Raw genomic sequence first — 57,671 nt, 5'->3', positions numbered from 1 at the left:
ATCGTCTCCCTGGCTCGTGAAGCCGGGCACCGAACCAAACTGGCAGTGCGCGCCACGAAGCCCGGCGTGAATGCGAAGGGCTCATGCATCGGTGAACTCGGTTCCCGCGTGCGCGCCGTGATGAACGAACTGGGCCAGGAGAAGATCGACATCGTCGACTACAGCGATGACCCGGCCAAGTTCATCGCCCATGCACTCTCGCCCGCCAAAGCGTCGAAGGTCGACATCCTCGACCCTGACCTGCAGGAATCACGCGCCATCGTCCCGCGCGACCAGCTCTCCCTGGCCATCGGCAAGGAAGGACAGAACGCACGTCTGGCGGCCAAGCTCACCGGTTGGAAGATTGACATCATCCCAGGCGAGTAGGCATCAAGCGTGATCTGAACCACTCGAGCCGTGGCACAGGTGGGGATGGAAGTGCTGTAGAATTGTTTACTGTGATTGTAGGCGCGGCACCCCAAAGGACGTGCATCGCCTGCAGGCAAAAGGCCGACCGGAAAGAACTCACAAGATTCGTGATTCGACCCGATCAGCATCCAGCCATCGTCCATGACGTGTCAGCGACACTTCCGGGACGAGGAGTCTGGGTGCACCCGACCGCCACATGCCTGAAGAAGGCGCTGACGGCCGCATCCTTCGCTCGAGCCTTTCGAACGAAGGTCACCGCCTCGGACCTGCCGAGGATGGATACCGAACCCAAGAAGAGCGGGTAGCCCGAATGGATGACAAGTTGTGAGTGTCGTGCGATGACACCGCTATCGGAATTCGAGAGAGCAGTGAAATGAGAACTGCTCTTCATTGATGAGGTTCTTTCCTGACCGGGAAAGAACCCGGACAGGAGAACTGTGGCAAAGCCCCGTGTTCATGAGCTCGCGAAAGAGCTCGGCACTACAAGTAAGAACGTCCTCGAGAAACTCCAGGGCCTAGGCGAATTCGTTCGCTCCGCATCCTCGACCCTTGAAGCACCGGTTGTGCGCAAGGTGAGAGAAGCATTCGCAGACTCGGCTCCAGCCGACTCCAGCGCAGACAAGGCATCCGGCGCATCCGCCGATTCGAAGTCGGCAGCCAAGCCGGGCGCAAAGCCCGCAGCGAAGCCAGGTGCGCCCAAGCCCGGCGCAAAGACTTCGGCTAAGCCAGGAGCCAAACCCGCCGCCAAACCCGGGGCGAAGGCAAGCTCGGCAGTGACCGAAGCCGCTGATTCCACGGCTGCAGAGTCGAAGCCCGCAGCCAAGTCGACCGGTGCCAAGCCCGGTGCGAAGCCAGCTGCAGCTCCGAAGCCTGCCGCAGAGGCTACGCCCGAAGCACCAGCAGCACCAGCAGCACCGGCCGCAGACGCCAAACCAGCTGCAGACGCCAAGGCCGCTGACACCGACGCAGCTGCGGCTCCCACCGAGCCCGCAGCTGAGCAGGCCAAGCCCGCAGCGCGGTCGAACGCGCCGAAGCCAGGTGCTGCTCCGAAGCCAGGTTCGGCACCCAAGCCGGGCGCTGCTCCGAAGCCAGGCGGTCGCTCGCCGGCTCGCCCCGGAAACAACCCCTTCGCACCAGCACAGGGAATGCCCAAGCCGGCAGGACGCGGCGGACCGAAGTCCGGCAATCGCCCCGGCAGCCAGGGTGGCCAAGGTGGTCCAGGTGCGCGTCCGGGCAACAACCCGTTTGCGAATTCGCAGGGAATGCCGAAGCCAGGCCAGAAGCCACCTCGTGCATCCGGTGAAGAGGGCTCAGCAGGTCCACGACCGGCACCACGCCCGGGCGCACCTCGCCCCAACCCATCGATGATGAAGAACTCTGCGCTGAACAAGCCAGCTCCAGGCCGCGGTCGCGGCGGAGGACGCGGCAACGCGCCCGCCGGCGGTGGCGCACCCGGTGCACCAGGTGCTGCCCCAGGCGGCGCACCCGCAGGTCGTCGCGGACCCGGAGGCGGCCCAGGCGGTCGTGGCTCAGGTCGCGGTCGCGGAAGCACCCAGGGTGCATTCGGCCGCGGTGGAGGTCCCCGTCAGAAGGGACGTAAGTCGAAGCGGGCCAAGCGCGCCGAGTTCGAGCAGATGCAGACACCGTCCGTCGGTGGCGTCTCTGTTCCACGCGGCAACGGCACCACCCCGCTGCGTCTGCGTCGTGGATCCTCGCTGGCTGACTTCGCTGAAAAGATCAACACCGATCCGACGAACCTGGTCACCGTGCTCTTCCACCTCGGCGAGATGGCGACCATCACCCAGTCTCTGGACGAGGGCACCTTCGAGGTCCTCGGCGAGGAGCTCGGCTACAAGATCGAGATCGTCTCACCCGAAGACGAAGACCGGGAGCTGCTCGAGACCTTCGACATCGACCTGGACGCGGAAGCCGCGGACGAGGACGACGATGATCTCGCAGCACGCCCACCGGTCGTCACCGTCATGGGTCACGTCGACCACGGTAAGACCAAGCTTCTCGATGCCATCCGCTCCGCGAACGTGGCGTCCCGCGAAGCCGGCGGAATCACCCAGCACATCGGTGCCTACCAGGCCGAGGTCGAACACGAAGGCATCGATCGCAAGATCACCTTCCTCGATACCCCAGGTCACGAGGCGTTCACCGCTATGCGTGCCCGTGGTGCGAAGTCGACCGACCTTGCGATCCTCGTGGTCGCAGCCGATGACGGCGTGATGCCGCAGACCGTTGAAGCACTCAACCACGCTCAGGCCGCGAATGTGCCGATCGTGGTGGCAGTGAACAAGACGGATAAGGAAGGCGCCAACCCCGCCAAGGTCATGCAGCAGCTGACCGAATACAACCTGGTCGCCGAGGAATACGGCGGCGAGACCATGTTCGTGCCGATCTCCGCGCTCAAGCGCGAGGGCATCGACAAGCTGCTCGAATCCGTCCTGCTGACCACCGACGCTGCACTGGACCTCCGGGCCAACCCGGACAAGTCCGCTCGCGGCATCGCGATCGAAGCCAAGCTGGACAAGGGCCGCGGCGCTGTTGCCACCGTGCTCGTCGACTCCGGCACACTGCGTCAGGGAGATGCCATCGTGTGTGGCACCGCCTACGGACGTGTGCGTGCCATGTTCGATGAGAACGGCAACCTCGTTGAGGAAGCGGGACCATCCCGTCCCGTCCAGGTGCTGGGTCTGTCCTCAGTGCCGCGCGCCGGTGACACGTTCATCTCCACAGATGATGATCGCACCGCCCGCCAGATCGCTGAGAAGCGTGACGCCATCGAGCGCAACGCAGCTCAGGCTCGCGGTCGCAAGCGCATCAGCCTCGAGGACTTCACCAAGGCGCTCGCCGAGGGCAAGGTCGACATGCTCAACCTCATCCTCAAGGGCGACGTGTCCGGTGCTGTCGAAGCACTGGAAGATTCGCTGCTCAAGATCGATGTGGGCGACGACGTCGACCTGCGCATCATCCACCGCGGTGTGGGTGCGATCACCGAGAACGACATCAACCTGGCCACGGTCGACAATGCGATCGTCCTCGGCTTCAACGTCCGTCCGGAAGCGAAGGCACGCGACCTGGCAGAACGCGAAGGCGTCGACGTCCGGTACTACTCGGTCATCTACCAGGCGATCGACGATATCGAGAGCTCGCTCAAGGGCATGCTCAAGCCGGAGTACGAAGAGGTCCAGACAGGCACCGCGGAAATCCGCGAAGTCTTCCGTTCCTCGAAGTTCGGCAACATCGCCGGTTGTATCGTTCGCGACGGTCACATCACCAGGAACGCGTCTGCTCGCGTCACCCGTGATGGCGTGGTCGTTGGGGAAAAGGTCAAGATCGAGTCCCTGCGTCGTTTCAAGGACGATGCCACCGAGGTCCGCGAAGGATACGAGTGCGGCATCGGCCTGGGCAGCTTCAACGATCTGCGAACCGGTGACATCATCGAGACCGTCGAGATGCGTGAGAAGCCTCGCGACTGATCAGCGCATCGCTCTCCAGGCCGGGTTCTGAACGGGTAGTGTGCGAGCGGGTGGCATGAGTCCACTCGCCCGCATACGGCCCGGGCAGGACCCGGTCTGTGCTTCGGCGCCCAGCTACACCCAGAAACTCACGCACAGCACCACCCCAGAGACGAAAGTGGCAGTTCCCAACGAACTCGGTCACGAACACGATTCAGACGAAGAAGGAAGACACCATGGCAGATGCAACTCGGGCGCGTAAGATCGCCGACCAGATCAAGGTCATCGTCGCCAGCACGATCGAACGCAGACTCAAGGACCCACGTCTCGGTTTCGTCACGGTCACCGATGTGCGCGTGACCGGAGACCTGCAGCACGCCTCGATCTTCTACACGGTCTTCGGCGACGGACAGGACCTGGAAGCCACAGGCAAAGCACTGGAATCCGCGAAGGGCTTCATCCGCTCCGAGGTCGGCAAGGGCCTCACGATTCGACTCACCCCGAGCCTCGAATTCATCGCCGACGCCGTGCCGGAGGCCGCCGCTCATCTCGACGGTCTTCTCGCCAAAGCCGCAGCCGATGACGCTCGGGTGGCCGGCCTGGCCAAGGACGCGAAACCTGCTGGAGATGTCGACCCCTACAAGAGGGCCGACGTCGAAGACGAGGACTGAGCGCTGAACCGCGCGGGAAACCGCGCAGACGCGATCTCTGTCACTGTAAGCAAAAAACTTTACGTAACAGTTTTGTTATCTTTCGGTTCTGGTTTAGACTTTTTCTGGTAACGAAATGATTACGACTCTGTCAAGGGATTTCTGCATTGGGTAAGCACTCTTCGCCAAAGCCTGGCTTTGCTAAGCAGCTGGTCCGGGATCTGACCCCCGCCAGCAAGCGCTCTGCCGGTCGGCACTCCTCGGACGCGCCGTCAACCGCCACCTCGGTGTTGGCCACTGTCCGTCAGCGTCCTGTCGTTGCCGCTATCGCGGTTCCGGCCGCCGCCACCGCAGCCGTTGTCGGCTCCACCGTCGTGATGAGCCCGCCCGAGGCCGGCAACGTCACGACCGAGGCAGCTGAGACCTCGGCGCAGCAGCCGCAGTCGAAGCCTTCGGCTGTCAGCCAGGACGAGATCGACGCCCAGCGCAAGAAGGCCGGCGAAGAGTACATCAAGGATGTCAAGGACGATCCCAAGTACAAGAACAAGACATCGAAGACGACGCTCGACGTCAAAACTCCGAAGCCCAAACCGTCTGCGACGACTGAGAAGGCCGACGCGGAGTCCGGCAGCGCGAAGTCCTCCGACGACAAGTCCTCCAAGGGTGGAGACACCCCATCCGGCATCTCGAACGAGCCCTGCTCGGTCTCGTCCTCGATCGAATCCGGTCTGCAGCCCAATGCGGTCAACGGCTACCGCGCCGTGTGTGCGAAATTCCCCGAGGTCAAGACCTACGGCGGCGTTCGCCCGGGCTCCGGCACATCCGACCACTACACAGGCGGGGCCGTCGATATCATGATCGCCGACTCCACCGGCGACCGCATCGCCGACTACCTGATCAAGAACTCGGGTGCCCTCAACGTCAAGTACGTGATCTGGAAGCAGCGCATCTGGAACCCCGGCAGCGGCTGGTCCAGCATGGAAGACCGTGGATCACCAACGGACAACCACTTCGACCACGTGCACGTATCGTTCAACTGATCGCACCTGCCACGTGAACGATTCCGCGCCACAGGGCGTCCTTGTCTGTGACAAGCCCCAGGGCCTGACTTCCCACGGCGTCGTCTCTCGGATTCGGCGCTGGTACGGTACCCGCAAGGTCGGGCACGCCGGAACACTCGATCCGATGGCCACGGGCGTGCTCGTGCTCGGACTGGGCCGCGGGACCAAACTTCTGGGATACATCACCGGTGTGTCCAAAACCTATCTGGCCACGATCCGCCTCGGCTCGGCCACGCCCACGGATGACGCGGACTCCGAACCGGATCTCTTCGCCGAACCGGCCGCACTGGCGGCAGTCACCGGTGAGTCGATCGCCCAAGGCGTTCTCGCGCTGACGGGATCGATCGACCAGGTTCCCAGTGCCGTCTCCGCAATCAAGGTCAACGGCCAACGCTCCTACGCCCGCGTGCGTGCCGGTGAAGACGTTGAGCTCAAGGCCCGCAGGGTCGAGATCTCGAACTTCACCATTCTCGATACTCGGTTCTCCGTTGCCGAGGGTCACATTGACGTCGACGTCGAAGTCGATTGCTCATCGGGAACCTATGTGCGTGCTCTGGCGCGAGATCTTGGCACCAGCCTCGGCGTCCATGGCCATCTGACCGCGCTGCGGCGCACCCGCGTGGGCGCCTTCGACCTGGACCAGGCGGTGACGATCCCCGAGGATCTCGACACCGGGGCGCCCGCACTGATATCCCTCGCCGAGGTGGCCCAGACCCTGCTTCCGACGGTGCACGTGGACTCGGAGGAGGCCAAGGCACTCATGCAGGGCAAGAGGGTCAGCACGGACCGCAGCCCTGAGCAGGGCAGCGAGGTCGCTGTGGTCTCCGGCGATGAGCTCGTCTCGATCGCCGAGGTGCGAGCCGGGGGAGTGCTGAAGTCCCAGACGGCATTCGCCATCGACCTCGCCTGATAGTACAAGTGATTTGCTTGTATTCAGTCAATACAACTGAAACGCTTGTTTCTTGTCAGCGGGTTTGGTGTACTTGAGTCATGTATGTCATGACCATCGACCAGCGAGGATCCCGCGACCGCACCGATGAGGTGCCCGGTCTGCTTGAGATCCTCGCCCGCGTTGAGACCCAGCGGGGCTTCGAACGCACGATCGGCGATGAGGTGCAGGGCGTTCTCAGCTCGGCGGAACAGGTGACTCTGGCCGTCCGACTGTTGGCTGCTCAGACCGGGTGGCATATCGGAATCGGCATCGGCCCGGTCGAAACCCCATTACCGGCCTCCACTGCCGAGGGCAGGGGAGAGGCCTTCTATGCAGCCAGGCGCGCGGTCGAGGCCGCAAAGGGGGCGCCGGCGCATCTCGTCGTGGATCCGACGACCGAGCAGTCGGATCCGGCGACCGAGCAGTCGCAACTGGCCGAAAGTGCTCTGCGGCTGATGGTCTGGACATTCGAGAACATCCGGTCTCAGTCACGTCGCTACATCGAACGTCGACTCGACCGGCCCGAATCCACACAGCACGACATCGCCGAACATTTCGACGTCTCCCAACAAGCTGTGTCGCGGGTGCTCTCCCCGGGCAGTGTGGAACTCATCGAAGGCGCCTGCGCGCTCTCGACCTTCCACCTCGCTCGGTCAGAAGCCGGCTCAGGCAGCGATTCTCAGGCAGGTGCCCTTGTGGTTTGACGTACTCATCGCGGTCCTCGCCGCAATCGTCGCCGGGGCAGGCGGGTACCCGCTGGTTCCGCTGTTCCTGAGGTTGACCCACGACGGCCCCGGTTCGAAGCCGAGTCGCACCGGCAGTGAGGACATCGAGGTCCTGCGGGGTGGAATGTGGATCGGCATCGTCGAGCGTGCACTCATCGCCGGTGCCATCGTGCTGGGGCGGCCCGAGCTCATGGCCGTCGTCATCGCAGTCAAGGGGCTCGGGCGCTTCGCAGAGATCAAATCGTCGTCTGCCGCCGGCGAACGATTCATCATCGGCACGTTCGTGTCCATCGCGATCGCATCCTTGATCGGTGTGATCGGCTGGGCGGTCATCTCCTGACAGAGCCATCTCCCGACAGGGGAGCGGGTTAGCACGTGGGAACATCTCTGAGATAACCTGATTCGGTGCACGGAAGGAGCAAACGTCGAGTGGAGCTTTATCACGGACTGAATGAGGTCAGGACCGACGATGTCGGCACCGTCGTGACCCTCGGAAACTTCGACGGGGTCCACCGCGGTCACCAGACCGTTCTCCAAGCCGTCGCGGCGCTGGCCCGCGAGCGATCTCTGCGCTCCGTGGCCATGACCTTCGACCCGCATCCGCGCACGGTCCACCGCCCGGATGGACCCACTCCGATGATCACGAGCACGAAGCAGAAGGCCGACTTCATTTCGGACACCGGCATCGACGCCCTGTTCGTCCAGCGCTACGACCTCGATTTCGCGGCCCAGAGCGCCGAGGAGTTCGTCCGCACCTACTTCGTTGAGGCCCTGCACTGTGAAGTCGTCGTCGTCGGCGATGATGTGCGGTTCGGCAAAGACAACGAAGGCACCATCGAAACTCTGCGCCACCTCGGCGAGAAATACGGATTCCGGACCGAGACGATCGAAGAGGTCGGACGTGGGGGACGGTACTCCTCGTCCCGGATCCGTGAGCAGATCGCCGCCGGTGATGTCGCCGAGGCTGCTGATCAGCTGGGTCGCTACCACCGGGTTGAGGGGACTGTCGTCCACGGCGATGCCCGCGGTCGCGACCTCGGGTTCCCGACTGCGAACCTGTCCGAGGATGCCGCCGGCCTCATTCCCGCCGACGGCGTCTATGCCGGGTGGGCGACTTTCTCCGGGGAGAATCAGGCTTACCCTGCCGCCATTTCGGTGGGGACGAATCCCACGTTCGAAGGCAACATCCGACGCGTCGAAGCGCATGTTCTCGATAAGGAATTTGGGGAATTCGACGTCTACGGCAGGCACATGACACTCGAATTCGTGTCACGGATCCGGGGACAGGTGACGTTCACCGGCATGGACGAACTCGTTGTGAAGATGCATGAGGATATTGCCGATGTGCGCGAGGTCCTCCACACCTGATAAACTGAACCTTGCCGTTTTCACCGGCCGCGGTTCGATAGTGCTGAGACTGACAGGTCTCGGCGCCGCGCAACGATCAAAAGGAGAAGTCCATGGCTCTCAGTACTGCTGAAAAGCAAGAAGTCATCAAGGAATATGCAACTCACGAGGGCGACACCGGTTCTCCCGAGGTCCAGGTTGCGCTGCTGACCCGCCGGATCACCGAGCTCACCGAGCACTTCAAAGATCACAAGCACGACCACCACTCACGTCGTGGCCTGCTGCTCCTCGTCGGCCAGCGCCGCCGGATGCTCAAGTACTTGCAGCGCGTCGAGATCGAGCGCTACCGCGAGCTCATCAAGCGCCTGGGTCTGCGTCGCTGAGACCAGCCCCCTCATATTGAGTGCGATACGAAGCGTCCTGCACCATGCAGGGCGCTTCTTCGTCTTCCCAAGCAGCTCAATTCCCGTGGCATCCGGATTTCCGCGACAGCACGAGTTCTCGGCATGCCCGGGTGGTATGCGTCTCGATGGCTCGACGAGGCAACTGCGGTAGACTTCAAAGTGGACAATCATGCCATGGACGTTTCGGTCCTCGGTAGTGGCCTCCGGAAGAACGGGCAGACGACTGCCGGTTCCGTGGGCCCCGATCGATGACCGGCTTGGATCCATGGGATGTCCAAGCCAATATCCACCGGATTCACGCGGGCTTTCCGCCTTCGGACTGCGAAGGTGTCCGCGTGCCGGTTACGAACAAGGAGAATACGTGGGACTCAACCCTGAATCCGCCGTAGCGCACATTGACAATGGCAGCTACGGTTCACACACCATCCGTTTTGAAACAGGACGGCTCGCCCAACAGGCCGCCGGTTCTGCCGTCGCCTACCTCGACGACGAAACCATGCTCTTCTCGGCCACCTCGGCCGGCAAGCACCCCCGTGAGGGCTTCGACTTCTTCCCCCTGACAGTCGACGTCGAAGAGCGCATGTACGCCGCGGGCCGCATCCCGGGATCGTTCTTCCGCCGCGAAGGACGTCCCTCGACCGACGCAGTCCTGACCTGCCGTCTCATCGACCGCCCCCTGCGCCCTTCCTTCGTGAAGGGACTGCGCAACGAGGTCCAGGTCGTCGTTACAGTGATGTCGATCCACCCTGACCACATCTACGACGCGCTGGCCATCAACGCCGCCTCGATGTCGACTCAGCTCTCTGGGCTGCCCTTCTCCGGCCCCATCGGCGGTGTGCGCATCGCACTCATCGACGGCCAGTGGGTTGCCTTCCCGAACCATTCTCAGCTCGACGACGCCGTCTTCAACATGGTCGTCGCCGGCCGTGTCGTCGGTGACGACGTTGCGATCATGATGGTCGAGGCAGAAGCCACGGACAACGCCATGGACCGCATCAAGACCGGTGCCCCCGCACCGACCGAAGAGGTTGTGGCCGAGGGACTCGAAGCTGCGAAGCCCTTCATCAGCGAACTCTGCCGTGCGCAGCAGGAGCTGGCCGACAGCGCTGCCAAGCCCACCGTCGAGTTCCCTGTCTTCAAGGACTATCAGGACGACGTCTACGAGGCTGTGCGTGAACTCGCCGAAGCCAAGCAGACCGAGAACTTCCAGATCGCTGACAAGCAGGAACGCGAAGCAGCCGGCGAAGTTCTGCTCTCTGAGCTCTTCGACCAGCTGGGCGAGCGTTTCGCGGGCCGCGAGAAGGAAATCGCCGGTGCTCTCAACGCACTGACCAAGCAGGTCGTGCGCAAGCGCATCCTGACCGAGCAGATCCGCATCGACGGTCGTGGTCTCAAGGACATCCGTCCGCTGACCGCAGAGACCAACGTGATCCCACGTGCACACGGTTCGGCCATCTTCGAGCGCGGAGAGACCCAGATCCTCGGTGTCACCACGCTGAACATGCTCAAGCTCGAACAGCACATCGACTCGCTGTCGCCTGTGACCACGAAGCGTTACATGCACCACTACAACTTCCCGCCCTACTCGGTCGGTGAGACCGGTCGTGTGGGCAGCCCGAAGCGTCGCGAAATCGGTCACGGTGCACTGGCTGAACGTGCTCTCGTGCCGGTTCTGCCGAAGCGTGAGGACTTCCCCTACGCCATCCGTGAGGTCTCCGAAGCACTCGGATCCAACGGTTCGACCTCAATGGGTTCGGTCTGTGCCTCGACTCTGGCCATGCTCTCGGCCGGTGTGCCGCTGCAGGCTCCTGTTGCAGGCATCGCCATGGGCCTCGTCTCCGACGTCATCTCCACCGACTCCGGTGACCAGACCGCCTACGCGGCACTGACGGACATCCTCGGCGCAGAAGACGCCTTCGGCGACATGGACTTCAAGGTCGCCGGTACGCGTGACTTCATCACCGCGATCCAGCTCGACACCAAGCTCGACGGCCTTCCCGCCTCGGTGCTCGGTGCCGCACTCAAGCAGGCCCACGAAGCCCGCATGGTCATCCTCGACGTGATCGCCGAGGCCATCGACGCTCCGGCAGAGATGGCACCGACCGCTCCACGCATCATCTCGGTGAACATCCCTGTCGACAAGATCGGTGAGGTCATCGGACCCAAGGGCAAGATGATCAACCAGATGCAGGAAGACACCGGCGCTGACATCAGCATCGAAGACGACGGAACAGTCCTCATCGGTGCCACCGACGGCGAGTCAGCAGAGGCTGCTCGTTCGATGATCAACGCCATTGCCAACCCGCAGGTTCCTGAGGTCGGCGAACGCTACCTCGGCACCGTCGTGAAGACGATGAGCTTCGGCGCATTTGTCTCCCTGACACCGGGCAAGGACGGACTGCTGCACATCTCCGAGCTGCGCAAGCTCAACGATGGCAAGCGCGTCGAGGACGTCGAAGACGTCGTCGGAGTCGGACAGAAGGTCCAGGTCGAGATCACGAAGATCGACGACCGCGGCAAGCTGTCACTCTCGCCAGTCGGCGACGATGACGAAGAGACAGACGAGGGATCAGACAACTGATACTCAAGGATTCTCACACCGGGGAGGGCAGCCGAATTGATCGGTCTGTCCTCCCCGGTGGTTTAACAGTGACCACTGAACACATGCCGGGACTTGCCTCGGAGACGATCGGCATCTGGGTCGCGGCCGGTTCGCGTGACGAATCGATCGAGACCGCCGGTTCGACCCATTTCCTCGAGCACATGCTCTTCAAGGGAACGCCGACGAAGGACGCGAAGTCGATCGCAGCGGCCTTCGACCGGACTGGGGGAGACTCCAACGCCATCACGGCCAAGGAACTCACCTGCTATTACTCGCGCTGCCTGGTCACAGACCTGGCGGACATCACCGCGCTCCTCGTTGACATGGTCTCGAACTCGAAGCTGGATGCCGAGGAGTTCGAACGTGAACGCGGGGTCATCATCGAAGAGTTGGCAATGTCGGCCGACGACCCCGGCGACGTCCTGTTCGATGACTTCGACGAACTCATCTTCGGCGATCACCCCTTGGCGCGCCCGGTCGGTGCCACCAAGGACCAGATCCGCGTTCTGGGTCACCACACACTCCTCGAGCACCATTCGACGACCTATGTTCCCCCGCGTCTGGTCATTGCCGCTGCCGGCGGTGCCACCCATGACGAGGTCCTGGGCATGGTCGACGACGCACTGGCTCAGGCCGGGGTCGGCTCTGAGGCCGGCGCACATGCTTGGGACAGCGCTGCTGCGCCGGGCACGATGCCTGCCTGTGGTGCACGTGAGGTGCCGACGTTCCATTCGGGTGCCTCACACACCGTCAAAGACACCGAACAGTTGGGAATGCTCCTCGGCTGTGAAGGTCTCGAAGAGGGCCATCCGGATCGCTTCGTCTATTCGGTGCTGCTGACAATGCTCGGTGGAGGCATGTCCTCCCGCCTCTTCCAGAGTGTGCGAGAAGAGCGCGGCCTCGCCTATGCTGTCAACTGCATGGCAAGCCAGTTCACCGACTTCGGAACGTTCGGCATCTACGCAGGCTGCACACCGGAGAACGGGCAGGCCGTCGTCGACCTGGCGTTGGCCGAATGGGATCGCTTGGCGCAGAGCCCGCCGAGTCGCTCGGAATTGGACGGGATCGTCTCCCAGCTCTCGGGTTCGATGGTCCTCGGACTCGAATCCTCGGCGGCGCGTATGAATCGATTGGCCAGGTCGGAGATCTTCGGGATCGCACTCGAATCTCCTCTCGACCTCATCGACCGCGTCCGCTCGGTCACGGCTGAGCAGGTGTCGACGATGGCAGGAGACCTCATGAGTCGCCCGAAGTCGCTGTCCCTTGTGGGACCGTCCACCTCGGTGGAACTGCCCTAGCCAGCAGGGGCGGCGCCACCGAACGCACGTGGTCCTCAAGAGATTGGGTCCGCAACTTCCACAGGCCACATCAGCGCGTCATGCTCTCTGGCAACGGAATCGACATGGCGTGATGGAATACATCCAAGGGATCGTACTTCTGTTTCGCCTGCATTAGGTCGTGCCCGATCTCGGGGCCAAAGTACAATTCAAGCCATTGATGCGGTGTCCCAGTGTATGGAGAACTGGGTCGTTCGAACTCCAGCATCTCAATGTCAGGATAATTGATATAGCATCCTTGATAATGATCATCGTTTGAATCCCATGGGAATCCATCGATTTGGGTGGGAAAACATTTCATATAGACTCTGTTCAGCCAACTAACATATTTCTCATCAAGCTCATAATCATGCCAATAGGCTTGATACTGAATTTTCGCGTAAGAGGATCTCTGAAAGACTGAGTCGTGAGAGGAGGACTTCCCATTGATCGCCCCTCCGTAGGAATCGAACGCGACGATGCAGTCCGAGACGTTAAGTTGTTTCTCCTCATTGGCACTGATGAGTTCGTTAGGCTTACTGGTGAGCGCCTCGTGAAGTCCATCGGAGAACTGAGCTGGTACTGACTTCAGATATGCGCTCTTATATTTTCCTCGTCGATTGTGTCCACTGCCGTTGGCGTACTGGACTGCCTCGAGCCAGTTCATAGCCACGGCACCTTCTAACGCATCTCCTTTGAGATGCTCTTGAACTGGATGATTTGATTTTTGGGGCATCGGTAACGAATCAGAATGCCGAAAATGCGCGGTCGTGTCAGATAGCTTGTACTCGACTGTATCATCGGTCAATTTCTTGGATAGCGAAAGCGCAGAGAACAGTGCATTAATCGAACTATTTACTCGCTTGGCAAATTCTAAGCGATCATTATTGTCGAGGTCGATATTTACACATTGGACGGTCATGGTGATATCTTTGGAATGGTGCGGCACATGGAGAATCGAGAATAGGTCCCGCTGCGTATGATCTTGATCGATTTTTTCGAAGTACTCCACAAAACTGCGAATCAAGACGTTGAATTTTCGTTTCCCGTCGGTAGAGCTTTCGAATTGGTTCCAAGGTATTGTGACGAAGAGCAAAACGGCATCTGATGGTGCTTTGGGTAGTTCGTCAAAGTAAAATGCGGTAATCACACCAACGTTTCCTCCGCCAGCGCCGCAGCACAGTTGAAAGAGATCTTCGTTGACTCCGCCGGAGCCATCTGAATCGGGCCGTTTTGCATGTACAAGTGCAGGTTCTGACCGGTCAGCGGTAGGTGGCAACACTACATCGACCGCTGTCAGCCAATCGGAAGTCAGTCCCTGAAGGCGAGACAGAAGCCCATAACCACCGCCAGAAATGTGACCTCCAGTCCCAACGGAATAGCAGGAACCTCCGGGAATTGTGACGCCGTCAGTTTTGTACATATTGACGTATCCGTCCCAATTCATGGTGCCTGGGAGAACCTTGTATTTGTAGGTGAGATCGCCGGTCGGCGTCTGAGCTTCCAGGCCTTTGTTGCCATGTTTGGTCCTCGCGATAGTCACGTTATCGTGGTAGTGCGTCGGTTTGAGATGCACGTTCTTTTCGAATCCCGACATCGGACCAACATCAATTATATATCCGGACGGGTTTTCTGAGACAAATCCCTCGTAGCAATGTCCACCGCTTCGAATTGTAATTCGTGCCTCTGTGCTGTAATCGGTGCTTCGGGGTGTGGTTGGAACTGGCTTTCTCTTGTTTGGGAGGCGCCCGTATAGGTCCCTGTAGGCGAGGCTGACCGCTGAGAGAACCTCGGATACAGACTTGCAAACAAGAACTTTCGCTGCACGTTCGATGTCTGAGCTTGGCCATCTTTGGTTGAATCCGCTTGTGAGTGTTCGGTAACGTGGATCTGAGGGATCAATCTGCTGCTCGGGTAATAGCGGATTCGCTCCGCTAGCTGAGTCGTGAGAGTTAGTACCTTGGATAGACATTTAAATTTCTCCTAAGCTTCGTGACTCATAAGATAAACTTATACCTATTGGAGTTGCTGATATTAGACTAACGCGCGCTACTTAATAGATTAACGGTTGATTAAAGTGATTTTGTCTTGAAGTTTGTGTAATCCTTTCCGCTAGTCAGCCAGGCGTAAGTATTGCAGAGTTGCTGAGTTGCGAACTATCTGCGTAGTCGGCATTGTATTTCATATAATTGGTAGTTGGGAATATTTCCCATCAACAATGACAGCGCGCGGAACGATATGCACGTCTGGTGTAACTGCGTTTCCTTTTGAGTCTATGTAGTTTTCATTACCTCGAAACCCGTCTGCGAGCTCGAACACTGTCGCATGCCGGATCGTGTCGTCGGGATTGAGCCAGGGCTCGTCCAGGCTGAGGATCGACCTTGGTGAGTCGGTGACGGCACGAATGATGTCGTCGATGGCCATGCCACAGGCGAGGAGCTTGGTCATTACGCTTGCCAAGCTGTGCACGGGACCATTTACATTTCGGACATGGATGTCTGTGCTGATGGAATCGGGTGGGAAACCGGCTTCAACGGCTCGCCGAGCGATTCCGAAGTCAAAACTTGCCGCGCCGTGTCCAACATCGAGTTTGACGCCTCGTTCGATAGCTCTTCGGAGTGCAGGCAAGGGAGTGCCATCAGGACTCCAGGGGGTCCCGACCTTTCCGTGATAGCAGTGCGTGATCACGTCGCCGTCGTCGAGAAGATCGAGCACATCGTCGATGACAGGTGGTACTTCACCGATGTGGACCATCAGTGGCACGTGACATTCTCTGGCAACTGTCCGACCCATCTGCAAGGGCAGCAGGCCCATGTTTCCGACGATCATACCGCTTGAGCGAACCTTGATTCCTCGGATGAAGGTGGGGCTGTTGATAACTGCTTTCACGGATGCGTCGATATCGATGAGACTTATGTCTGCCGTTTCCCTCAGATTGACCAAGCCGCCCGAGCCGATGTTGAGCCAGCTGACGACTTTTGTCTTGGCGGAAGGTGTGACATACCTTTCAAACCCATCGACGGTTGCTTGCCCGGCGCTGCCTGCATCGGCAACCAGATGAACTCCGTGATCGAGTCCAACAGAATCCGGTGAGACACTAATTTGAGTTGATCCGTCGAAGACGTGCGTATGGAGGTCCGCCCAACCTGGACTGATGGCCAGGCGCGCTGCGGCGGCTGCATGTTCGTTGCTTCCTACCAGTCGGGCACATGATGCTGAGACATTCAGTGCCCCTACCCATGATTTCGTTCCATCGTCAATAATGCGAATCGGCGTCGTCTGGTGATCCTCACTGGGGTGCATTCCTACTCCTGAAATGGTTTTGACACATCGAAGTCAAGCAACATAGAGATATCGTTTGCCGCCGCGGCCACACGTGGACCAAGCGTCATCAGCTCTGGCACATCAAGAACAAACGCAAGACCGGACACACTGACTCCACCGATCGGTTGACCTAGTCTGTCTAGTACTGATGCCCCGACACAACGAATTTTGGGTTCGTTTTCCTCGTCATCGAGGGCAAACCCGAGATCAGCGATACGGTCGAGGTCTTCATGGATCTTCACCAGTCCCGCCTCGCCGGTTCCGAGCTTCGCTTGGAGCAACTGGTCTGCCTCGTCGCGAGGCAGAGCGGCGAGGATCGATTTGCCGATCGACGTGCAGTGAAGTTCGAGGTGCATTCCGACTCGAGATGCCATCTGATAAGGCTTGTCACCTTCGAACTTGGAAATATACACCGCACTGGTGCCGACGAAAGCAGCGAAATGAACGGTATGGCCAGTCGACCTCTGCAGGGCGTCGAGAGTCGGAGCAGCTTCGGTGACAGCGTCGCCGCGAGCAGGACCCACCAATGCACGCATCGCCAAGCCTGATGAGTAGAAGCCATCCCCGGTGGGTGCCGCATAGTTCATCTCGGTCAACACCTGAAGAATGCGATGTGCGCTTGGTCTCTTGATCTGAGCTCGGTCTGCGATCTCGGACAGGCGGTGAGGGCCGTCGGGACTACTTAACGCTTGCATGACCGCGAGTACTTTGTGGATGGAATTCATTTTTTGCCGTTCGATGCTGGACATTGACTCCGGACCCAGTCTACTATAGTTCATAAGGCTGAATGCCATTCCGTCATACGGAACGCAATAGAGTGGATACCTTCGGTGCACTCCTACGCCAATGGCGGCGCAGTGAATATCTCCTAGAGAAAGTATCGGTCATCATGTCGGTAGATCCCAGGTTTCAGAGAACCCGGAAACAGGTCATCAGTGCGGCAGCTTCGGTCCTCGCCGTGTCGCTTGCCTTGGGGGCATGTTCCTCAGGTGAGAGCTCGGATGGAGACACAACGAATCTACGAGTCGCCATTCCCTCTGATGTCGTCTCCCTCGACCCGCAACTCCAGGGCGATATGACATCAATGGGAGTGGCAAGCAACATCTTCGATACTCTGACAGTTCGCCAAGCAGACGGGGAACTCGGGCCCGGCCTGGCGACAAAATGGGAACAGACAGATCCTAAGACATGGATGTTCACCATTCGTGACGGCGTTGAGTTTCAGAATGGTGAAAAACTCGATTCGGACACAGTTGCGTTTAGTATCAATCGTCTGCTCGATCCCGAGACCAAATCTCCCATTGTCGAACTTGCCAATGTCAAGGAGGCCGTCGCGGAGGATTCGTCCACAGTCAAATTCGTCATGAAGCAATCTGACCCAGTGCTGCCTGCAAAACTCTCGCTCTTCGGCGGCGTCGTGGTTCCGCAAAAGCTGATCGAAAAGGAAGGGGACGAGGAGTTCGCTAAGCATCCAGTCGGCACTGGCCCCTATGAGTTCGTGTCCCGGTCACAGGCAGACGAAATTGTGCTCAAGGCCAATTCGGACTATTGGGGCGAGGCGCCTTCGGTGGAGAATCTGACATTTAAGATCATGCCCGATCCTTCTGCTTCGATACAGACGCTGCAAGCTGGCGAAGTGGACATCGTGTCCGCCCTCAGCACCGATGCGGCAGCACAGCTTGAAGGGAATCCGGATACCTCCGTCCATAGTGTCCCTGGGATCAGAACTTATTCGGTCAATCTCGACACCATCTCCGATGGGCCATTGGCCGATAGGTCGGTCAGGCAGGCGTTGAACTATGCGGTCGACGTTCCTTCGCTCGTCGATACTATCCAGGGCGGGGCTGCACAGCAGGCCGCGACATTGCTGCCCTCCAACGCTTTCGGCTACGACGCATCGATCAAGCCATATGAGCACAACGTCGAAAGAGCAAAGAACCTGCTCAAGGCAGCCGGTTATGAGGACGGATTCGACACGACCCTGACGGCCTCTGAAACCGACTCGTCGCTGGCGCAAGCCGTGTCTGGACAACTTGCCGAAGTCGGCGTGAAAGCCGAGGTCCGTGTGCTCGACGCTCAATCTGCGAAATCAGAGTTGATCACGCTCAACGAGAAACACGACAAAGGTATGTTCCTCATGGCCAACTCTGGCTGGACGATGGATGCTGTGAGCTACATTCAGTCCATGGTGAAATCCGATCGTCGATCCAGTCGCTGGGATAACAAGGAAGCCAACAAACTCGTCATCCAAGGTGAGACGAAGACTGACGATGACGATCGAATCGCAGCATACAAGCAACTTCAGACGCTGCTTCACGATGAGGCGCCGTTCGTCTATATGTTTACCATCGACAACACATACGCCACTTCACAGGGGGTCGAATGGGACATGCCGACCACAGGCGTTCTGAGTATGGCTGAAGCTGTGAAGAAGTAGAGGGGTAGACAAGATGTCGATTGAAACTTCGGGCCAGCCATTGGCGTCGAAATCACCAAGGCAGAAAACCGGAAACGAGCTATGGCTGCATCTGGCCAAGCGCATCGCCCAGACTGTTTTCGTGCTGTTCTGCGTCGCTACCTTGACGTTCTTCCTCGTACGTCTCACTGGTGACCCCGTCAAAGCGATCTTGCCAGATAATGCGTCCCTAGAGCAGGAGACAGCACTGCGGGCGCAACTCGGGCTCGACCAGCCGCTTCTGAACCAGTATCTGTCCTACATGGGGGGAGTAATCCGGTTCGATTTCGGCGATTCGCTGTATTTCCGAGAAGCGGCGCTACCCTTGATCCTCTCCCGTCTGCCCGCGACGATTGAGTTAGCAGCGGGCGCGCTGATCTTCGCCCTTATCGTCTCGATTCCCGCGGGAATGGTCGCGGCACTGCGCCGCGGAAAGTCGACTGACAGCGCTGTCGTTGCGACTGTCCTCATCGGCCAGTCCACCCCAGCCTTCTTCGTGGGCATCATCCTGATTCTGATCTTCGCGGTGAATCTGAGTTGGCTTCCTTCTTCAGGGATGGGTGGCCTCAGCCACCTCATCCTGCCGGCAATCACCTTGGGCCTATATTCTATGGCAATGATCACTAGGCTGTTGCGATCCTCGCTCATCGACGTCCTCGGTGAGGACTACATTCGAACGGCTCGAGCCAAGGGTCTCTCGCGTTGGCAGGGGATCCGTGATCACGCACTGAAGAATGCAGCGTTACCGGTGGTGACCATCGTTGGTCTGGAGATCGGGAATCTGCTTGGAGGGGCGATTCTTACGGAGCAGGTATTCTCCTGGCCAGGTGTCGGGCGATTGACGGTGGAAGCAATCACCAATCGAGACTTTGCTTTGATCCAAGCCATTGTGCTGTTCCTGTCACTGGTGTTCGTCGTCACCAATCTCCTCGTCGACATTGCCTATGCGTTCATAGATCCGAGAGTCAGGTTGAGCAAATGAGTAATCACAATGTTTCAGCCCCTCACCCAAGTGTGGGGAGTTCGGATGTCGCGGAGGTGGCAGCGGGGCAACAGCCCCCCAGCGTTTTCCGCAGTTTCCTCCAGGCTCTTCGCCGAAACCACGTCGCACAAGTGGCAGTGGTGATCCTCTTCATCGCGGTGATTGTCGGACTCTTCGCGCCGCTCATCGCCCCCCACGATCCCCAGGCTCAGAATCTAGCCAATCGCCTGCGACCACCATTCTGGGACGCACAAAGCGTCCCGGGGCACGTACTCGGAACCGATGAGCTCGGCCGAGACGTTCTCAGCCGGGTGCTCTTTGGCACGAGGGTCTCTCTCCTGGTCGGAATTTCGGCAACTATTCTTTCGGGGCTCATCGGAACAGTAATCGGCGTGGTGTCTGGATACCTTAGAGGGCTAACAGATGTTCTATTCATGCGGTTGGCGGATATTCAACTTGCCTATCCCACGATCCTTCTTGCACTCGTCGTCGTTGTTGTTGTCGAGCCCAGCGTATGGATCGTTGTTCTTGTCCTCGGGATAAATGGATGGATGAATTATGCACGAGTCATCCGTGCTGAGGTCTTGTCTCTACGCACTAGGGAATTCGTCAAAGCGGCAAAAGCCATTGGAGCAGGAAGCGGTCAGATCATGTGGCGTCATATTCGACCGAATATTATCGCACCGCTTGCAACTGTCGGGACCTTGCAGGTGGCAGCCATGATCATCGCTGAAGCCTCGTTGAGCTATCTGGGCCTTGGAGTACCGCCGACAATACCGACCTGGGGCGGGATGCTGGCCTCGGGGCAATTGTATATTGGAACAGCTTGGTGGATTGCTGTCTTCAGCGGAATGGCTGTGGTTCTGACAACATTGTCTATCAATGTGACTGGCGATCTTCTTCGCGACTTCGCCGACCCCAAGGCATACCGATGAGTAGATACGCCGAATGCTATGTCTGTGATGATTGTGGAGCAGAGTTCGATCTGCAATCTCTGGAGAACCTGTGTCGACTCTGCGGGGGTCTGCTCGAAGTAAGATACGACCTAGACGCGGTAGCCGACCCTCATGCACTGATTTCATCTGGCCGAGGAATGTGGCGGTGGGGGCAACTGCTTCCGCTTCCAGCAGAGGCATCGATAGTCACGCTTGGTGAAGGCGACTCACCGCTTCTGGAGATGCCCACTCTCAGCAGCGAAGTGGGAGTTCGACAATTGTTCGTTAAAAATGACAGCCTGATGCCGACTGGCTCCTTCAAAGATCGAGGATATTCACTCGCGGTGTCATTCGCTAAGCACTTGGGACTCGACTCAGCATTCACTTACAGCTCAGGAAATGCGGGTGCATCGTTTGCCGCCTACTGCGCTCGGTCTGGAATCGATGCAACAGTGTTTGTCGAAGACGTGGCCAATGAAGCGAAACGTGCTCTAATCTCTCTGCACGGAGCGAATGTTTATCAACTGAAGTATCAGTCCAGTAAGGAGATATTCGACGCAGTCACCGGTCTCAGCAGCGCGGGACAATATTCGTTCGTCAATTTCATCAACCCGATCAGGCATGAGGCGATGAAAGTCTGTGCTTACGAAATTTGCGAGTCATTGGATTGGAAGGCCCCTGATGTCGTTGTTCACCCAGTTGGGACTGGAGGAGGGCTGTGGGGAACGTGGAAGGGCTTTTGCGAACTCCGGGTTCTTGGACTGATTGACAAACTTCCACGGATGATCGGAGTGCAACCTAAAGTGTGTGCTCCTTTGTTCGAGGCCTTTGTGTCGGGGAAATCCTCCACGACTGCCACGGGTGATGCCAGCCAGACGATGGCACAGAGCATCGCTGGTGACGACATGATCCAAGGCGGAAAGCGTCCACTCCGTGCGATTCGAGAGTCGAATGGAACTGCAGTAGCGGTCAGTGAAGACTCGATTGCACGGGCAATGACTGATCTTGGTGCCGCTGCGGTGGGAGTGGAGCCCTCTGCAGCGGTGTCGTATGCAGCCTTGACTGAGGGCATTCGAGATGGCTGGCTGTCAGCGGACGACAGGGCTGTGGCAGTTGTGACCGGTGTTGCGCTGAAACAGCCGTCTGTACTTGTGGATGTGACCCCAAGCATCAAGGGCCTAGTGGCAGCTCGCACTTCTGAGATGCTGAAAGTGCTTAACGAGGGAGTGGAATCATGACGACTAGTGCGAAGCGAATACTCTGGGAAGCACGTGAAACTCGAGTTTTCTCCGCTGCAGCGTGGTCAATTGGCGACCATCATGGGCCTTGGGATCACGGGACTATCGGGACTGTCTATTGGGACGGGCCCGAGGCCACTGAAGGGTGCTATTGGGATCTGGCGTCATTGACTAAGCCCATCGTTGCAACGGCTATTTTCTCCTTGATCGAGGACGGTTTGCTGACTCTGGAACAAACTGTCGGGGAGACTCAGACGAACTATGCGGACGATGGATCAATGATCACCGTGGGTCAATTGCTGACACACACGAGTGGCCTACCCGGAGGCGTGCCGCTCTTTCGCACGTGCTCATCGACGGACGAGATGCTCGACGCGGTGCGGAAGCTCCCTCTGTCATCGCCTCCGGGGGAGAGGTGCGAGTATTCATCTCCAGGTTTCATTCTCTTGGGCCAGATTGCTGAAGAGGTCACGGGACAGCCACTAAATGAAGTCGTTCAAGATAGGATTCTTCGCCCTTTGGGAATGATGGACACGAGCTTCGGAGTGCCGTTCCATGAACGCGCCCATGCCGTAGCCACTGAGAACGATCCCTGGAGAGGGCATGTCGTGCAGGGGGAGGTCCATGATGAGAACGCGAAGGTGATCGGCAAAGCTGCAGGTCACGCAGGTATATTCTCCACGCTTCCGGACATGGAACGATTCGCCCATGCCGTCGCGCTAGCCAGCCAGGGGGAGGAAACCGAGATCATCGGATGTGAGGCCTTCCGCCTCATGACCTCTCTGCAGACAGGTGAGAGCAAGGACCGCTGGGCGCACGGTTGGATGATCGCCGGAGACCATCTGCATGGTCGAAGCGCGGGCACTCGCATCAGTTCGTCAGGATTCGGTCACACCGGATTCACCGGCACCTCGTTGTGGGTCGATCCCTCCAGCGGCCGATACAGCCTTCTTCTGACCAATCGGGTCCATCCGACTCGACATGGAGATTCCATAGAGAACGTGCGCATTCGGATGAATGATCTGGCATTTGCGACATGATGACCGCGGCCGATTTCTACAAGTGTTTTCAACAGAATGAACGAGTGAAGGAGTTTCCATGTCCATACAAGCAATCAGTACCCCCCTGGCCCCGGCGCCGGCAGGGCCCTATTCCCAAGCAGTCGTTGCCAATGGGATGGTCTTCACTGCCGGTTTCGGACCCCAGGCCCCGGCGACGGGACAAGTTCCAGAAGGGATCGAGGCTCAGACTGATCAGCTGATGCGCAATCTGCAAGTAGTTCTGGAACAGGCTGGTTCCGGTTGGGACAGGGTCGTGAAAGCCACTGTACACCTGCAGGAGTTGCATCGTGATTATGCCCCTTTCAATAAGGTGTATGAAAAGTATGTGAGCCCCCCGCACCCGGTTCGCACCACAGTGGGGTCGGATCTGGCAAACATTCTTGTGGAGATCGATGTTGTTGCCGTTGTCGAGGACTGACGGAAGATCACTATCGGGAAAGCATGCGAAAGGCATTGATGTGCGAGATTATTTTTCTCCTCAAGGCGCAGGCGTGGTCACATTCGGCGAAGCCATGGGTCTGTTCGAAGCTGAATCCATCGGGCGGTTGAGACCCGGGTGCACACTTTCGTTGAGCTTCGGCGGTTCTGAAAGTAACGTGGCCATCGGACTGTCGAGACTCGGTCTCCAAGCAACGTGGATGGGCGTGCTCGGAAATGACTCGATTGGGGACATGGCGCTGCGTGAGATGAGGGCCGAAGGAGTGACTGTCCTTGCCAGGAGAGCCGTAGGCGCTCCGACCGGCGTAATGGTCAAGGAGCAGCCAGCCTCATCGGTGACCAGAGTGCAATATTTTCGCGACCATAGTGCAGGCGCCAGCTTGACCTTGGATGATCTTGCTCTTGAGGTGATTCGAGAAGCACAGATCATCCATCTGACTGGGGTGACACTGGCTTTGTCGGACGAGATGCCCGAACTGGTATCAGATGTGATCGGCATGGCAAGGGAGGCCGGTGTTCTGGTCTCACTCGATCTGAATTATCGAGCGGCACTGTGGAGCGAAGAGAGCGCTCGCGCGGTGTATAGACGGCTGTTGCCAGAGGTCGACATTGTCTTCGCGGGAGAGCACGAGGCTGCGATTGCGGTCGGGTGCGAACTCGAGACAGAGGCCCTTGCCCATAAGCTGGGTGAATTCGGTCCCTCACAGTCTATTATCACCAAGGGATCGAAGGGTGCTATGGCAGTTATTGATGATCATGAATACGCAGTCGATGGTCTCTCCGTCTCCGTGGTAGATACTGTCGGTGCCGGCGATGCTTTCGTTGCCGGTTATCTTGCCGAGTTCCTGCGACAAATGCCACCGCAGGAACGCTTGGATCTCGCGAATGCTGTGGGTGCCCGGGTCTGTCAAGTGCCTGGGGATTGGGAAGGTCTGCCGTATCGCAAAGATCTTGTCGTCAGTTCGGACTCGGTGCAGAGATGAGATTTTTTATGGATGTATTGAAAGTTCCATGGCACCTAGTCCGTTGTGAAAGGGCATCTCGACAGATGCCCTGCCATAGCCGGATCTGCGTCTAGGTAGGAGACTCACATGAAATTAGAAACTCTCTTGTCCGTCAAAGACCTTCGAGTAAGCTTCGAGACCCCCAACGGAGCCTTCGAAGCCATTCACGGTGTGAGCTTCGATGTCGAAGCGGGGGAGACCCTCGCGATCGTCGGTGAGTCGGGATCGGGAAAGTCCACCATCGCCTCATGTATCAATCGATTGCTCGCAGACAATGGAACCATTTCCGCGGGAAGTATCGACTATAAGGGACGCGACCTATTGTCTGTTAGCGAAGCGGAGATGTCATCGATTCGGGGAATGGAGATCGGTCTTGTCCCGCAGGATCCGATGTCGAACCTCAATCCGGTGCGCACGGTGGGGGCACAGATTCGAGAGGCTTTGGAGATTCACGGGATCGCGAAGGGCCCTGATAGTCGCGAGCGTGTCATCGAGCTGTTGACCACGGTTGGTATCCCTGATCCGACAGTGCGTTACGAACAGTACCCCCATCAGTTCTCCGGAGGTATGAAACAGCGAGTGCTCGTCGCCATGGGGCTTGCGTGTCGGCCTCAATTGTTAATCGCGGACGAGCCTACGAGCGCCCTGGACGTCACTGTTCAACGAAAGATTCTTGACACTCTTGGGGACTTGACATCGAGCGCTGAGACTGCGGTCTTGCTGATCACGCACGACCTGGCTTTGGCAACGGAACGTGCTGATCGTGTCCTTGTGATGTATCACGGGAATCTGATCGAAGAAGGGCCGGCGAAAGAGATCCTGGCCGAGCCTCGAGAAGAATACACGCGTCGACTTGTACACGCCGCGCCCAGTTTGTCCACCACTTCTCTGATTGATCGTTCCTCCACTAGTAGCGGTCGATCGCCTCTGGTGAAGGTTGCAGGCGTGGGACGATGCTACAAGATCGGCACCGCCGGCGGGCGGTCAGATTTCTGGGCCGCACGTGATATCACCTTCGAGATCCCTCGTGGACAGACTGTATCGATTGTTGGCGAATCGGGGTCTGGCAAGTCGACGACTGCCAATATGGTGCTGGGGTTGGAAGAGGTCGACGAAGGCTCCATTGAACTTGATGGCAACTTCTTAGCGAAGATGAATCGGAAGCAGATGTTCGCACTGCGTAGTCGAATGCAGCCGGTGTTTCAGAACCCTTTTGCTTCTCTGGATCCCCGCTACACGGTTGCCGCCTCAATAGCAGAACCATTGGAAGTTCATAAGGTAGACGACCGCAATGCACGGACAAAGCGAGTGGCAGAACTCCTTGAGCAGGTCGCTTTGCCATCAAGCCTCGGGTTCCGGTATCCACATGAGCTTTCCGGTGGTCAGCGGCAGCGAGTCGCGATCGCTCGTGCCCTGGCCTTGAATCCTGAATTGGTTGTCCTGGACGAAGCGGTGTCTGCTTTGGATGTTCTTGTCCAGGCGCAGATTCTTGAGCTTCTTGCACGACTGCAAGTCGAGCTCAGTTTAAGCTACCTCTTCATCAGTCACGATCTGGCTGTTGTTCAGATGGTCTCTGACATCGTCCACGTCATGAAGGGCGGTCGAATGGTGGAGAGTGGGACACCGGCAGAGATCTTTGACAATCCGCAGGACCCTTACACTAGAGAATTGCTCGCGGCAATCCCGAGCTAAGGCTCCTGATAGGTGTGACCAGGCCCCGGGTGATGGCTGAGGCTGAACGGGTTGCGAAATATCCACTGAGTCGGACGCCGGAAGCACGGCAGCCGCTGATTGCAATTCAAAGGAGGACAGATGGGCAACGAGCGTTTAGACTCAATCTGTGAAGCAGGAGTCATCGCGGTGGTGAGGGCTCCGACGGCTCAAGCGGCCATCGATGCTGCAGACGCAGTCATCCGCGGCGGGGTCACTGGAATCGAAGTGACCTTCACCGTACCCGATGCGATCTATGTGGTTGAGAAGCTAATTGCCCGCTACGGTCAGAACGTCCAAGTGGGGCTCGGCACTATCACTACGCCTAGTCAAGCTGAAGCGGCTACGGCAACCGGCGCCGACTTCCTAGTTACTCCCGGATGCCGCGAAGATGTCGTCAAGAGCATGGTGGCCGCAGGAAGAGTCACCATGGCTGGGGCCCTGTCCCCGACCGAGGTGATGAGTGCCAATGCGCTCGGTGTAGACGCGGTGAAGCTGTTCCCCGCGTCTTTGGGCGGCCCCTCCTACCTCAGTGCTCTGCGTGGCCCGTTTCCCGACACCGACTTTGTGCCCACGGGCGGCGTGACGGCTGAAAATCTCTCGGACTGGATCGGGCAGGGGGCGATTGCTGTGGGTGCAGGCGGCGATCTGGTCAGCAGTGAGTCGGTCAGAGAGCGAGACTGGTCAGACATCGAGGCACGGGCGAGCCGTTACTCTCGCGCATTCAGGCAGACTCTCAGCCTGGAGTGAGTGTGCGCCCATGTGATCGGTAGCGGCGAAATACGGATTCGTGCGGAGGTCATATTCTTCGTGAGATGAATGCTGGATGCTAAACGGCCGTTGAGCTATTGTGGACATCTGTACGAAATCAGTCGTCCTGAGCATGTCGCAAATCGGCCCATGCGCACAGGAAGCGCCGATGATGCCGTCTGCAGTGGCTCGGCGATGATCTTTCCACGACATGGGGAGGCGAGCATGCCCAGGAAGAGCGCATCGGTGCGCCGGGAGGAGATCCTGGCTGCGACGATCGAGGAGATCGAGACCACGGGCCTGCGGGCCCTCCGTGTCGCCGATGTCGCCGATCGGCTGGGCCTGAGCCCGAGTCTGGTCATCTACCATTTCGTCACGAAGGAAGCGCTTGTTGCAGCCGCCTTCGCCCAGGCCGGGGAGAACGACCTCTACCGCGCGCGTCGCCTGGCTGCGGGACGCAAGCCCGCCCTTGAGCGATTGCGTGAGGTCATCGGCTGGTACATGCCGACCGGATCGACGAGGAGCTGGAAGATCTGGATCGACGGCTGGTCAGCAGGGCTCTTCGACCCCGATGTGAGGTCGACGTTTGCCACCCTCGACCAGGCATGGAAGATGATCCTGGCAGGACTCATCGTCGAGGGCATCGACGCGGAAGAGATTCGCAACGACGTCGTGGGGGAGGAGGCTGCGACGAGGATCCTCGCCTACCTCGACGGGCTCGCGGTCCAACTCATCTTCAACCCCGATTCCGTGTCCCCGGCGACCCTGTCCGCCTGGGTCGAGGCGTTCGTCGCAGGCGAACTGGACGCAACCCCGGATTGGTCCTGAGACGCCCTTGACTCGCCAGTCCTCGGACGGCCAGACTAGGAGTCTGAACTGAACGGCGATTCAGTAAAACACGTGGGAGCGACATGTTCATGGACATCACCTGGCAGGACCCGGTCACCGGAGCGTACGGATTCGTCGTCATCGACACGCTGGTGAGGGGGACGGCCTCGGGCGGGCTGCGAATGCGTCAGGGGTGCACTCTTGACGAGGTTCGGGGCCTGGCCCAGGGGATGACGCGCAAGGAAGCGATCCATCTGCGAGTGGGCCGGCACTACGTTCCCGTCGGCGGTGCGAAGGGCGGTATCGACTTCGACCCACGTGCCCCCGGTGCCACTGACATCCTCGAACGGTTCCTCGTCGCCGTGAACCCGATCATGCGCGCCTATTGGGCCCTCGGTGAGGACCTGGGCGTGCGCCAGAACGATATCGACGACATTCTTGCCAGGCGTGAGCTCGGGAGCGGACTCTCAGCCGTGGAGAAGCTGCTGACGGACCCGGAAGCGGCGAAAGCGCGGGCGGAGGCGGCGTTCTCCACGCTCGTCGACGGTCTGGCGCAGGATGAGCTCGTCGGCGGACTGGGAGTGGCCACCTCGGCGATCGCAGCGCTCGAAGCCGACGGACGGGACCCGGCAACCGCGACCGCAGTGATCCAAGGATTCGGATCCATGGGCGGGGCGAGCGCCCGGTTCCTCGCCGAGGCGGGGGTGCGCATCGTCGGCATCGCCGACGCCGACGGGTTCGTGTCCAACCCGGCCGGTCTCGACGTCGAGGCCCTACTGGCCACGCGTGATCCCTTCGGCGGCATCGATCGAGCCACACTGCGTCCCGAGGATCTGGACGGCGATCGCGGAGACTGGCTGGCCGCTGACGCCGATGTGCTTGTCCCGGCTGCCGTCAGCTACGCAATCACGAGTGAGAATTGTGAGGCCATCACCGCCGGGCTCATCGTCGAGGCCGCGAACATGCCCGTCCTGCCCGATGCGGAAGATCGCCTTCGGGCCCGCGGGGTCACGGTCGTTCCCGACTTCCTCGCGAACTCCGCGACGAATGCATGGTGGTGGTGGGTGACGTTCGGCGATGTCGACGGCAGCTGGGACGACAGCAGGTCGCTGGTCACCCAGACTCTGCGCGAACTCACGATCCTGGTGCTCAGCGACGCCGACCGGCAGGGCGTCACACCCCGACAGGCGGCACAGTCCCTGGTTGATGCGAATCTCGAAGCCCTCCGAGCGACCACGGATCCAGCGACCGGCGTCGATCCAGCCACCGCCGTCGGCACCGCGACCGGTGACCAGCTTCCCGGCTCGAAGGCAGAACGCTAGAATCATGGACCAATTCTTCGACCCCGGCAGCGTTGCCGTCCTCGGAGCCTCGAACGACCCAGCGAAATGGGGGTTCTGGCTATCGGCGGGAGCGCTGAAGGGAACCCATCGCCGCCAGGTCTATCTCATCAACTCCCGCGTCGCCTCGATCCAGGGTGAACCCACCTTCGGCAGCCTCGCTGAGCTGCCGGAGACCCCGGAGCTCCTGGTCATCTCGATCCCGGGCCGAGGGGTGCCTGCCGTCGTCGATGAGGCGCTGGCGGCCGGAGTGCGCGCCTTCCTCATCATCTCCGCCAGGGTGCCGGATGCTGCAGAGATGGCCCAACGCATCATCTCCGCAGGTGCCCGCCTCATCGGTCCCTCCTCCTTAGGCGTTGTCGATGCGAGCAACGATCTGCTCCTAGCGTGGGGCAACTTCACGCCGGGGTCTCTGGCCGTGGTGACGCAGAGCGGCCAATTGGGCACGGAGATCGCAACCCTCTCGGCACGCAGCGGACTCGGAATCTCACGCTTTGCCTCCATCGGGGGACAGTCCGACGTGAGGGCCGCGGAGATCCTGACCTCCCTGGTCGATGACGAGGCCACCACACAGGTCGTCCTCTACCTCGAGTCCTTCACCGGCGGCAGTGCCCTGGTCGCGGCCATGCAGGCGCTGCGCGCGGCCGGAAAGCCCACAATGATCCTGACCACGGGCCAATCCGACGCCGGTGCCCGGCTCGCGAAATCGCACACCGGATCGCTCACCTCGGCGATGGATACGGTCGATGCCGCCTGCCGCGCGGCCGGCGCGATCCGGCTCTCGACTCCGGGGGAGGCGGTCGAATTCGCCGGTTTCCTCGCCACGTCGTGGCTGCCTGCGGGCAAGAAGATCGCCATCATCTCCGACTCTGGCGGGCAGGGCGCGATCGCGGCGGACCGAGCCGAATCCCATGGTCTGCGCGTCAACATCCTCAACACCGCCACCCGCACCCGGGTTGAAGGCCACCTGCCGCTGGCCGGGCATATCGACAACCCGATCGATCTCGACGGGGCAGGGGAGGCGGACCTGTCCGTGCATGCGTGTCTCGTCGATGAGCTCCTGGCCGATGAATCGATCGACTCAGTCATCCTCAGCGGGTACTTCGGCTGCTACGGCGAGGACATTCCCGCACTCCTCGACGCGGAACTGGCCGAGGTGGGAGCGCTGGGGGAGACCGTGCGCAAGCACCGCAAACCACTCATCGTCCACTCGATGAGCGCCGATTCACCCGCCGTGGCCGCACTGTGGGAGAACTCGATACCTGTCTACACCTCGATCGAATCGGTCATGCGCGTCGTCGCCGGAGCAGGCTTCTACGCCTCACACGCCGGGCGCATCACCGAGGCACTGGAACGCTCGGGTCCGGTCACGCCGTGGGGGACCGGATACGCGGCGGCGCGGGACACGATCTCCGCGGCCGGGGTGCCGGTGCCCCGGGCGCAGACCGTGAAACGCGGAACTGAACTCGCCGAGGTGATGGCCGGCTCGGACCTGACTCCGCCGTTTGTACTCAAGGCCGGGTGGCCCGCCCACAAAACGGAGCTCGGGGCGATCGCCCTGGGGCTTCGCGATGCCACGGCCCTCGAGGACGCCTACACGGAGATGGTGGCCCGCCTCGGCGAGGGCGAGTACATCGTCGAGGAGATGGACACCCGCGGTGAAGCCGTCGAGATCCTCGTCGGTGGGCGACAGGACGAGAACTTCGGGCCCATCGTGATGGTGGGAGCCGGAGGAACCGAGACGGAACTCTACGGCGACACCTGGCTCGAACTGGCACCGGTGACGCATGCGGAAGCACTCGATATGGTCTCCCGGCTCACGTGCTACCGGCTGCTGACCGGGTGGCGTGGACGGCGTGCCGCCGACCTTGACGAACTGGCCGAGATCATCGTCTCGGTGTCCCGTCTGATTGCCGGCAGCAACGAGATCCAGGAGGTCGAGATCAACCCGGTGCGCGTCACCCCGGACGGGGCGCTCGCCGTGGACGCCCTCGTCGTGACCAACCGAGACGACGAGAGCGATGACGGCACGGACGACAACAGCAGTAGCGACAGCGGCAGCAACACCAATGGCGATGGCAGCGACAACGGCAAAAGCGACAACGATGGCAATGGCGAGAAGGAGTCACCATGACAGAGGTACAGGCAGAGATCACGGGTGGCGCACACCTGGCTCGTGCGTTGAGAGCCGAGGGCATCACGCGCGTCTTCGGGATTCCCGGGACGCACAACCTTGAGATCTTCGCGCAGCTGGCGGCTGAGGGAATCGACATCGTCTCGCCGCGGCACGAGCAGGGTGCCGGATATATGGCCGACGGTGCTGCACGCGTGACCGGAGAGGTGCAGGTCGTCGTGACGACGACGGGACCGGCGGTGTTCAACGCGCTGACCGCGCTGCTGCAGTCCTTCACCGACTCGGTTCCGGTCCTGCTCATCAGCCCCGGAATGCCATTGACCCACCCGGGACGGGGCAACGGACTCCTCCACGAGGTGCGCAATCAGAGCCAGGCGATCGACGCCGTCCTCGGTGACAGCCATCGGGTGACGAGCCCCGGTGAGGTGTCGTTGGCGGTCGGACAGGCCCTGTCGCGCATGCGCAGCGGGCGCGCTCGCCCCGCCTACATCGAGATCCCACTCGATCTCATCGAGGCCGCTGGGCCCGGGTGGGCCCACCCGGCGATCACCCGCCCGCATCCGAGCTCTGAGCCCTCCGCGATCAGGTCCGCCGCCGAGGCGCTGGCGGGCGCCCAGCGTCCCCTCCTCATCGTCGGGGCTGGGGCCCGCAGCGCCGGAGCCGAGATCGAAGAGCTTTCCCGGGTGCTCGGTGCCGGTGTCATCCTGTCCTCGAACGCGAAGGGAACGATCGATGATGAGTTCGAGAACAACCTCGGCGCCATCGGTGTCCTCGAAGCCTTGCCGGAGGTGCTCAGCGCTGCCGATGCGGTGGTGGCCATCGGTACGGAACTGGCTCCCAGCGATTTCTGGCCCGAACCGATGCCGCTTCCGCACGCCATCGTGCGCATCGACATCGACGAGGAGCAGATGCTGCGCAACGCCCGCGTCACCCACCCGATCGTGGCTGATGCCAAAGACGCGACGATCGCGCTGACACACCAGCTGCACCAGACCAGGTCGACCAGTGGCTCCGGGAACAGTGTCGAGTGGCTGCGTGGCTGGCAGGACACGATCACGGCCGCAGCCAAGGATGAAGGTGCGCCGTGGGCACAGCTGTGCGCAGGGCTCAACGACTACACCGCCTTGGCGACATCACCGGTCATCATCGCCGCGGATTCTACGATGTGCTGCTACTACGGAGTGCAGACCGGATGGATGGCACGCCGAGGTGACCGTTTTCTCTACCCGGCAGGCGCCGGAACCCTGGGATACGGGCTGCCCGCGGGAATCGGTGCGAAACTCGCCGTGCCCACCGCAAGGGTCGTGGCGATCGAGGGTGATGGGGGCGCGATGTTCACGATCACCGAACTCGCCGCGGCAGTGCAGGCACGAGCATCACTGTCACTCATCATCGTCGACAACGGCGGGTACGGGGAGATCCGCAACGAAATGGCCGATCGCGGCGACACTCCTGCGGGTGTGGCACTGCTGGGCCCCGACTTCCCGAGCCTGGCTCAGTCGATGGGCGCTCGCGGTGTCCACGTCGAGACCCAGGAACAGCTGACCTCGGCGCTGAAGCAGGCCGAGGACTTCGCGGGACCAACACTCATCCACATCATCGAGGACTCCCGTGCCGCCACGGACATGCTGGGTGCCTCTCGGCCGGCAGACTGTTCACACGAGTCGGCACACAATTCGCACGAGAAGAAGGACCTGACATGAGCTACACACCCTGGCCACTCAGCGATGAACAGAATGACATCATCGAACTGTGCGCCACCTTCGCCAAGGACAAGATCCGACCCATAGGGCACACAGTCGACGAGGCGGACACCGAGTCCCCGGTTGAGCTCTTTCGCGAAGCCTCGCGCGTGGGCATCACCGACTTCATGATTCCCGAGGAGTACGGAGGTGGTGGCTTCACCGACGTCTTCACTCAATGCCTCGTCCAGGAACAGCTGTGCTTCGGAGATCCCGGCATCGGCAACCTGCTGTGCTCCAACGGCTTCTTCGCCGATCCGATCCTCGCGCTGGGCACCGAAGAGCAGAAGGAGACCTGGCTGCGTCCCCTGACCGGACCCGATCCGATCTTCACCGCTCTGGCGACGACCGAACCGGGTTCGGGATCCGACTCCGCCTCGATCACCACCAGAGCCGAGCCTGTCGACGGCGGATACCTCCTCAACGGACAGAAGGTCTGGATCTCCAACGCCGGACTGGCCGAGGGCTATGTCGTCTTCGCCAAGACCGACCCTGCGCAACGCTCACGAGGAGTCACCGCATTCCTCCTGCCGAAAGACACCGAGGGCATGGACTTCGGTGCGCCGATGAAGAAGATGGGTCAGCGTGCGATCGTGTGCAGGGAGATCTTCTTCTCCGACGCGTTCGTGCCGACCCACAACCGCCTCGGCGAGGAGGGGCAGGGTTTCTACGGGCTGATGCGCACCTTCGACATCTCCCGTGTGGTCCTCGGCGCCGCAGCGCTGGGCACCGCCAGAGCCGCCTACGAATACGCCCGCGACTATGCGCGTGAACGCACACAGTTCGGCAAAACGATCATCGAACACCAGTCCGTTGCCTTCCGCCTTGCGGACATGTCGGCGCGCATCGATGCCGCCTGGCTGCAGGTCCTGAATGCGGCCCGGATGATCGATGCCGGTGATGCGGTACCGCGAGAGAAGGTCACCGCAGCGGCGGCCATGGCGAAGCTCAATGCCTCGGAGACGGCGATGTTCTGCACCTGGGCCGGCATCCAGACCCTGGGCGGTTGGGGCTATTCGCGAGAGCACCCGGTCGAGCAGTGGATGCGAGATGCGAAGCTCGAGGAGATCGAGGAGGGCACCTCAGACATCATGCGGCTGCTCATCTCACGAAATCTGCCCTGATCCGGCTCGAGCTCGCGTGCTCGAACCGGTGGAAACATGCTGGTCTCTCGGCGTGCTCGATCCGGTGTGATCACGGCCGATCAGTTATTTTCCGAGGTCACAGGGCGTCATCTGGAATAGACCTCTGCAATACCGTGTTGTTCGAGATGAGACCCTGCTATAGGGTCGAAATGAAGCCGCCGACCTGGCGGACATCAATTCTCTTCAGGAGGAATTTCATGGCTGAGCAGTACGTCCTTCCGGAACTGCCCTACGACTACTCCGCACTTGAGCCGCACATCTCGGCTCGCATCATGGAGCTGCACCACGACAAGCACCACGCAACCTACGTCAAGGGTGCCAACACCGCTGTTGAACAGCTGGCCGAAGCCCGCGAAAGCGGAAACCTCGCCAACGTTCCGAAGCTGACCCGCGACCTCGCGTTCAACCTCGGCGGACACGTCAACCACTCGATCTTCTGGAACAACATGTCTCCAGACGGTGGCGACAAGCCCGTCGGCGAACTCGCAGCAGCCATCGACGACCAGTTCGGCTCCTTCGACAAGTTCCGTGAGCACTTCACCACGGCAGCCACCACGATCCAGGGCTCCGGCTGGGCCGTGCTCGTCTACGATCAGCTCGGTGGAAATCTCTTCATCGAACAGCTCAAGGACCAGCAGTCGGACATCCAGCTCGGTGGAACCCCGGTTCTTCAGCTCGATATGTGGGAGCACGCCTTCTACCTTGACTACCAGAACGTCAAGCCTGACTACGTCAAGGCCTGGTGGAACATCGTGAACTGGGCAGACGCCGGCGCACGCTTCGACCGCGCCGTCGCTCAGACCAAGGGACTCCTGCTCGGCTGATAGCCTGACAGACCCCTAAACGGCGGCCCCGACCCATAGCGGCGGGGCCGCCGTTTTCATGTCCCGGATCCTTTGTCGCTCAGGCGGACACCTGAGCAACCTTCCCGGCGCCGGGAAACCCTGCCATGGAGTGGTCCCCAAAGGTTGCTCAGCGTCCGGAGAGGTCAAAAGTTGCCCTGCCTCGACTGTCCCCGGCCCACTACGCTTGGCCCATGACCGCCTCTCTCAGACGCTGGCACCGCGCTGACGCGGATACCCTCGTCGACATCTATGCCCGTGCTGACTCGGATCTTCTCAACAACATCCCTGACGATCTCTCACTGGCGGGCGCGCAGACATGGCTGGACTGGGCCGGTGGCGCAGAAGACGATGGTTCAGCAGTGGCCCTCGCAATCGTGGACGGCGACGAAAGCCCGGTCGGCAATGTCATGGCGACATCCATCGACCAACGAAATTCGACCGCCTGGATCTCCTACTGGCTTGACCCGAGCGCCCGCGGTCAGGGACTTGCAGCGGCCGCTCTGCGCAGCTTCGTCGATTACCTGCACGATGAGCACAACGTCTACCGTCTTGAACTGGGCTACCGGTTGAACAATCCAGCATCGGCAGCAGTCGCCGCGAGTGCCGGATTCATCGTCGAAGGTAGGCAGCGCGAACGACTGCTCTACGACGGAGTCCGGTTCGACACAGAAGAATGTGCTCGACTGGCCGGAGACCCACGGCCGCAACGGCGCAGACTGCCGATCCGTGCGTCAGAGACCACATCACCTGATGAGGGTGGCCGGGCCGGAAGTCGTTAGACTGGCCTGCGGAGATCGTCGAGCAAGGAGTTACGAACTTATGAATGCGATTCGAGTAGCCGTCATCGGAGCACAGGGCCGCATGGGCGCCCAGGCTGTCGATGCCATCACCGAGGCCGAGGGTCTCGAACTCATCGCGGCTCTGGGCAGCAGCGACTCCTTGGAGACCCTGCTGGAGAAGAACATCGACGTTGCGGTCGAACTTACGGTCCCGAAATCGACCGAAGACAATGTGCGCTTCCTGGTCGAGCACAACATCGACACCGTTGTGGGCACCACCGGCTGGGACAACGATCGTCTGGCTCGGCTCAAGGACTCCCTGCAGAGCCATCCGAAGACCGCCGTCCTCATCGCCCCGAACTTCTCGATCGGCGCAGTCCTGGCGATGCGATTCGCAGAACTGGCCGCACCGTACTTCGACTCCGCCGAGGTCGTCGAAATCCACCACACACGTAAACTCGACGCTCCCTCAGGCACCGCTAACCACACGGCCCAGCGCATCGCCGCGGCCCGCAATGCGGCGGGCCTGCCGCAGGTCCCCGACTCCACCGAGAGCGACCCCAACGGGGCCCGTGGAGCCGTCATCGACGGCATCCACGTCCACGCCATCCGTCAGCAGGGCATGAATGCCTCCGAAGAGATCCACTTCGGTTCCGACGGCGAGGCGCTGACCATTCGCACGGATTCACATTCCACCTCGGCGTTCATGCCCGGAATCGTCACCGCGGTGCGTTCGATCGCCGAGTACACCGGTCTGGTGCACGGCCTCGAGAACATGCTCGACCTCTGATGTCCAAAGGCAAAATCGGGGCGATCATCGTCTCAGTGGTGCTCGTCTTCTACTTCGTCCTCATGGGGCATCGAGCATGGATACTGGTCAGAGAACCCGACCTGGTTCCACGGCTGATGGGTATCGCCCTCTTTGTCCTGCCCCTTATCGGAGCATGGACGCTGGTCGTCGAGCTCATGTTCGGCGCACGGACTGAGAAACTGGCACGCATCCTCAAATCCGAGGATGGACTTCCCATTGATGACCTGCCGCGGACACCGGGCGGAAAGATCATTCGCCAAGCCGCCGACGAGGAATTCGGAAAGTACCAGGCCGAAGCTGAGACAGCGCCTGAAGACTGGCGTTCATGGTTCCGTCTCTCCTGCGCCTACGACGCGTGCGGGGACCGCAAGCGTGCCAGATCAACGATGCGCAAGGCCGTCAATATGTATCGGGTCGGCGCGAAGCAGAATTCCTAGCCGAGTCTGAATCCGGACTCGGAATCGGTGACGCGGACCGAATCACCGCGGCGACTCCCGCTTCCAGCGGACCGTGGGCACCGATCGCCAGCTTCCACAGCAGCGCAGACCCGATGAACACGAGAGCATGGACACTGAACTCCACGGCCTGCGGTGTCATCATCTCGCCGCCGAGGAGCGGAGTGGCTTCGACCCAGGGGCGAGTGATCTGGAGCAGGATGACGTGGGCGAAGTACACGCTCAAGGGCATCGAACCGGGAGCCGTCAACGGTGCAAGCACCCAGGTCTTTCGTCCCAGAAGAACAGCCAGCGACTGACAGGCGACGATGGTCAACAGCGCCGTCCCAGCCGTGGAGAGCAGGTCGAAGGGTGTCCCCGAGTGCGGGCCGGCGATCGCCAGCCACCACCAAGAGGTCGTCGGCGTCACCCCATAGCTGCCGGTGAACAGCGCCGCGTTGAGGTCGGTTCCATACAGCTCGGAGACCCGGACCAGGACAGGACCTCCGCCGGCGACGTTGAGGAGCAGCCACGAGACGCCCTTGCCGATGAGGAAGAGTCCGAGTCCGGCGGCGAAGAGGGACATGAGGTGCTTGCCGATGTCGACCTTCGCCACCGCCATCCCCAGCACAATGTAGGACAGCCACTGCAGAACCGGATAGTAGCCGGTGAGCACCAGATCGTGGAGCATCGTCAGCGGAGTCGCAAAATCGAACCATGACATTGACGAGTACTTCGGCTCCAGCCCGAACTGACTGCGGATGAGCATCGAGAGCACAGGACTGAGGATCATCCACGCCAGGGCGGTGACGAAGAGGGTGCGGGTGCGCAGGCGCAGGAATAGCATCGCAATGGCGAACATGACCCCGTAGTTGACGAGGATGACAGCCAGCAGCGTCGACACCGATCCCAGGCACAGTCCGATGAGAATGATTGCTCCCGCGCGGATGAGCACACTGGGTGCAGCATCGCGCAGGCGCCCGGAGCCTGCCATCCGCGACCGTGTGGCGAGAACCAGCGAACAGCCGGCCAGGACCGCGAACAGTGCCGAGGCTCGGCCTGCGAACACAGCGGCCCAGGTAGGGAAGCCCTCAGGGTCGGATAGGGCGAAGATATGGGTGACCATCATCGCGAACAGGGCGATTCCGCGTGCGGCATCGAGCCCGATGAGGCGGCCGGGGGGACTCAGATGTTCCAGAACCGATTGACCCGGCGCAGTCGCCGAGATGGGGGAGCGGTGAGAGCTCATGCCTCGATTCTCACATGCCCCGGAACGTTCCCGCTGTTCTGCACCTAGCGCCGGGGTCTTCCACGCCGAGCGCCGGGACTTCCCCCGTTAGTCATACCGTGATATGAATTACGGGTCAGGACCCACCGCATGCATCAAGGATGATCATGTCTTCACTGTTCCCACGCCTCTTCGAACCCATCACACTGGGCCCGAGGACCATTCGCAATCGCATCGTGTCCTCAGGCCACGACACGGTCCTCGATGACCACGGGAAGATCGGCGACGATCTCGTGGCCTATCACGAAGCACGAGCCCAGGGCGGCTGTGGGCTCATCGTCCTCCAGGTCTCCGGAGTTCACGAGACCGCCCGCTACACGAACCATGTGCTCATGGCCACCGATGATTCCTCGGTGCCCGGATACGGAGCCGTCGCCGAGGCAGTCCACGCTCATGGTGCCACGATCTTCGCTCAGCTCTTCCACCCCGGCCGGGAGGTCATGGACGGTGAGCGCGGCATGGCACCGCGAGCAGTCGCACCCAGCGACGAACCGCAGGAGCGCTTCAAGGTGGTCCCCGAGGCACTGAGCACCGAAGCGATCAAGGAGATCATCGCCGGCTACGCGAGCGCCGCCAAGCGGATCAGTGACAGCGGCATCGACGGCGTCGAGATCGTCGCCAGCCACGGGTATCTGCCCATCCAATTCTTCAACCCGCGAGTGAATGCGCGCACCGACGAATACGGTGGCAGTCCGGCCAACCGTCGTCGCTTCCTCGCCGAGGTGGTCGCCGGGGTCCGCGAAGCAGTGGGCCCCGACGTCGTGGTCGGCCTGCGGATCTCAGGAGAGGAGAAGACCGAAGACGGGATGGTCGCCACCGAGGTCCTCGACCTCATCGAACACCTCGATGGAATGAAGACGGGTTCTGATGCTGGCCCCAGCGCGGGCGACATCGAGGAAGTGGACTGCCTCGACTACTTCTCGATCACGGCCGGAGACTCCTCGACCCTGCAAGGTGCGGTGCACATCGTGCCCTCGATGCAGATCGACCCGGCCTATGCCGCGACCCTGTCCGAACAGGTCAAGAAGATCACAGACAAACCGGTCATGGTCGCCGGACGAATCAACCAGCCGCACGAAGCGGAGAAGGCCATCGCCGAGGGGCGCACGGACATGGCGATCATGACCCGGGCGATGATCTGCGATCCCGAGATCGCCAGCAAGGCGCAGCGAGATGCGGTGGACGAGATCCGGGCCTGCATCGGCTGCAACCAGGCCTGCATCGGACACTTTCAGATGGGTGTGCCCATCTCCTGCATCCAATACCCCGAATCGGGCAGAGAGCTTCAGTTCCTGCCTCGGCCCACGGTGAGGATCCGGCGTCGTGTCCTCGTCATCGGCGGCGGACCAGCCGGACTCAAGGCGGCAGCGGTGGCAGCCGAAGCCGGTGATGACGTCGTGCTCTGCGAACGCGAGCCCCACCTCGGCGGGGCCGTGCTGCTGGCACAGGAACTGCCCTACCGATCCGAATTCGGGGGAGCCGCGACGAACCTGAGCGCCGAGGCGAGACGAGCCGGCGTTGACATCCGCACCTCGACGCCGGTGACCCAGCAGGTCTTCGACGAGGTGGCACCCGAACATGTGATCGTTGCGACGGGTGCGCAGCAGCGCATGCCCCACCTTGAAGTCGACGACGAGGCCTTCGTCATCGGTGCCCGCGACTATCTCATGACCCAGCCGACCCTGCCGAAAGGTCGCGTGCTCGTCAATGACTGGAAGGGCGACTGGATCGGCCTGGGCATCGCGTTGCGTTTGGCCGAGGCTAGGGTGCCGGTGACCTTGGCGACGGCGGCGAACTTCGCCGGAGCCGCCATCCAGCAGTACACGCGCACGCTGCTCATGTCCCAGGCACTGCGGACAGGAGTCGACTTCGTCAACGACGCTCGCCTCGTCGGAGTCGATGCGACGACCGGGTACCTGCAGTCAACCCTGTGCGAGATCGTCCACGAGGTCGACGGTGTGGCCGCCACGATCGTCTCCGGGGCCCCACAATCCGTGGTCCCCGATCTTGATTTCGGGACTGCGAGCGTTCGGACCATCGGAGATGCCGTGGCCCCGCGGACCGTGGAGGAAGCGGTCTTCGAAGGACTCGAGGCTGCGAGCAGTCTGGCGCCAGTCCCGTGAGTCCACGTCCCCAGTTCTCCACGACCGAAGTCGACGCCCGGCGCGCCGCGATCCTCGAAGCAGCCCTTGACCAGATCGCTGCGCAGGGGCCCGAGTCTGTCCGGATGAAGGACATCGCCGAGGCAGCAGGACTGTCTGTGGGGCACCCTGCAGTACTATTTCGGATCCCGCGAGTCACTGCTCGTCCACGCCTTCTCGACCCACAGCAGCGCAACCGTCGACGCCATCGCGGGTCTCACACGGAAGGACTCCATCGCGGGTCTCACCAGGAGACAGGGGACAGCGTGGGAGACGCTGCAGGCGAGTCTGCAGGCCGTGCCGAGGATCGGTGACCTCAGACGCCGCTCACAGGTGTGGCTCGAGCTCATCGCCGCCTCGTCGCGCAACGGCTATCTGCGCGACTCCGCCGACGCTGTCTTCGACACCTGGCGTGCCCACTTTCGGACCCTCATCGAAACCGGCATCGACGATGGAAGTTTCAGCCCGCACACCGAAGTGGATCTCATCGTCGACATTCTCATCGCAGCGATCGACGGCTTCGACATGGCGGTGGCCGCCGGCCGCAGCGATGTCACACCCGAGAGGATCGCAGACTCCCTCGAACTCACCGCGAGGAGCCTGCTGGGTGTCCATGGCAGGGCCACCAACAGCGCATACGCCAGCACAACCCTCTGAAGCCCGATCCATGTGATCTGTCTCTCGTGCTGAAAACACCACCGATCGCCCCGGGTGAACGTCCCGCACACCGCCGATGAGCGGGGCGCGGCGACGGGTGGCAGGCGGTGATCAGAAAATGCGCCGGTGGCGCGCGCACGGCCACTGCCGCAGACTAAGACTGTGCGCGGTATCCTTTTCGTATGGCGATTCTCGGTGACAACGCAGCGGCCGCTGCAATTGATGCGTTCGGTACTGTCGGCACGGCGATGGTGACGCCGTTCAAGGACGACGGAACCATTGATTATCCTGCCGTGGAGAAGGTAGCGAACCATCTCGTCGACCTCGGCAACAACATGCTCGTCGTGTCCGGAACCACCGGCGAATCACCGACGACGACCGACGACGAGAAGATCGAGCTGCTCAAGGTCGTGCGCGGCGTCATCGGCAACCGGGCGAAGATCATCGCGGGCACCGGCAACAACGTCACTTCGCATACCATTGACCTGTCCAAGCGTTCGGCAGCAGCCGGTGCCGATGGCATCCTCATCGTCACCCCCTACTACTCGAAGCCGACACAGCCGGCCATCGCCGCCCACATGTGCGCGGCCGCGGACTCCACCGATCTTCCCGTCATGCTCTATGACATCCCAGGACGATCGGGCGTGCCCATCCGCACGGAAACTCTCCTCGGGTTGGCCGATCATCCCAACATCCTCGCGGTCAAGGACGCCAAGGGCGACCTCTTCGCCTCCGCGCAGGTGATGAACCGCAGCTCCCTCGTCTACTATTCGGGCGAAGACGCACTCAACCTTCCGCTGCTGGCACTCGGCGCCCTGGGCGTCGTCTCCGTTGCTGGCCACGTCTGCACACCACGGTTTGCCGACATGGTCGAGGCCGTGGCGAACAACGACCTCACCACCGCTCGCGCGATCGCCCATGAAACGGCGGACATGGTCGACGCGCTCATGAATCACATGCCGGGAGTCACCTCGGCGAAGGCCGCATTGCAGGCCCAAGGAATACTTGACAACCGCGGAACACGAATGCCGCTGCTCCCAGCAGATGAAGAGCAGATGGCGCTCGTGACCGCCCAATTGACCAGGAGTGGTTACCTCAGTGAATAATGCATTGACTCAAGAATTGAAGCTTCCGCCGAAGATGGACGCAGAGGCCGTCCGCATCGTCGCACTCGGCGGCCTCGGCGAAGTCGGTCGCAACATGACCGTGTTCGAATACCACGGCAAGCTGCTCATTGTGGACTGCGGCGTCCTCTTCCCCGAAGAGGACCAGCCCGGCGTCGACCTCATCCTTCCCGATTTCGCCTACCTCGATGACCGTCTCGACGACATCGTCGGCCTCGTTCTGACCCACGGCCACGAAGACCACATCGGTGCCGTGCCCTACCTGCTGCGTCGCAAGGCCGATATCCCGATCCTCGGTTCGAAGCTGACGATCGCGCTCATCGAGGCCAAGCTCAAGGAACACCGGATCAAGCCGATCACCCGCGTGGTCAAGGAAGACGACCTCGACCAGCTCGGTCCCTTTGACCTTGAGTTCGTCGCCGTCAACCACTCGATTCCCGACGCGCTCGCGGTCTTCATCCGCACCGGCGCAGGAAACATCCTCCACACCGGCGACTTCAAGATGGACCAGCTGCCTCTCGACGGCCGCATCACGGACCTGCGTGCCTTCGCCCGCCTCGGCGAGGAAGGTGTCGACCTGTTCATGACGGACTCGACGAACGCCGAGGTCCCCGGGTTCACCGCCCTGGAGAAGGACATCGGACCGGTTCTCGAGAACCTCTTCGGTCACGCCGAGCGTCGGATCATCGTCGCCTCATTCTCCTCACACATCCACCGTGTCCAGCAGGTGCTCAACGCCGCCGACGCGCACGGTCGCAAGGTCGCGCTCGTCGGCCGGTCGATGGTGCGCAACATGAAGATCGCCGAAGATCTCGGCTACCTTGAGGTCCCACGCGGTGCCCTCATCGACATCAAAGAGGTCGACAAACTCCCCGATGACCAGGTCGTGCTCATGTGCACCGGTTCGCAGGGTGAGCCGATGGCCGCGCTCTCGCGCATGGCCAACCGCAGCCACCGCGTCGAGGTGGGCGACGGCGACACCGTCATCCTCGCCTCCTCACTCATCCCCGGCAACGAGAACTCCGTGTTCAAGGTCATCAACGGGCTGATGAAGCTGGGTGCCAATGTCATCTCGAAGGCAGACGCCAAGATCCACGTCTCCGGCCACGCGTCCGGCGGCGAGCTGCTCTACTGCTACAACATCGTCAAGCCCCGCGGAGTCATGCCCGTCCACGGCGAATGGCGACACATGCTGGCCAATGCCAGGCACGCCGAGGCGACCGGGGTGAATCCGGACAACATCGTCCTTGCCGACGACGGTTGGGTCGTCGACCTCAAGGACGGTCACGCCGAGGTCGTCGGTGCAGTGGACTGCAACTTCGTCTTCGTTGACGGCTCCTCCGTCGGTGAGATCACCGAGGCGGATCTCAAGGACCGTCTTGTGCTCTCCGGCGAAGGCTTCGTCACGATCTTCATGGCCATCAACAGCCAGTCGAAGTCCCTCATCGCCGGGCCCGAGATCCACGCCCGCGGTGTGGCCGAATCCGATTCCGTTTTCGACTCCATTATGCCGAAGGTCACGAAGGCCGTCGAAGATGCGCTCAAGGACGGCAACACCGACCAGTACCAGCTGCAGCAGGTTGTGCGCCGCACTGTGGGACGTTGGGCGTCCTCGAAGCTGCGTCGCAAGCCGATGATCGTCCCCATGGTCGTCATCGTCTGAGTTCGCTTCGCTGAGTTCGCTTCGCTGAGTACTCTCGTGTGAGTTCAGACACTTCGCCCGCGGTGCACCCTCGAAGGAGGGCGCATCGCGGGCGAAGTCGTATCTGCGGGGCCTTGGCCCCACGGCCTCGAAGTCTCTGTCGTCGATCACCGCCAACTCGTCTGTCTCTGCCCCCGATCAATGCGAAGCTCGTTTTCACCGTCCCCGGCGACGATAAAAACGGGCTTCGCATTGATCGAGGCCGCGCGTTAGTCTCGAAGGAGTCAGGCCGCCCCGCTCGAAGAGTGAGCCCGGGCACTTCTGGTGGTGTCTCAGAACGAGGGAAGGGTTTGACGAGAGGTGCGTCACCTCCTATTCTTTTCGTTGTGTGAACAATAAATTTCACGATGTGAAAGTTTTGCAGGCCAAACCCCGTTGCCAGCGACAAGCGATGCACTAGTGAAAGTGCCGACTAAGGAGAACCACGGATGACTGCTCATATCGAGAATCTGAACATTCCAGAAGGCATGGAGATTACCGGCGAACTGCCGGACGGGGCAGAGAAGGTACTCACCCCCAAAGCTCTCGAGCTCATCGTCGAGCTGAACCGGAAGTTCAACGGCACCCGCCTCGAACGATTGGAGGCTCGCAAGGAGCGCCAGGCTCAGATTGCCGCCGGCGCTGACCTCGACTTCCTCCCGGAGACCGCCGAGATCCGCAACGATCCCAGCTGGCAGGTCGCACCACCGGCACCCGGTCTCGAGGACCGGCGCGTGGAGATGACCGGACCGACGTACAAGAAGATGACGATCAACGCCCTGAACTCCGGGGCCAAGGTGTGGCTGGCTGACCAGGAGGATGCGAACACCCCACAGTGGGATTCGGTCATCGGCGGACAGCTCAACCTGCTCGACGCACTCAACCGCGAGATCGACTTCACCTCGCCCGAGGGCAAGAGCTACACCCTGGCCCCCGACGAGGAGCTGCCGACCATCGTCGTCCGTCCCCGCGGCTGGCACATGCCGGAGAAGCACATCCTCGTCGACGGCGAGGAGACATCCGGCTCGCTCGTCGACTTCGCGCTCTACTTCGCCACCGCCGGACAGCTTCAGATCGAAAAGGGCAAGGGCCCGTACTTCTACCTCCCGAAGATGGAATCCCATCTCGAAGCTCGTCTGTGGAACCAGGTATTCGACCATGCAGAGGACTCCTTCGGTCTTGACCGTGGGACCATCCGCGCCACCGTGCTCATCGAAACCTACCCTGCGGCCTTCGAGATGGAAGAGATCCTCTACGAGCTGCGCGAGCACTCCTCGGGTCTCAACGCCGGCCGCTGGGACTACATCTTCTCCGTGATCAAGAACTTCCGCGCCCGCGGTGCTGACTTCCTGCTGCCCGACCGTTCTGACGTGACGATGACGGTGCCGTTCATGCGTGCCTACACCGAGCTCCTCGTTCACACCTGCCACAAGCGCGGCGCGCACGCCATCGGCGGCATGTCCGCCTTCGTGCCCGCGAAGGATCCGGAGGCGAACGAGGCCGCATTCAACAAGGTCCGCGAGGACAAGTCCCGTGAGGCCGGCAAGGGCTTCGACGGCTCCTGGGTGGCCCACCCCGGCATGGTCGCACTGTGCAAGGAGGTCTTCACCGAGACGCTGGGTGCCAACGCCAACCAGATCGAGAACAAGCGCGACGATGTGTCCGTGACTGCAGCCGATCTCCTCGACGTCAAGTCGACCCCAGGATCGATGACGGAGCAGGGTCTGCGGATCAACGTCTCCGTCGGCATCCAGTACCTGCGCGCCTGGTTGGAAGGAAACGGCGCCGTCGCCATCAACGGACTCATGGAAGATGCCGCGACCGCTGAGATCTCCAGGTCCCAGGTCTGGCAGTGGATGGACGCCGGAGTCGAACTCGACACCGGAGTCACCGTCACAGCTGACTTCGTGCGCCAGGTCGTGACCGAAGAGGTTGCGAAGCTTCCGGGTGAGCAGGCGGATTGGAAGGATGCCACCGACACATTCCTGTCCGTGGCCGTCGCAGACGAGTACGTCGACTTCCTGACGCTGCCGGCCTACGCCCGCATGCCCTGATCTGCGCGCGCCTGTGGGCTGAACTAAAGCCCTGAGTCGGCACGGTTCAGGAGTCTCACCACGTAAGAACGCCGTCGAAAATGTGCTCCTTGGCACATTTTCGGCGGCGTTCTTCGCTAAGCTCGACATCATTGACGCAAGGAGGCGTAAGTGGACAAGAGCAGAGTCGACTCGGTTCTCACACGGATCGAACCGCATTTGCCACCAGGCGCGATCGTCACCGACGAGAACGAACGCAAAACCTATGAGTGCGATGGTCTGGCCGTGCACAGGACCGTCCCGGCCCTGGTCATCCGCGTCACCTCCACCGCCGAGGTGGCCGTTGCCGTGCGTGCCTGTCACGAGTTCGCTGTCCCCTTCGTCGCCCGGGGTTCGGGCACCGGACTCTCCGGTGGTGCCCAACCGCACGCCGAGGGCGTGCTCATCGTCATGTCGACGATGCGAGACATCCTCGATATCGATCCGCTGGCCCAGCGCGCCATCGTGCAGCCCGGGGTCATCAACCTCAATCTCTCCAATGAGGCCAACCCGCACGGCTACTACTTCGCCCCGGACCCTTCGAGTCAGAGCGTGTGCTCGATCGGCGGCAACGTCGCTGAGAACTCCGGCGGTGCCCACTGCCTCAAATACGGGTTCACCACCAACCACGTCACCGGCCTCACCCTGGTCACCGCCCAGGGTGACATCGTCGAGATCGGGGGAGATGCTCCCGAATATCCCGGCTATGACCTCCTCGGTGTGCTCTGCGGATCAGAGGGGACGCTGGGCATCGTCACCGAGGTGACCGTGCGTCTGACCCGGCTGCCCGAAGCGGTGGAGACGCTGCTCATCGGGTTCGAGTCGACCGATGCGGCAGGAGAGGCGGTCAGCGACATCATCTCCGCGGGGATCATGCCCGCCGCCATCGAGATGATGGACGCCCTGGCCATCGAGGCCGCAGAGAAGGCCGTGGCGTGTAACTACCCAGAGGGTGCCGGTGCTGTCCTCGTCGTCGAACTCGATGGCCCTGCCATCGACGTCGATCTCGAACGCGAGACCGTCATCGCCCGGGCCAAGGACCACGGGGCCGGCGAGGTTCGCGTTGCCGTCGACGATGTCGAACGCGGTCTGATCTGGAAGGGCCGGAAATCGGCCTTCGCCGCTGTCGGTCGCATCAGCCCCGACTACATCGTCCAGGACGGGGTGATCCCACGCTCACGGCTCGGGCCTGTGCTGGCCTCGATTTCGACGATCGCTGAGGAATGCGGTGTGCGCGTGGCCAACGTCTTCCACGCCGGAGACGGCAACCTGCACCCGCTCGTGCTCTTCGACGGCAGCATCGAGGGCCAGACCGAACTGGCCGAGACCGCCTCGGGGCGGATCCTCGACCTGTGCCTGAGCGAAGGCGGTTCGATCACCGGGGAACACGGGGTCGGCTCCGACAAGGCGAAATTCATGCCGCGGATGTTCACCAATGAGGACCTCGACACGATGCAGATCCTGCGCTGTGCCTTCGACCCGGACTATCTGTCCAACCCGGGAAAGATCTTCCCGACTCCTCGACTGTGCGGGGAACCACCTCGGCGAACATCGGGGGAACACCCACTTCAGGCAGCAGGAAAGGCGGAGCTGTTTTGACCGAGGAACTGCCCAGGCTCGCTCGACCCGACAGCGTTGAAGAGCTCTCCGAACTCGTGGCCGCCGCGCACCGAGACTTACGCACCATCGGCGTCTACGGTGGTGGAACCGCACTTGCTGATCACCCGCCGGGTAAGACTCCGGGGCTTCTCCTCGACATGGGAGGCCTCAACCAGGTCACCGAACACTCTCCCGGAGACCTCATCCTCGTCGCCGGAGCAGGTGCCACGGTCGCTGAGCTGACCCGAGTCGCCGAAACCGGAGACCAGGAGCTCCTCTCAGACTTTCCAGCCGACCGCACCGACTCCGGTTCAACCCTGGGCGGAGCCATCGCCACCCGTGCCGTCGGGCCCCGCCGCATCGGCCGCCTGCCGCTGCGTGAAGTCGTCCTCGGCGTCACCGTCGTCCTCGCCGACGGCACGATCGCGAAGGCCGGAGGCAAGGTAGTGAAAAATGTCGCCGGCTACGACCTCGCCAAACTCATGACCGGGTCCTGGGGCACGTTGGGCATCATCGCCAGTGCTGCGATTCGGCTCTACCCGAAACCGCAGACTCAGGGCTTCGTCGAGATCCCCGGCGCCGAGGCTGCGCTTTCCAGCATCGGATCCCAGGTGGCCCCGGCGGCAGTCGAAATCGACCGCTCGCCGGGTGTAGCGGCAACGACCGTCGTGATGGTCGAAGGACTCCCTGAGTCGGTCGAGTCCCGAACACGGCAGATCATCGACGCCAACCCCGGTGCGATGCCGGGCGTCGAACCCAGCTGGTGGGCACGGCGAGCCCAAGCACCGGTGACGATACGGGCCTCGGTCTCACCGGCCCTAGTGCCGGAACTGGTGGGCCAGGTCGCCCGCCTTGAGGACGCCATCGGGTACCCGATCCAACTGCGCGGGTCCGCCATGGGAGTCTTCGACCTGGGCATCGGCGATCTCGACTCCGATCCCACGATCGCGACCCGCGTCGTTCTCGAACACCTGCGCTCATGGGGCCAGAAGCAGCTGAGCGCGACCGTGCTGTGTGCCCCCGCCTCGGTGTGGGGCGAGGTCGATGCCTGGGGCGAGATCCCCGGATTCGGACTCATGACCACCATCAAGGACCGGTTCGATCCGGACGGTCTGCTCTCACCCGGACGTGGAATAGGAGGACTGTGATGTCATGCGATTGCGGTGGCGCAGGAGCCTGCCAGGGCGGCGGAGCGCCCAGTGAAGCGACCGGTCCGACACCCCTGGAGGCCACGATGTCGACCGCGGGTCAGACAACGATGGAGATGGCCCCGCCGACGATGGACCACTCGGCCTTCGACGTCTTCAACCCACCGGATTCGAGTCTCATCGCCGACTGCGTCCACTGCGGTTTCTGCCTCCCCGCCTGTCCGACCTACCAGCTGTGGGGAAACGAGGAGGACTCACCGCGCGGTCGCATCTACCTCATGCAGGAGGGCCTGAAGAACGGTCCGATGAGCGCGTCCATGGTCGAACACTTCGACGCCTGCCTGGGCTGTATGGCCTGCGTCAGCGCCTGCCCCTCGGGCGTCCAATACGACAAGCTCATCGAGGCCACCCGCGGACAGGTCGAACGCAACGGTCAAGAGCATCGCAGCCGCGCCGAGGTGGCGCTGCGGGCAGCGATCTTCCAACTCTTCCCGTACCCCGATCGTCTCAAGACGATGTTGGCACCGCTCAAGCTCTACCAGCGGACGGGGCTGTCCACGCTTGTGCGCAAGTCCAAGATCCTGGAGAAGCTCTCACCGACCTTGGCCACGATGGAGGCCATCGCACCGCCGGTGACGAAGAAGGTCAGTATTCCATCGTCGAACCCGCCACGTTCGGCCGCAGGTGAGAGCCTGCCGGTCAGGGCGCGGGTGGGGATGCTGCTCGGTTGTGTGCAGCGCACCTTCTACCCTCAGGTCAACGCCGCGACCGTGCGCGTGCTCAATATGGAGGGCTGTGAGGTTGTGGTGCCTCAGTCGCAGGGGTGCTGCGGTGCACTGTCGGTCCATGCCGGGCGCAGCGAGGAGGGCGAGGACTTCGCGCGCAAGATCGTGGACACATTCACCTCGGCGCAGGTGGACTATCTGGTCGTGAACTCCGCCGGCTGCGGGTCGACGATGAAGGAGTATGCCGACATCCTCGCAGGTGATCCCGCCTATGCCGAGCGTGCGAAGGAACTGGCGGACAAGGTCAGAGACGTGACCGAGATCCTCGTCGAGCTCGGCCCCAGCGCCCCGCGGCATCCGGTGGCCGATGGTGGTCTGCGTGTGGCCTACCACGACGCCTGCCACCTCTCCCATGCCCAGGGGGTGCGCAACCCTCCACGCGAACTACTGGGTCAGATCCCGGGAGTCGAACTGGCTGCGATCAAGGACGCCGACACCTGCTGTGGTTCGGCCGGTATCTACAACCTGGTGCGCCCAGAGGCAGCTCGTGAACTGGGGGATAAGAAGGCCACGAACATCGCCGCCACCAAGGCCGGACTCGTCGTGACAGGCAACCCCGGTTGCCTGCTGCAGGTCACCGACGCCCTCCGCCGACAGGGTGAGGCAACGCTGCCCACCGCGCACACGATCGAACTCCTCGACGCCTCACTCACTGGGGCAGGAGCCGGAGAGCTGCTGGCACGCTGAGGCAGCACGCTATTTGACGATGAGCACCGGGCATTCGGCCTCGAGGATGACCCTCTGGGTGCTGGAGCCCAGCAGCAGTTTGACCAAGGGGGAGCGGCGGCGAGAGGCCATCACGATCAGCTTCGCCTGCCACGCCTCGGCGAGGTCGATGATCTGGGAGGCCACATCGGAATCGGCGCGTTGGATTTCGAACTCGAGGCCTGCCTCGGCGAGCGAATCGGCCAGCTCCTTCGTCTGCGACAGGGAACCGGCCGCCGGTGCAGTCGTGGTGTCGGTGCCGAAGTGGACGACGCGCAGGGCTGCCCCTTCTCGACGGGCACCGGCGATCGCCTCGTCGAGAACCGTCGCCGAGGAATCGGACCGGTAGGCCAGGATGACCGTGGCCCGGGCATCGTCGATGCCGGCCGAGGCCGCCACCCGCAGCGAGGGTGTCGGGAATCTGTGCTGAGGTGCTGAGTAGAAGTCAGTCATGTCGGTTCTGTTCCTATCCGATTGCAATGACGCCGATGAGGACGCCGACGGTCAGCATCACGAGGGCGACGATGAGGGCTCGCCACAGGACCTTCTTATGGTGGTCTCCGAGTTCGACTCCCGAGAGTGAGACGAGGAGCAGGATCGCGGGCACCAGCGGTGACTGCATGTGCACCGGCTGTCCTGTGATCGAGGCTCTGGCCATATCGGCAGCCGAGATCCCGAAGTGACCGGCGGTCTCGGCCAGCACGGGAAGGATGCCGAAGTAGAAGGCGTCATTGCTCATGAAGAACGTCATCGGGATCGAGAGCAGCCCGGTGATGACGGCCATGTAGGGGCCCATGGAGGACGGGATGACGTCGACGAGCCACGCGGCCATGGCATCCACCATGCCGGTGCCGCTCATGATGCCGGTGAGCACGCCCGCGGCCATGACCATGGCGACCACGGCGATGATCGCCGAGGCGTGTGAGGCCAGCTCTTCCTGCTGTGCCTTGAGGTTGGGGAAGTTGACCATGAGCGCGATGACCATGGCGATCATGAACAGGTAAGGCAGGGGCAGCAGGTCGGCGATGAGCATGACCATCACGGCCACGGTCAGGATCAGGTTGAACCAGAAGAGTTTGGGACGCAGCGTCGCCCGATTGGGGTCGAGCGCGGTATCGGTCAGGGCCGAACCGGAACCGGCATCGTCATCTGCGACCGCTGTGCCCGCCGAGGCTGTTCCACCGTGATCGGAACCCGACATGGACCCGGTGGCGGAGACTGAACCCGGGCCCGAAGCCGAACCTGCACCCGAGTTCGTGCCTGACTCTGAGTTCGAGCGGGCGACGGCACCGACGAGGTCGGAGCGCTTCGAACCCGCACGGGACTCATCGACCCAGGCCACACCGTTCTTGGCCAGCCGGCGGCGTTCAGAGACGCCGAGGAAGTAGGCGAAGACGAAGCACACCAGCAGACCCGCAGCGAGGGCCGGCACCATGGGAGCGAAGATTTCGTTGGCATCGATCTGCAGGGCAGAGGAGGCGCGTGCCGTCGGACCTCCCCAAGGGACGATGTTGAGCGTGCCGTTGATCAGACCCGCGACACAGGTCAGCACCACGGGTGACATCTCCAGGCGCTGGTAGATCGGCAGCATCGCGGCGGTGACGACGATGAACGTCGTCGACCCGTCACCGTCGAGGGAGACCGCTCCGGTCAGCAGTGCCGTGCCCATGACGACTCTGACGGGATCATGGCCGGCGACTCTGAGGATGAATCCGACGAGTTTGTCGAAGAGCCCCACGTCGATCATGATGCCGAAGTAGATGATGGCGAAGAGCAGCAGCGCTGCGGTCGAGGACATGTCTGCGATGGCGTCCATGACCATTTCGCCGATTCCCAAGCCTGCGCCGGTGAAGAGTCCGAAGATGGTCGGGACGATGATCAGGGCCAGGATCGGTGAGAGTCGCTTCGTCATGATCAGCGTCATGAAGACGATGATCATTGCGAAACCGAGGATTACGAGCACGAGCTTCTCCTGTGAAGACGGATGTGATGCCCGATACACCCTAGGCCGCGCACTGCTGCGGGCGCGCGCTTGTGTGCACTGAATACGTTCTGCCTGTTTGGCACCTTTTGCGCATTTCGCTCACGCCTGGTTACTGTGGGTTGGTGCCACGTCCCAGCCGATCGTTCTCTCGCCGTGTTCTGTTCAGTCAGCTCGCGGTCATTGTGGTGACGCTGGCGTTGGTGACCGGAGTCTTCGCCTGGATGGGTGCACGCTCGGTCACCGAAGTCACCGAGACCAAAGCACTGGCGACCGCACGGACTCTGGCCATCGATCCTGATGTGAGGAAAGCCTCGACCGACGCCTCGGCGCAGCCTGCGGGGGAGGCCGATGATGCGATCACGACTCCGCTGCTCGAGATCACCGATGACCTGCGCGACTCCTCAGGTATCGTCTTCGCAGTCATCACCGACGACCGGGGCATCCGCCTCTCCCACCCGGACCAGGACAACATCGGCAAACGTGTGTCCACCTCCCCGGATGACGCATTGGCCGGCAGAGAATCCGTGACGCATGAGCGAGGCACTCTCGGCGAGACCGTGCGTGCGAAGGTCCCGATCTATTCTTCAACCGATGATGAGACCGTCGTCGGAGAGGTCTCCGTGGGCATTCACGCCTCGGTGCTTGATGCTGATCTGCGGCGCGAATTTCTAGTCCTCGGCTCCGTCGCGGTCCTGGCCCTGGCCATCGGTGTCATCGCTTCACTGGCTCTGGGGCGCAGGCTGAGGCGTGAGACTCTGGGTGTGGGTCCCGAGGAGCTTGCGGAGATGGCACGCGATCAGGGTGCGGTCCTGCGCGGTCTTGACGACGGGGTTCTCGCCTTCAGCTCTTCGGGAGTCCCGACCCTGACCAACTCCACGGCCGAGCAGCTGCTCGGAATCTCCCATGTCGACCGTGACGACGATGACGACGACCACGACCGGTTCGCCGGCACCAACAGGGGCGCCGGCACTGACGTCACGGTGTCGGCCTCGGGCGGGTCCACGACCGGTCCAGGGGCAGAAGTGCCCGAGGTGATCCGGAACATGATGGTCGAGGCCCCCGATCACGGTGCCCTGCGGCGACGAGTCACCGTCGGCGATCGGATCCTGCTGGCCACCGCTGTCCGCGTGAGTCGTGATGGAGTCTCGGTCGGTGGGGTCGTCACCTTGCGCGATGAGACCCAGGTGCTGACCATGGCACGGCAGCTCGAATCGGTGACCTCCATGGCGCGGGCCCTGCGCACGCAGCGCCACGAATTCGCGAACCGTCTCCATACCGTCCTCGGCCTCGTCGACACGGGTGCCACCGACGAGGCACGGAACTACCTCGCCACGATCTTGCGCACCGGGCCGATCACCACGCCCGTCGAAGGCATTGAGGTGATCACCGATCCCTATCTTCGTGCCCTGCTGGAAGCAAAAGGAACCACCGCCGCCGAGGTGGGTGTGAGCCTCGCTGTCACCCCAGATTCCCTGGTGCTGGGCCGGGTGAATGAACCCGAAGACGTCACGCTCATCCTCGGCAACCTCATCGACAATGCGGTGCGGGCGGTGGTGACGAAGGCAAGTGGCAAAGCTGTTGAGAGTGCTGAGGGTATTGATCGGGTCGCCGAGGTGTTCGGCCGAGTCGAAGTGACGCTGCTCGGTTCCGGTCCGGAGCTGCATGCCGTCGTCACTGACTCCGGTGGGGGAGTGGATGAGAAGGATGCGGAGTCCATCTTCGACGAGGGGACCAGCAGTGCCGACGGTCTGGATTCAGACCATGGGCATGGCATCGGTTTGGCGCTGTGCCGAAGGACCGCACGCCGACACGGCGGCCGGGTGTGGCTGCTGGCAGGCCACGATCCCGATCTGGGCGGTGCCGGTTTCGGCATGCACCTGCCCGATGTACTCAGCGATGACACGGATGACGAGGAGAGATGATGATCAACGTTCTGGTTCTCGACGACGATTTCTATGTGGGGCAGATCCACTGCCGGTACGTCAACGAGGTCGCTGGGTTCAACGCTCTGGAACCGGTCAGAGATCTGCGCACCGCTCGCACGATCATCTCCGAAGAGGACGTTGACCTTGTGTTAGCCGATTACGTTCTGCCCGAAGGCAACGGAGTCGAACTCATCCGTGAGACGAATGTTGATGCCATCGTGCTCTCGGCCGTGTCCGATTCCGAGGTGGTGCGTTCGGCTCTGCGGGCGGGAGCCATGACCTATATTCTCAAACCCTTCGCCGCCGAGGAGCTGCAGGACTTCCTCAGACGTTATGCCCGCTTCCGCCGTTACTGGGAACGGGAGAAGGTGAGCCAGCCCGAGCTCGAGCGTCAATTGCGGGGCCTGCATGACGTTTCCTCACCGGGGAGCGCACCGGCCAAGGGCTCGGGCTCGTCGACGACTGGTCGGATCCTCGAAGCACTCGAGAGCGCCGATCAGCCACTGACGGCAATGGAGGTCTCCGATATCGTCGGCACCTCCCGCGCGACAGCGCAGCGCCACCTGGCCAAGCTGGCCGAGTCCCGCGCCGTCACCGTCTCACTCCAATACGGAAGCACCGGCCGCCCCGAACACCTCTATGGGGTGGGCTGAGGGGCCATCTGTCCTGGGCACGTGCCCGACCGCACTCCAGAACCTTCCGCCCAGGAAAGCTTGAGTATGAAATACAAAATCGCGATCAAGGCTCATTGGGTCAACAGCTGGTTCCTGAAACTGTTGTCAAAACCAGTGGCGGTGGTTGGTCATGCAGAGCACCCGCTGACCTGGTCCAAACCCACTGAAATAGAGATCGAGCAGGATGCGCCGGTCCGGATCGGAGTCGGTGTCCGTTACTTCGGGAGGGGAAAGTTGCTGGGCGTCTCTGTGACGGAACTGCCTGCACACAGCACCCCCGAGCTCAGTTCAGGTGTCATCGCATTTCGCAATGGATTCTGGAATCACGAACCATTCAAGCTGGTGTGAGTCTTAAGCAGATTCCTCTTCAGCATCACTGGTGGCGTCACTGTCGGCACCAAGCAGGTCCAGCTCGCGCGGCAGAGTCCGCATCCGCAGGAGCGGGGATGCGATCACAGGGATCGACGCGGCAAGCGAACACGCTGCGAGGATCCACATCGTCGTGGACACGCCAAGACTGTCGCCGAGGAAACCGGCGAGTAGTGAACCCAGCGGCATCGGCCCCCAGACGAGGAAACGAATTGAGGCGTTCATGCGTCCCAGCAGCGGCTTCGGGCACAAGCGCTGACGGAAGCTGACCTGGGCGATGTTGTAGACGACGACTGCCCAGCCGGTGACAAGACTGGCCACGAGCATCGTCGGGAAGGTCGGCAGAACCGTGGCCAGGGGCATCCCGAAGAAGCTCAACCCACCGAGCATTGCGGACACCGAGATGCTCGTTCCTTCACCGAGTCGTGTCTGCACCCTGGCGGCACTGAGAGCACCGAGGATTCCCCCGATCGCGCTGGCCGACATGATGATGCCCAGCTGAACCTGGCTCAGTCCCAAAGTCGTCAACACGAACAGCACCAGGAGAGCGAAGATGCCTGATGCCGCGAAGTTCGTGAGGCCGGTGCACGCGGTGATCCGCAGCAGCAGGTTGTGGCCGAGGACGAAGCCCAATCCCTCACGGATTTCGGAGATGAAGCCGGTGCGGGTCTCTGGTTCCGGCGGTGTTTCGCGGTGGCGGATTCTGCTGACGAAAAGACTCGACAGGCCCATACAGACACTGGTCAGGCCCACTGTCAGTGGGGCTCCGATGGCTGTGACGAGGCCTGAGGCCAAAGTCGGCCCGACGACTCCTGCCGTCTGCTGACTGGCCTGGAGCTTGCCATTGCCGTCCCCGATGGATCCGCCGTCGACGAGTTCGGGCAGATACGACTGATTAGCGATATCGAAGAAGACGGTGACGATCCCGACTCCTGCAGCCACAATGTAGAGCTGGGGCATGCTCAGTGCGCCGAGCGCCCAGGCCAGCGGGATCGTCAACAGGATGCCAGCACGCACGATGTCGCCGGAGACGATGACGATCTTCTTCGGCAGCCGATCGATCCAAGCGCCCGCCGGCAAACTGATGAGGAGGAAGGCAGCCGATTCCAGTGTCGCCAGAAGCCCCATCTGGAAGGCATCGGCGTCTAAGAGGCTGACGGCGATAAGGGGGAGTGCGAAGAAGACGAGCTGCGAACCGAACACTGAGACCGTGTCGCCCGCCCACAGCTTCATGAAGTCGCGGTGGTTCCACAAGGGTGAGCGTCCTGGCGGTGCGGGGTCGGCTGTAACCATGGCTCGTCCTTGAGTCGGGGTATCGGTGAACTGACGACGGAGATTAGATCGGGAGTGATTGAGATCTCTCAATTGCAGTCTGACAGGAGTGATTGATTTAAGTCAATCACTGTGGTGTGACCAATTGACTTCTCCCTATCACTCGTTAGCGTTGAGGTATGAATGCTGAGCGCGCCGAGAACACAGCGCGGACCGTCGCGCGAGCCGTCGAACGCCGTGATGCCACCGATTCCGAGGCGAAGGCTCTGGCCTCGAGTCTTCGCATACGCATCCTGCGGCTGTGCCTCGACGAGGCACTGAGTAATCGTGAGATCGCCGAGGCGACCGACCTCAACCCAGCGACATCGCTGCACCATGTGCGGATGCTCGCCGACACGGGTTTCCTTGAGGCGCAGGAGCCGAGACGAGGTCGCCGAGGTGCCCGGGAGATCCCGTACCTTGCAACGGGCAAGAGTTGGTTCCTCAACACCGGTGACATGACAAATGAGATGCTCGATGCCTTCACCGCCGAATTCACGGCGGCTCCCTACGCGGAGCGCACGATGGGACGGATGGCGGCGATGCTCACCGAGGATGAGGTTGAGGAGTTCCGCGCCCGCATCGACGCCCTCTTCGAAGAGTTCCGCTCCCGCCGCAAGAAACCGGACGCCACACAGTGGGGACTGTTCATCGCCATGCACCCGAGCAGCTATACACCCGAGTGACCATGAGCGATAGCTATCATGACGCGCGCTGCGCGCCGGGGAAGGCTGGACTGAGGACACGACGTATTCCACCGCCTCGGCCGTGAGCTCGTCTTCATTGCACGTAGGGTCTGACGTGGATATTCGCCAGTTTCCACCCCTCTTATGGCGCGCCGAACCCTGCGGATTTACTGGGCAGGAGCGCATAATCGCCCTAAGATAAGAAGCATGGCGACCAGAACGACTTCCCCCGCTTCTGGTAAAGGAAAAGGCACAGCGCGCAAAGCTGCTGGTCGGACCGGGCAAGCGGGGACAAAGGAAGACCCCGGGACAAACGTTGTCACCGGTGCGTGGAGGGGAGTGGCCCACATGGCCGGAAACCGTGCGCGAAAGATCCTCAGCGACGAACCGAGTGACCAGTCACCGACGAAGAGAGACGGCACAGCCTTCTTCCTCATCGGTCTCTCAATCATCATCGCGGCCTTCGAATGGTGGAACATCCCCGGCGCGATCAGCGACGTCGTCCGCAATATCGTCGAGGGCACCTTCGGCAGAGTGGCACTGGCGCTGCCAGTGATCTTCACCTGCTACGCGATTCGACTGTTCCTGCGCGGAGACGATAACCGGGGCAATAACAGGATCCTCATCGGAATCATCCTCCTGCTCCTCTCTTCCTCGGG

At 61.5% G+C, this 57,671-nt stretch carries 51 protein-coding genes (2 of these 51 cut by a window edge); 44 read left to right on the top strand and 7 right to left on the bottom strand.

Annotated features, from left to right (window positions below; genetic code table 11):
* The 12 genes from nusA to INT29_RS13540 all read left to right on the top strand — a co-directional run.
* On the top strand, nt 1-366 hold the final stretch of the coding sequence (gene nusA / locus INT29_RS13595) for a transcription termination factor NusA (RefSeq protein ID WP_101571190.1). 597 nt of this gene lie to the left of the window's left edge; only the last 366 of its 963 coding nucleotides appear in the window; its start codon lies off the left edge, out of view; its stop codon occupies nt 364-366.
* Nucleotides 367-437: 71 nt separating this feature from the next.
* Complete coding sequence (locus INT29_RS13590) at nt 438-713, top strand: YlxR family protein (RefSeq protein ID WP_101571189.1); 276 nt, start codon at nt 438-440, stop codon at nt 711-713.
* A gap of 132 nt (nt 714-845) precedes the next feature.
* On the top strand, nt 846-3,893 hold the full coding sequence (infB, locus tag INT29_RS20435) for a translation initiation factor IF-2 (RefSeq protein ID WP_193071967.1): 3,048 nt from the start codon (nt 846-848) through the stop codon (nt 3,891-3,893).
* 215 nt (nt 3,894-4,108) lie between these two features.
* Nucleotides 4,109-4,543 (top strand): 30S ribosome-binding factor RbfA, encoded by a 435-nt coding sequence (gene rbfA, locus INT29_RS13580; RefSeq protein WP_101571185.1) that lies wholly within the window; start codon nt 4,109-4,111, stop codon nt 4,541-4,543.
* A 146-nt stretch (nt 4,544-4,689) separates the two neighbouring features.
* Entirely contained in the window at nt 4,690-5,562 is an 873-nt protein-coding gene (locus INT29_RS13575) for a ligand-binding protein SH3 (RefSeq protein ID WP_193071966.1), read from the top strand.
* A 13-nt stretch (nt 5,563-5,575) separates the two neighbouring features.
* Nucleotides 5,576-6,493, top strand: a complete 918-nt coding sequence (gene truB / locus INT29_RS13570) for a tRNA pseudouridine(55) synthase TruB (protein WP_101571179.1) — start codon at nt 5,576-5,578, stop codon at nt 6,491-6,493.
* Between the two features lie 80 nt (nt 6,494-6,573).
* Nucleotides 6,574-7,218 (top strand): hypothetical protein, encoded by a 645-nt coding sequence (locus INT29_RS13565; protein WP_101571176.1) that lies wholly within the window; start codon nt 6,574-6,576, stop codon nt 7,216-7,218.
* On the top strand, nt 7,202-7,579 hold the full coding sequence (locus tag INT29_RS13560) for a hypothetical protein (RefSeq protein WP_101571173.1): 378 nt from the start codon (nt 7,202-7,204) through the stop codon (nt 7,577-7,579). Before INT29_RS13565 ends, INT29_RS13560 begins: the two co-directional genes overlap by 17 nt.
* Before the next feature lie 89 nt (nt 7,580-7,668).
* Nucleotides 7,669-8,607, top strand: a complete 939-nt coding sequence (locus tag INT29_RS13555; protein WP_101571172.1) for a bifunctional riboflavin kinase/FAD synthetase — start codon at nt 7,669-7,671, stop codon at nt 8,605-8,607.
* A 92-nt stretch (nt 8,608-8,699) separates the two neighbouring features.
* Nucleotides 8,700-8,969: a 30S ribosomal protein S15 gene (gene rpsO / locus INT29_RS13550; protein ID WP_101571170.1), complete on the top strand. Its 270-nt coding sequence runs from the start codon at nt 8,700-8,702 to the stop codon at nt 8,967-8,969.
* A 382-nt stretch (nt 8,970-9,351) separates the two neighbouring features.
* A complete protein-coding gene (locus INT29_RS13545; RefSeq protein ID WP_101571168.1) occupies nt 9,352-11,571 on the top strand; it encodes a polyribonucleotide nucleotidyltransferase in 2,220 nt (739 codons plus the stop codon).
* Nucleotides 11,572-11,639: 68 nt separating this feature from the next.
* The gene (locus INT29_RS13540; RefSeq protein WP_319020911.1) at nt 11,640-12,890 is read left to right on the top strand and encodes a pitrilysin family protein; all 1,251 of its coding nucleotides are present in this window, start codon (nt 11,640-11,642) and stop codon (nt 12,888-12,890) included.
* A 70-nt stretch (nt 12,891-12,960) separates the two neighbouring features.
* Here INT29_RS13540 and INT29_RS13535 read toward each other — a convergent pair whose 3' ends face one another.
* From INT29_RS13535 to INT29_RS13525, 3 genes are all read right to left on the bottom strand, one after another.
* Nucleotides 12,961-14,505, bottom strand: coding sequence for a BBE domain-containing protein (locus tag INT29_RS13535; protein ID WP_193071965.1), 1,545 nt, complete (start codon nt 14,503-14,505; stop codon nt 12,961-12,963).
* A 584-nt stretch (nt 14,506-15,089) separates the two neighbouring features.
* Nucleotides 15,090-16,211 (bottom strand): amidohydrolase/deacetylase family metallohydrolase, encoded by a 1,122-nt coding sequence (locus INT29_RS13530; RefSeq protein WP_193071964.1) that lies wholly within the window; start codon nt 16,209-16,211, stop codon nt 15,090-15,092.
* Nucleotides 16,212-16,213: 2 nt separating this feature from the next.
* Entirely contained in the window at nt 16,214-16,981 is a 768-nt protein-coding gene (locus INT29_RS13525; protein WP_193071963.1) for an IclR family transcriptional regulator, read from the bottom strand.
* Nucleotides 16,982-17,049: 68 nt separating this feature from the next.
* Between INT29_RS13525 and INT29_RS13520 the strand changes: the two genes are divergently transcribed.
* From INT29_RS13520 to INT29_RS13435, 18 genes are all read left to right on the top strand, one after another.
* Entirely contained in the window at nt 17,050-18,669 is a 1,620-nt protein-coding gene (locus INT29_RS13520; RefSeq protein WP_193071962.1) for an ABC transporter substrate-binding protein, read from the top strand.
* A gap of 40 nt (nt 18,670-18,709) precedes the next feature.
* Nucleotides 18,710-19,669: an ABC transporter permease gene (locus INT29_RS13515; RefSeq protein WP_226842017.1), complete on the top strand. Its 960-nt coding sequence runs from the start codon at nt 18,710-18,712 to the stop codon at nt 19,667-19,669.
* Nucleotides 19,666-20,604: an ABC transporter permease gene (locus INT29_RS13510; RefSeq protein WP_193071960.1), complete on the top strand. Its 939-nt coding sequence runs from the start codon at nt 19,666-19,668 to the stop codon at nt 20,602-20,604. Before INT29_RS13515 ends, INT29_RS13510 begins: the two co-directional genes overlap by 4 nt.
* Complete coding sequence (locus INT29_RS13505; protein WP_319020910.1) at nt 20,601-21,842, top strand: threonine synthase; 1,242 nt, start codon at nt 20,601-20,603, stop codon at nt 21,840-21,842. The genes INT29_RS13510 and INT29_RS13505 overlap by 4 nt, the downstream gene beginning before the upstream one ends.
* On the top strand, nt 21,839-22,882 hold the full coding sequence (locus INT29_RS13500; RefSeq protein ID WP_193071958.1) for a serine hydrolase domain-containing protein: 1,044 nt from the start codon (nt 21,839-21,841) through the stop codon (nt 22,880-22,882). Before INT29_RS13505 ends, INT29_RS13500 begins: the two co-directional genes overlap by 4 nt.
* 58 nt (nt 22,883-22,940) lie before the next feature.
* Nucleotides 22,941-23,321, top strand: a complete 381-nt coding sequence (locus tag INT29_RS13495) for a RidA family protein (protein WP_193071957.1) — start codon at nt 22,941-22,943, stop codon at nt 23,319-23,321.
* A 73-nt stretch (nt 23,322-23,394) separates the two neighbouring features.
* The gene (locus INT29_RS13490) at nt 23,395-24,324 is read left to right on the top strand and encodes a sugar kinase (protein WP_193071956.1); all 930 of its coding nucleotides are present in this window, start codon (nt 23,395-23,397) and stop codon (nt 24,322-24,324) included.
* A gap of 108 nt (nt 24,325-24,432) precedes the next feature.
* Nucleotides 24,433-26,037 carry a dipeptide ABC transporter ATP-binding protein gene (locus INT29_RS13485; RefSeq protein WP_193071955.1) on the top strand — a complete coding sequence of 535 codons (1,605 nt, stop codon included), beginning with the start codon at nt 24,433-24,435 and terminating at the stop codon, nt 26,035-26,037.
* Between the two features lie 120 nt (nt 26,038-26,157).
* The gene (locus INT29_RS13480; RefSeq protein ID WP_193071954.1) at nt 26,158-26,805 is read left to right on the top strand and encodes a bifunctional 4-hydroxy-2-oxoglutarate aldolase/2-dehydro-3-deoxy-phosphogluconate aldolase; all 648 of its coding nucleotides are present in this window, start codon (nt 26,158-26,160) and stop codon (nt 26,803-26,805) included.
* Between the two features lie 225 nt (nt 26,806-27,030).
* Entirely contained in the window at nt 27,031-27,633 is a 603-nt protein-coding gene (locus INT29_RS13475; protein WP_226830981.1) for a TetR/AcrR family transcriptional regulator, read from the top strand.
* 83 nt (nt 27,634-27,716) lie between these two features.
* A complete protein-coding gene (locus tag INT29_RS13470; RefSeq protein WP_193071953.1) occupies nt 27,717-28,955 on the top strand; it encodes a glutamate dehydrogenase in 1,239 nt (412 codons plus the stop codon).
* Nucleotides 28,956-28,959: 4 nt separating this feature from the next.
* Nucleotides 28,960-31,107, top strand: a complete 2,148-nt coding sequence (locus INT29_RS13465; protein ID WP_226842015.1) for an acetate--CoA ligase family protein — start codon at nt 28,960-28,962, stop codon at nt 31,105-31,107.
* The gene (locus INT29_RS13460) at nt 31,104-32,810 is read left to right on the top strand and encodes a thiamine pyrophosphate-binding protein (protein ID WP_193071952.1); all 1,707 of its coding nucleotides are present in this window, start codon (nt 31,104-31,106) and stop codon (nt 32,808-32,810) included. The genes INT29_RS13465 and INT29_RS13460 overlap by 4 nt, the downstream gene beginning before the upstream one ends.
* Nucleotides 32,807-33,973, top strand: coding sequence for an acyl-CoA dehydrogenase family protein (locus INT29_RS13455; RefSeq protein ID WP_193071951.1), 1,167 nt, complete (start codon nt 32,807-32,809; stop codon nt 33,971-33,973). The genes INT29_RS13460 and INT29_RS13455 overlap by 4 nt, the downstream gene beginning before the upstream one ends.
* A gap of 218 nt (nt 33,974-34,191) precedes the next feature.
* The gene (locus INT29_RS13450) at nt 34,192-34,818 is read left to right on the top strand and encodes a superoxide dismutase (RefSeq protein WP_092107348.1); all 627 of its coding nucleotides are present in this window, start codon (nt 34,192-34,194) and stop codon (nt 34,816-34,818) included.
* A gap of 212 nt (nt 34,819-35,030) precedes the next feature.
* Entirely contained in the window at nt 35,031-35,618 is a 588-nt protein-coding gene (locus INT29_RS13445; RefSeq protein ID WP_193071950.1) for a GNAT family N-acetyltransferase, read from the top strand.
* A 40-nt stretch (nt 35,619-35,658) separates the two neighbouring features.
* On the top strand, nt 35,659-36,408 hold the full coding sequence (gene dapB / locus INT29_RS13440; RefSeq protein WP_193071949.1) for a 4-hydroxy-tetrahydrodipicolinate reductase: 750 nt from the start codon (nt 35,659-35,661) through the stop codon (nt 36,406-36,408).
* Entirely contained in the window at nt 36,408-36,866 is a 459-nt protein-coding gene (locus INT29_RS13435; protein ID WP_193071948.1) for a hypothetical protein, read from the top strand. The genes dapB and INT29_RS13435 overlap by 1 nt, the downstream gene beginning before the upstream one ends.
* Here INT29_RS13435 and INT29_RS13430 read toward each other — a convergent pair.
* A complete protein-coding gene (locus tag INT29_RS13430) occupies nt 36,829-38,112 on the bottom strand; it encodes a heparan-alpha-glucosaminide N-acetyltransferase domain-containing protein (protein ID WP_193071947.1) in 1,284 nt (427 codons plus the stop codon). The genes INT29_RS13435 and INT29_RS13430 overlap by 38 nt on opposite strands.
* A gap of 146 nt (nt 38,113-38,258) precedes the next feature.
* On the opposite strand from INT29_RS13430, the gene INT29_RS13425 reads away from it, so the two are divergent.
* The 9 genes from INT29_RS13425 to INT29_RS13390 all read left to right on the top strand — a co-directional run bounded on the left by INT29_RS13425 (nt 38,259) and on the right by INT29_RS13390 (nt 50,045).
* The gene (locus tag INT29_RS13425; protein ID WP_193071946.1) at nt 38,259-40,274 is read left to right on the top strand and encodes an FAD-dependent oxidoreductase; all 2,016 of its coding nucleotides are present in this window, start codon (nt 38,259-38,261) and stop codon (nt 40,272-40,274) included.
* A complete protein-coding gene (locus tag INT29_RS20190; RefSeq protein ID WP_264298578.1) occupies nt 40,271-40,606 on the top strand; it encodes a helix-turn-helix domain-containing protein in 336 nt (111 codons plus the stop codon). The genes INT29_RS13425 and INT29_RS20190 overlap by 4 nt, the downstream gene beginning before the upstream one ends.
* Nucleotides 40,590-40,949 (top strand): TetR family transcriptional regulator C-terminal domain-containing protein, encoded by a 360-nt coding sequence (locus INT29_RS20185; protein WP_319020909.1) that lies wholly within the window; start codon nt 40,590-40,592, stop codon nt 40,947-40,949. The genes INT29_RS20190 and INT29_RS20185 overlap by 17 nt, the downstream gene beginning before the upstream one ends.
* Nucleotides 40,950-41,131: 182 nt before the next feature.
* Nucleotides 41,132-42,055 (top strand): 4-hydroxy-tetrahydrodipicolinate synthase, encoded by a 924-nt coding sequence (dapA, locus tag INT29_RS13415; protein WP_101571140.1) that lies wholly within the window; start codon nt 41,132-41,134, stop codon nt 42,053-42,055.
* 34 nt (nt 42,056-42,089) lie between these two features.
* The gene (locus INT29_RS13410) at nt 42,090-43,736 is read left to right on the top strand and encodes a ribonuclease J (protein WP_101571137.1); all 1,647 of its coding nucleotides are present in this window, start codon (nt 42,090-42,092) and stop codon (nt 43,734-43,736) included.
* 467 nt (nt 43,737-44,203) lie between these two features.
* Nucleotides 44,204-45,808 (top strand): malate synthase A, encoded by a 1,605-nt coding sequence (gene aceB, locus INT29_RS13405; RefSeq protein ID WP_101571134.1) that lies wholly within the window; start codon nt 44,204-44,206, stop codon nt 45,806-45,808.
* A 150-nt stretch (nt 45,809-45,958) separates the two neighbouring features.
* Nucleotides 45,959-47,425, top strand: a complete 1,467-nt coding sequence (locus INT29_RS13400; RefSeq protein WP_101571132.1) for an FAD-linked oxidase C-terminal domain-containing protein — start codon at nt 45,959-45,961, stop codon at nt 47,423-47,425.
* Nucleotides 47,422-48,573 carry an FAD-binding oxidoreductase gene (locus tag INT29_RS13395; protein ID WP_180958940.1) on the top strand — a complete coding sequence of 384 codons (1,152 nt, stop codon included), beginning with the start codon at nt 47,422-47,424 and terminating at the stop codon, nt 48,571-48,573. The genes INT29_RS13400 and INT29_RS13395 overlap by 4 nt, the downstream gene beginning before the upstream one ends.
* Nucleotides 48,573-50,045, top strand: coding sequence for a (Fe-S)-binding protein (locus tag INT29_RS13390; RefSeq protein ID WP_180958939.1), 1,473 nt, complete (start codon nt 48,573-48,575; stop codon nt 50,043-50,045). Before INT29_RS13395 ends, INT29_RS13390 begins: the two co-directional genes overlap by 1 nt.
* A 9-nt stretch (nt 50,046-50,054) precedes the next feature.
* Here INT29_RS13390 and INT29_RS13385 read toward each other — a convergent pair whose 3' ends face one another.
* Together INT29_RS13385 and INT29_RS13380 are read right to left on the bottom strand one after the other, a co-directional pair.
* Nucleotides 50,055-50,516 (bottom strand): universal stress protein, encoded by a 462-nt coding sequence (locus tag INT29_RS13385; RefSeq protein ID WP_101571127.1) that lies wholly within the window; start codon nt 50,514-50,516, stop codon nt 50,055-50,057.
* 13 nt (nt 50,517-50,529) lie between these two features.
* A complete protein-coding gene (locus INT29_RS13380) occupies nt 50,530-52,026 on the bottom strand; it encodes a CitMHS family transporter (protein WP_101571125.1) in 1,497 nt (498 codons plus the stop codon).
* Between the two features lie 143 nt (nt 52,027-52,169).
* Between INT29_RS13380 and INT29_RS13375 the strand changes: the two genes are divergently transcribed.
* The 3 genes from INT29_RS13375 to INT29_RS13365 all read left to right on the top strand — a co-directional run bounded on the left by INT29_RS13375 (nt 52,170) and on the right by INT29_RS13365 (nt 54,994).
* Entirely contained in the window at nt 52,170-53,969 is a 1,800-nt protein-coding gene (locus INT29_RS13375; protein ID WP_319020908.1) for a sensor histidine kinase, read from the top strand.
* Nucleotides 53,966-54,625, top strand: coding sequence for a response regulator (locus tag INT29_RS13370; RefSeq protein WP_226842013.1), 660 nt, complete (start codon nt 53,966-53,968; stop codon nt 54,623-54,625). The genes INT29_RS13375 and INT29_RS13370 overlap by 4 nt, the downstream gene beginning before the upstream one ends.
* Before the next feature lie 66 nt (nt 54,626-54,691).
* Nucleotides 54,692-54,994: a hypothetical protein gene (locus tag INT29_RS13365; protein WP_193071944.1), complete on the top strand. Its 303-nt coding sequence runs from the start codon at nt 54,692-54,694 to the stop codon at nt 54,992-54,994.
* A 3-nt stretch (nt 54,995-54,997) separates the two neighbouring features.
* On the opposite strand, the gene INT29_RS13360 is transcribed toward INT29_RS13365, so the two are convergent.
* Complete coding sequence (locus INT29_RS13360) at nt 54,998-56,308, bottom strand: MFS transporter (protein ID WP_193071943.1); 1,311 nt, start codon at nt 56,306-56,308, stop codon at nt 54,998-55,000.
* A gap of 158 nt (nt 56,309-56,466) precedes the next feature.
* On the opposite strand from INT29_RS13360, the gene INT29_RS13355 reads away from it, so the two are divergent.
* Nucleotides 56,467-57,012, top strand: a complete 546-nt coding sequence (locus INT29_RS13355; RefSeq protein WP_101571115.1) for an ArsR/SmtB family transcription factor — start codon at nt 56,467-56,469, stop codon at nt 57,010-57,012.
* A gap of 207 nt (nt 57,013-57,219) precedes the next feature.
* A protein-coding gene (locus tag INT29_RS13350) for a DNA translocase FtsK (RefSeq protein ID WP_413463164.1) crosses the window boundary here: on the top strand, nt 57,220-57,671 show its 5' portion. Its footprint extends 2,473 nt past the window's final position; the window shows 452 of its 2,925 coding nt (coding positions 1-452); it begins with the start codon at nt 57,220-57,222; its stop codon lies beyond the right edge, outside the window.

Origin of the sequence: Brevibacterium sp. FME37 (assembly GCF_014897485.1) — a bacterium.
Lineage (GTDB): Bacteria > Actinomycetota > Actinomycetes > Actinomycetales > Brevibacteriaceae > Brevibacterium.
The sequence above is the reverse complement of the archived record's forward strand: the minus strand, read 5'-3'. Positions and strand labels throughout refer to the sequence as shown.

Excerpts from the sequence above, each read along its gene's own strand:
- rbfA (WP_101571185.1), top strand. The coding sequence starts at position 4,109 with ATGGCAGATGCAACTCGGGCGCGTAAGATCGCCGACCAGATCAAGGTC.
- INT29_RS13565 (WP_101571176.1), top strand. The coding sequence starts at position 6,574 with ATGTATGTCATGACCATCGACCAGCGAGGATCCCGCGACCGCACCGAT.
- rpsO (WP_101571170.1), top strand. The coding sequence starts at position 8,700 with ATGGCTCTCAGTACTGCTGAAAAGCAAGAAGTCATCAAGGAATATGCA.
- INT29_RS13535 (WP_193071965.1), bottom strand. The coding sequence starts at position 14,505 with ATGTCGGGATTCGAAAAGAACGTGCATCTCAAACCGACGCACTACCAC.
- INT29_RS13530 (WP_193071964.1), bottom strand. The coding sequence starts at position 16,211 with ATGCACCCCAGTGAGGATCACCAGACGACGCCGATTCGCATTATTGAC.
- INT29_RS13525 (WP_193071963.1), bottom strand. The coding sequence starts at position 16,981 with ATGTCCAGCATCGAACGGCAAAAAATGAATTCCATCCACAAAGTACTC.
- INT29_RS13510 (WP_193071960.1), top strand. The coding sequence starts at position 19,666 with ATGAGTAATCACAATGTTTCAGCCCCTCACCCAAGTGTGGGGAGTTCG.
- INT29_RS13505 (WP_319020910.1), top strand. The coding sequence starts at position 20,601 with ATGAGTAGATACGCCGAATGCTATGTCTGTGATGATTGTGGAGCAGAG.
- INT29_RS13500 (WP_193071958.1), top strand. The coding sequence starts at position 21,839 with ATGACGACTAGTGCGAAGCGAATACTCTGGGAAGCACGTGAAACTCGA.
- INT29_RS13495 (WP_193071957.1), top strand. The coding sequence starts at position 22,941 with ATGTCCATACAAGCAATCAGTACCCCCCTGGCCCCGGCGCCGGCAGGG.
- INT29_RS13485 (WP_193071955.1), top strand. The coding sequence starts at position 24,433 with ATGAAATTAGAAACTCTCTTGTCCGTCAAAGACCTTCGAGTAAGCTTC.
- INT29_RS13480 (WP_193071954.1), top strand. The coding sequence starts at position 26,158 with ATGGGCAACGAGCGTTTAGACTCAATCTGTGAAGCAGGAGTCATCGCG.
- INT29_RS13475 (WP_226830981.1), top strand. The coding sequence starts at position 27,031 with ATGCCCAGGAAGAGCGCATCGGTGCGCCGGGAGGAGATCCTGGCTGCG.
- INT29_RS13470 (WP_193071953.1), top strand. The coding sequence starts at position 27,717 with ATGTTCATGGACATCACCTGGCAGGACCCGGTCACCGGAGCGTACGGA.
- INT29_RS13465 (WP_226842015.1), top strand. The coding sequence starts at position 28,960 with ATGGACCAATTCTTCGACCCCGGCAGCGTTGCCGTCCTCGGAGCCTCG.
- INT29_RS13460 (WP_193071952.1), top strand. The coding sequence starts at position 31,104 with ATGACAGAGGTACAGGCAGAGATCACGGGTGGCGCACACCTGGCTCGT.
- INT29_RS13455 (WP_193071951.1), top strand. The coding sequence starts at position 32,807 with ATGAGCTACACACCCTGGCCACTCAGCGATGAACAGAATGACATCATC.
- INT29_RS13450 (WP_092107348.1), top strand. The coding sequence starts at position 34,192 with ATGGCTGAGCAGTACGTCCTTCCGGAACTGCCCTACGACTACTCCGCA.
- INT29_RS13445 (WP_193071950.1), top strand. The coding sequence starts at position 35,031 with ATGACCGCCTCTCTCAGACGCTGGCACCGCGCTGACGCGGATACCCTC.
- dapB (WP_193071949.1), top strand. The coding sequence starts at position 35,659 with ATGAATGCGATTCGAGTAGCCGTCATCGGAGCACAGGGCCGCATGGGC.
- INT29_RS13435 (WP_193071948.1), top strand. The coding sequence starts at position 36,408 with ATGTCCAAAGGCAAAATCGGGGCGATCATCGTCTCAGTGGTGCTCGTC.
- INT29_RS13430 (WP_193071947.1), bottom strand. The coding sequence starts at position 38,112 with ATGAGCTCTCACCGCTCCCCCATCTCGGCGACTGCGCCGGGTCAATCG.
- INT29_RS13425 (WP_193071946.1), top strand. The coding sequence starts at position 38,259 with ATGTCTTCACTGTTCCCACGCCTCTTCGAACCCATCACACTGGGCCCG.
- dapA (WP_101571140.1), top strand. The coding sequence starts at position 41,132 with ATGGCGATTCTCGGTGACAACGCAGCGGCCGCTGCAATTGATGCGTTC.
- INT29_RS13410 (WP_101571137.1), top strand. The coding sequence starts at position 42,090 with ATGGACGCAGAGGCCGTCCGCATCGTCGCACTCGGCGGCCTCGGCGAA.
- aceB (WP_101571134.1), top strand. The coding sequence starts at position 44,204 with ATGACTGCTCATATCGAGAATCTGAACATTCCAGAAGGCATGGAGATT.
- INT29_RS13390 (WP_180958939.1), top strand. The coding sequence starts at position 48,573 with ATGTCATGCGATTGCGGTGGCGCAGGAGCCTGCCAGGGCGGCGGAGCG.
- INT29_RS13385 (WP_101571127.1), bottom strand. The coding sequence starts at position 50,516 with ATGACTGACTTCTACTCAGCACCTCAGCACAGATTCCCGACACCCTCG.
- INT29_RS13370 (WP_226842013.1), top strand. The coding sequence starts at position 53,966 with ATGATGATCAACGTTCTGGTTCTCGACGACGATTTCTATGTGGGGCAG.
- INT29_RS13365 (WP_193071944.1), top strand. The coding sequence starts at position 54,692 with ATGAAATACAAAATCGCGATCAAGGCTCATTGGGTCAACAGCTGGTTC.
- INT29_RS13360 (WP_193071943.1), bottom strand. The coding sequence starts at position 56,308 with ATGGTTACAGCCGACCCCGCACCGCCAGGACGCTCACCCTTGTGGAAC.
- INT29_RS13355 (WP_101571115.1), top strand. The coding sequence starts at position 56,467 with ATGAATGCTGAGCGCGCCGAGAACACAGCGCGGACCGTCGCGCGAGCC.